This is a genomic window from Pseudomonas psychrophila HA-4 (assembly GCF_000282975.1).
GTDB lineage: Bacteria > Pseudomonadota > Gammaproteobacteria > Pseudomonadales > Pseudomonadaceae > Aquipseudomonas > Aquipseudomonas psychrophila_A.
In genome coordinates this window covers 1-48,447 of record NZ_ALJC01000089.1, presented here as the reverse complement: position 1 = coordinate 48,447, position 48,447 = coordinate 1, and the positions used below count along the sequence as shown (strand labels likewise).

General features: G+C 57.0%; 43 protein-coding genes and 5 pseudogenes. 27 read left to right on the top strand and 21 right to left on the bottom strand.

All coding sequences use genetic code 11. The annotated features are described in order from the left end of the window. The first annotated feature begins 394 nt into the window (after positions 1-394). Positions 395-1,882 carry a SulP family inorganic anion transporter gene (locus B347_RS0113255; RefSeq protein ID WP_003090759.1) on the top strand — a complete coding sequence of 496 codons (1,488 nt, stop codon included), beginning with the start codon at positions 395-397 and terminating at the stop codon, positions 1,880-1,882. A 62-nt stretch (positions 1,883-1,944) separates the two neighbouring features. On the opposite strand, the gene B347_RS0113250 is transcribed toward B347_RS0113255, so the two are convergent. Then, a complete protein-coding gene (locus B347_RS0113250) occupies positions 1,945-4,830 on the bottom strand; it encodes a Tn3 family transposase (protein WP_019410178.1) in 2,886 nt (961 codons plus the stop codon). A 125-nt stretch (positions 4,831-4,955) separates the two neighbouring features. Here B347_RS0113250 and B347_RS0113245 point away from each other — a divergent pair, with 125 nt between their 5' ends. The 7 genes and pseudogenes from B347_RS0113245 to B347_RS25030 form a co-directional block, all read left to right on the top strand. Beyond that, positions 4,956-5,570, top strand: a complete 615-nt coding sequence (locus B347_RS0113245; RefSeq protein WP_000904906.1) for a recombinase family protein — start codon at positions 4,956-4,958, stop codon at positions 5,568-5,570. 65 nt (positions 5,571-5,635) lie between these two features. Then, on the top strand, positions 5,636-6,439 hold the full coding sequence (gene aph(3'')-Ib, locus B347_RS0113240; RefSeq protein ID WP_010794532.1) for an aminoglycoside O-phosphotransferase APH(3'')-Ib: 804 nt from the start codon (positions 5,636-5,638) through the stop codon (positions 6,437-6,439). Beyond that, positions 6,439-7,275, top strand: coding sequence for an aminoglycoside O-phosphotransferase APH(6)-Id (locus B347_RS0113235; RefSeq protein WP_000480968.1), 837 nt, complete (start codon positions 6,439-6,441; stop codon positions 7,273-7,275). The genes aph(3'')-Ib and B347_RS0113235 overlap by 1 nt, the downstream gene beginning before the upstream one ends. Positions 7,276-7,383: 108 nt before the next feature. Continuing rightward, on the top strand, positions 7,384-8,223 hold the full coding sequence (locus B347_RS0113230; RefSeq protein WP_026014172.1) for a universal stress protein: 840 nt from the start codon (positions 7,384-7,386) through the stop codon (positions 8,221-8,223). Continuing rightward, entirely contained in the window at positions 8,223-8,582 is a 360-nt protein-coding gene (locus B347_RS0113225) for a TraR/DksA family transcriptional regulator (RefSeq protein WP_003090764.1), read from the top strand. Before B347_RS0113230 ends, B347_RS0113225 begins: the two co-directional genes overlap by 1 nt. 45 nt (positions 8,583-8,627) lie before the next feature. Beyond that, entirely contained in the window at positions 8,628-9,590 is a 963-nt protein-coding gene (locus B347_RS0113220) for an SdiA-regulated domain-containing protein (RefSeq protein WP_010794530.1), read from the top strand. 81 nt (positions 9,591-9,671) lie between these two features. Next, positions 9,672-10,439: pseudogene (locus B347_RS25030) on the top strand (N-ethylmaleimide reductase); the annotation flags it as partial. Between the two features lie 273 nt (positions 10,440-10,712). Here B347_RS25030 and B347_RS25025 read toward each other — a convergent pair. Both B347_RS25025 and B347_RS0113205 read right to left on the bottom strand, forming a co-directional pair. After that, positions 10,713-11,141 (bottom strand): annotated as a pseudogene (locus B347_RS25025) ((2Fe-2S)-binding protein); the annotation flags it as partial. Positions 11,142-11,455: 314 nt separating this feature from the next. Further along, positions 11,456-11,674: a type II toxin-antitoxin system RelE family toxin gene (locus B347_RS0113205; protein WP_019410174.1), complete on the bottom strand. Its 219-nt coding sequence runs from the start codon at positions 11,672-11,674 to the stop codon at positions 11,456-11,458. 199 nt (positions 11,675-11,873) lie between these two features. Here B347_RS0113205 and B347_RS25455 point away from each other — a divergent pair. Beyond that, positions 11,874-12,489, top strand: a pseudogene (locus B347_RS25455) (LysR substrate-binding domain-containing protein); the annotation flags it as partial. A gap of 6 nt (positions 12,490-12,495) precedes the next feature. On the opposite strand, the gene B347_RS0113190 reads toward B347_RS25455, so the two are convergent. Next, positions 12,496-13,425, bottom strand: coding sequence for a LysR substrate-binding domain-containing protein (locus tag B347_RS0113190; protein ID WP_019410173.1), 930 nt, complete (start codon positions 13,423-13,425; stop codon positions 12,496-12,498). A gap of 381 nt (positions 13,426-13,806) precedes the next feature. Between B347_RS0113190 and B347_RS0113185 the strand changes: the two genes are divergently transcribed. From B347_RS0113185 to B347_RS0113155, 7 genes are all read left to right on the top strand, one after another. After that, positions 13,807-14,577, top strand: a complete 771-nt coding sequence (locus B347_RS0113185; protein WP_019410172.1) for an ABC transporter substrate-binding protein — start codon at positions 13,807-13,809, stop codon at positions 14,575-14,577. Between the two features lie 116 nt (positions 14,578-14,693). Continuing rightward, positions 14,694-15,383, top strand: coding sequence for an ABC transporter permease (locus B347_RS0113180; protein ID WP_009682422.1), 690 nt, complete (start codon positions 14,694-14,696; stop codon positions 15,381-15,383). After that, positions 15,380-16,093 carry an ABC transporter permease gene (locus B347_RS0113175; RefSeq protein ID WP_009682423.1) on the top strand — a complete coding sequence of 238 codons (714 nt, stop codon included), beginning with the start codon at positions 15,380-15,382 and terminating at the stop codon, positions 16,091-16,093. Before B347_RS0113180 ends, B347_RS0113175 begins: the two co-directional genes overlap by 4 nt. 27 nt (positions 16,094-16,120) lie before the next feature. Continuing rightward, positions 16,121-16,888, top strand: coding sequence for an ABC transporter ATP-binding protein (locus tag B347_RS0113170; RefSeq protein WP_019410171.1), 768 nt, complete (start codon positions 16,121-16,123; stop codon positions 16,886-16,888). 23 nt (positions 16,889-16,911) lie between these two features. Beyond that, positions 16,912-18,024, top strand: coding sequence for a DUF2817 domain-containing protein (locus tag B347_RS0113165; protein ID WP_019410170.1), 1,113 nt, complete (start codon positions 16,912-16,914; stop codon positions 18,022-18,024). 186 nt (positions 18,025-18,210) lie between these two features. Then, on the top strand, positions 18,211-19,278 hold the full coding sequence (locus B347_RS0113160; protein WP_019410169.1) for an aromatic ring-hydroxylating dioxygenase subunit alpha: 1,068 nt from the start codon (positions 18,211-18,213) through the stop codon (positions 19,276-19,278). A 1-nt stretch (position 19,279) separates the two neighbouring features. Then, positions 19,280-20,383: an FAD-binding oxidoreductase gene (locus B347_RS0113155; protein ID WP_019410168.1), complete on the top strand. Its 1,104-nt coding sequence runs from the start codon at positions 19,280-19,282 to the stop codon at positions 20,381-20,383. A 120-nt stretch (positions 20,384-20,503) separates the two neighbouring features. Here the strand turns inward: B347_RS0113155 and B347_RS26930 are convergent. The 6 genes and pseudogenes from B347_RS26930 to B347_RS25950 all read right to left on the bottom strand — a co-directional run. After that, positions 20,504-20,650 (bottom strand): annotated as a pseudogene (locus B347_RS26930) (phospholipase D-like domain-containing protein); the annotation flags it as partial. A 27-nt stretch (positions 20,651-20,677) separates the two neighbouring features. Continuing rightward, complete coding sequence (locus B347_RS27045; protein WP_254925078.1) at positions 20,678-20,806, bottom strand: hypothetical protein; 129 nt, start codon at positions 20,804-20,806, stop codon at positions 20,678-20,680. Continuing rightward, entirely contained in the window at positions 20,796-21,122 is a 327-nt protein-coding gene (locus B347_RS0113145; RefSeq protein ID WP_019410167.1) for a TrbM/KikA/MpfK family conjugal transfer protein, read from the bottom strand. Before B347_RS0113145 ends, B347_RS27045 begins: the two co-directional genes overlap by 11 nt. A gap of 29 nt (positions 21,123-21,151) precedes the next feature. Continuing rightward, positions 21,152-21,919, bottom strand: coding sequence for a lytic transglycosylase domain-containing protein (locus B347_RS25015; RefSeq protein ID WP_019410166.1), 768 nt, complete (start codon positions 21,917-21,919; stop codon positions 21,152-21,154). After that, complete coding sequence (locus B347_RS25010) at positions 21,906-22,211, bottom strand: Flp pilus assembly complex ATPase component TadA (RefSeq protein ID WP_019410165.1); 306 nt, start codon at positions 22,209-22,211, stop codon at positions 21,906-21,908. Before B347_RS25010 ends, B347_RS25015 begins: the two co-directional genes overlap by 14 nt. Positions 22,212-22,220: 9 nt before the next feature. After that, positions 22,221-22,454, bottom strand: coding sequence for a TrbI/VirB10 family protein (locus B347_RS25950; protein WP_019410164.1), 234 nt, complete (start codon positions 22,452-22,454; stop codon positions 22,221-22,223). 20 nt (positions 22,455-22,474) lie between these two features. Here B347_RS25950 and B347_RS25005 point away from each other — a divergent pair. Beyond that, positions 22,475-23,554: pseudogene (locus B347_RS25005) on the top strand (transposase); the annotation flags it as partial. A gap of 128 nt (positions 23,555-23,682) precedes the next feature. Here the strand turns inward: B347_RS25005 and B347_RS0113125 are convergent. Together B347_RS0113125 and B347_RS25000 are read right to left on the bottom strand one after the other, a co-directional pair. After that, positions 23,683-24,651 (bottom strand): tyrosine-type recombinase/integrase, encoded by a 969-nt coding sequence (locus B347_RS0113125; protein WP_019410162.1) that lies wholly within the window; start codon positions 24,649-24,651, stop codon positions 23,683-23,685. After that, on the bottom strand, positions 24,648-25,361 hold the full coding sequence (locus B347_RS25000) for a hypothetical protein (RefSeq protein WP_019410161.1): 714 nt from the start codon (positions 25,359-25,361) through the stop codon (positions 24,648-24,650). The genes B347_RS0113125 and B347_RS25000 overlap by 4 nt, the downstream gene beginning before the upstream one ends. Positions 25,362-25,540: 179 nt before the next feature. Here B347_RS25000 and B347_RS0113115 point away from each other — a divergent pair, with 179 nt between their 5' ends. Together B347_RS0113115 and B347_RS0113110 are read left to right on the top strand one after the other, a co-directional pair. After that, positions 25,541-25,978 carry a DUF6530 family protein gene (locus B347_RS0113115; protein WP_019410160.1) on the top strand — a complete coding sequence of 146 codons (438 nt, stop codon included), beginning with the start codon at positions 25,541-25,543 and terminating at the stop codon, positions 25,976-25,978. Between the two features lie 84 nt (positions 25,979-26,062). Then, positions 26,063-26,293, top strand: a complete 231-nt coding sequence (locus B347_RS0113110) for a hypothetical protein (protein ID WP_019410159.1) — start codon at positions 26,063-26,065, stop codon at positions 26,291-26,293. Between the two features lie 139 nt (positions 26,294-26,432). On the opposite strand, the gene B347_RS24995 is transcribed toward B347_RS0113110, so the two are convergent. Further along, on the bottom strand, positions 26,433-27,896 hold the full coding sequence (locus B347_RS24995; RefSeq protein WP_019410158.1) for a YfjI family protein: 1,464 nt from the start codon (positions 27,894-27,896) through the stop codon (positions 26,433-26,435). Between the two features lie 656 nt (positions 27,897-28,552). Here B347_RS24995 and B347_RS0113100 point away from each other — a divergent pair. The 5 genes from B347_RS0113100 to radC all read left to right on the top strand — a co-directional run bounded on the left by B347_RS0113100 (position 28,553) and on the right by radC (position 32,584). Continuing rightward, complete coding sequence (locus B347_RS0113100) at positions 28,553-28,882, top strand: hypothetical protein (protein WP_019410157.1); 330 nt, start codon at positions 28,553-28,555, stop codon at positions 28,880-28,882. Between the two features lie 71 nt (positions 28,883-28,953). Further along, positions 28,954-29,922 carry a DUF932 domain-containing protein gene (locus B347_RS0113095; RefSeq protein WP_019410156.1) on the top strand — a complete coding sequence of 323 codons (969 nt, stop codon included), beginning with the start codon at positions 28,954-28,956 and terminating at the stop codon, positions 29,920-29,922. An 81-nt stretch (positions 29,923-30,003) separates the two neighbouring features. After that, the gene (locus B347_RS0113090) at positions 30,004-31,008 is read left to right on the top strand and encodes a YqaJ viral recombinase family protein (RefSeq protein WP_019410155.1); all 1,005 of its coding nucleotides are present in this window, start codon (positions 30,004-30,006) and stop codon (positions 31,006-31,008) included. Between the two features lie 106 nt (positions 31,009-31,114). After that, positions 31,115-32,035, top strand: a complete 921-nt coding sequence (locus B347_RS0113085; protein ID WP_019410154.1) for a hypothetical protein — start codon at positions 31,115-31,117, stop codon at positions 32,033-32,035. 51 nt (positions 32,036-32,086) lie between these two features. Continuing rightward, positions 32,087-32,584, top strand: a complete 498-nt coding sequence (gene radC, locus B347_RS0113080; protein WP_019410153.1) for a RadC family protein — start codon at positions 32,087-32,089, stop codon at positions 32,582-32,584. Positions 32,585-32,689: 105 nt separating this feature from the next. Here the strand turns inward: radC and B347_RS0113075 are convergent, their stop codons facing one another. Then, positions 32,690-33,346 carry an inovirus Gp2 family protein gene (locus tag B347_RS0113075; protein ID WP_019410152.1) on the bottom strand — a complete coding sequence of 219 codons (657 nt, stop codon included), beginning with the start codon at positions 33,344-33,346 and terminating at the stop codon, positions 32,690-32,692. Between the two features lie 325 nt (positions 33,347-33,671). Here B347_RS0113075 and B347_RS0113070 point away from each other — a divergent pair, with 325 nt between their 5' ends. Further along, entirely contained in the window at positions 33,672-34,469 is a 798-nt protein-coding gene (locus tag B347_RS0113070; protein WP_019410151.1) for an Abi-alpha family protein, read from the top strand. Positions 34,470-34,612: 143 nt separating this feature from the next. On the opposite strand, the gene B347_RS0113065 is transcribed toward B347_RS0113070, so the two are convergent. The 7 genes from B347_RS0113065 to B347_RS0113035 all read right to left on the bottom strand — a co-directional run bounded on the left by B347_RS0113065 (position 34,613) and on the right by B347_RS0113035 (position 45,678). Further along, positions 34,613-37,735, bottom strand: a complete 3,123-nt coding sequence (locus B347_RS0113065; protein WP_026014165.1) for a type I restriction endonuclease subunit R — start codon at positions 37,733-37,735, stop codon at positions 34,613-34,615. Positions 37,736-37,959: 224 nt separating this feature from the next. After that, positions 37,960-39,372 (bottom strand): ATP-binding protein, encoded by a 1,413-nt coding sequence (locus B347_RS0113060; RefSeq protein ID WP_019410149.1) that lies wholly within the window; start codon positions 39,370-39,372, stop codon positions 37,960-37,962. Next, complete coding sequence (locus B347_RS0113055; RefSeq protein WP_019410148.1) at positions 39,369-40,307, bottom strand: COG2958 family protein; 939 nt, start codon at positions 40,305-40,307, stop codon at positions 39,369-39,371. Before B347_RS0113055 ends, B347_RS0113060 begins: the two co-directional genes overlap by 4 nt. 1 nt (position 40,308) lies before the next feature. After that, a complete protein-coding gene (locus B347_RS0113050) occupies positions 40,309-41,583 on the bottom strand; it encodes a restriction endonuclease subunit S (RefSeq protein WP_019410147.1) in 1,275 nt (424 codons plus the stop codon). After that, complete coding sequence (locus B347_RS0113045; protein ID WP_019410146.1) at positions 41,573-43,522, bottom strand: type I restriction-modification system subunit M; 1,950 nt, start codon at positions 43,520-43,522, stop codon at positions 41,573-41,575. The genes B347_RS0113050 and B347_RS0113045 overlap by 11 nt, the downstream gene beginning before the upstream one ends. 103 nt (positions 43,523-43,625) lie before the next feature. Next, on the bottom strand, positions 43,626-45,407 hold the full coding sequence (locus tag B347_RS0113040) for an N-6 DNA methylase (protein WP_019410145.1): 1,782 nt from the start codon (positions 45,405-45,407) through the stop codon (positions 43,626-43,628). Between the two features lie 13 nt (positions 45,408-45,420). Continuing rightward, on the bottom strand, positions 45,421-45,678 hold the full coding sequence (locus B347_RS0113035) for a DUF4258 domain-containing protein (protein WP_019410144.1): 258 nt from the start codon (positions 45,676-45,678) through the stop codon (positions 45,421-45,423). A gap of 801 nt (positions 45,679-46,479) precedes the next feature. On the opposite strand from B347_RS0113035, the gene B347_RS0113025 reads away from it, so the two are divergent. Beyond that, a complete protein-coding gene (locus tag B347_RS0113025; RefSeq protein ID WP_019410142.1) occupies positions 46,480-46,719 on the top strand; it encodes a helix-turn-helix domain-containing protein in 240 nt (79 codons plus the stop codon). Positions 46,720-46,780: 61 nt separating this feature from the next. Further along, positions 46,781-47,965 (top strand): plasmid replication initiator TrfA, encoded by a 1,185-nt coding sequence (trfA, locus tag B347_RS0113020; RefSeq protein ID WP_019410141.1) that lies wholly within the window; start codon positions 46,781-46,783, stop codon positions 47,963-47,965. Positions 47,966-48,447: the final 482 nt, after the last annotated feature.

Genomic DNA, 48,447 nt, shown 5'->3' with positions numbered 1-48,447 from the left:
CATTACGCCCAATCAACTGGTGCAGTCGTCTTCTGAAAATGACACAGTTAGGGTATAGCTCAGGCTGACATCCAAACAGGACGCCCTAGTCCGGGGGTGACTCGCAGAAATTGCCCTCTTCCTGTAGACTGTTGCGGCCATTGAGTTACTAAAGACACTCGATAAGACCTCATGCTTACCCTGCAAAACATGATCTGGCTGCCTACGCCGCCATAGCGCTTCGCCCCCCCGCATCATCTGTGACTGCTTGCTCTGCCAGCGGTCGCTTTCTGCTGTGCTTTAGGTTTTAACACCCGCCACAGCTCCTCTACATCCGACATTTGACCTCGTATCGACCAGCTGCACTTGGCCTGCGCCATGCTGTGCTGCGCGATCCATTGCCTTGGGAATTCTGATGCTCCACTCGTTAAAACAAACCTGGTTATCCAACATCCGTGGCGACATCCTCGCCGGTCTTGTGGTCGCACTGGCCCTAATCCCTGAAGCCATCGCCTTCTCGATCATTGCTGGCGTTGACCCTAAGGTCGGCCTTTACGCCTCTTTCTGTATCGCTGTGGTGATCGCCTTTGTCGGTGGCCGCCCAGGCATGATTTCGGCCGCAACGGGTGCCATGGCACTGCTGATGGTGACTCTGGTCAAGAACCATGGTCTTGAATATCTGCTGGCCGCCACGCTGCTATGTGGCGTGCTACAAATTGCTGCTGGCTACCTGAAGCTCGGATCGCTGATGCGCTTCGTCTCGCGCTCGGTGGTGACCGGTTTTGTCAATGCACTGGCGATCCTGATTTTCATGGCTCAGCTGCCCGAGCTGACTAATGTCACCTGGCACGTCTACGCCATGACAGCCGCAGGCCTCGGCATCATCTATCTGTTCCCCTATGTCCCCAAGATCGGCAAGCTCATCCCATCGCCGCTGGTGTGCATCATCGTGCTGACCGCCGTCGCCATGTCGGTTGGTCTGGATATCCGCACGGTCGGTGATATGGGTGAACTGCCGGATACGCTACCGATCTTCCTCTGGCCTGATGTGCCGCTGACATTCGAGACGCTGGCCATCATCTTTCCTTATTCGGCAGCACTGGCTGTGGTCGGTCTGTTGGAGTCGATGATGACCGCGACCATTGTCGACGACCTGACCGACACCCCGAGTGACAAGAACCGCGAGTGCAAGGGCCAGGGCGTGGCCAACATTGCTTCGGGTCTGATCGGCGGTATGGCTGGCTGCGCGATGATTGGTCAGTCGATCATTAACGTGAAATCCGGCGGTCGTTCTCGCCTGTCGTCTCTTGCCGCAGGCGTATTTCTGCTGCTGATGGTGGTTTTCCTCGGCGACTGGCTGAAGCAGATCCCAATGGCTGCGCTGGTGGCAGTGATGATCATGGTGTCCATCGGCACCTTCAGTTGGGATTCGCTGCGCAACCTGAAGAAGCATCCGTTGTCGACCAACATTGTCATGGTCGTCACCGTGGTGGTCGTGGTGGCCACCCACAACCTGGCCTTCGGCGTGTTAGCCGGCGTGCTACTGGCTGCGATGTTCTTCGCCAACAAGGTTGGCCATTACATGGCGATCAGTTCTTCGCTGGACGAAGCCGGCGAGCATCGTAGCTATAACGTCACCGGTCAGGTGTTCTTCAGCTCGGCTGACAAGTTCGTCGCAGCCTTCGACTTCAAGGAAGCCCTGAACAAGGTAACCATCGACCTGAATCGTGCACACTTCTGGGATATCACCGCTGTTGCAGCCCTGGACAAGGTAGTCATTAAGTTCCGCCGTGAAGGTACTGAAGTCGAAGTGCTGGGCTTAAACGAGGCCAGCGCCACTATCGTGGATCGCTTTGGTGTTCACGATAAACCTGACGCCATTGATCAACTCATGGGCCACTGAGAAGGAGAACAACAATGACCCACGTAATTGGGGTCGTTTGCGGGAGGGGGCGGAATCCTACGCTAAGGCTTTGGCCAGCGATATTCTCCGGTGAGATTGATGTGTTCCCATCCGAGCGGCGAAACATGGGCCAAGAGATCGGGCGATAGCAGCTTTCCATCGCGTTTCTGGTTTGCAACGACCTCGCCGAGCTTCATGGTGTTCCAGAAGATGATGATGGCGGCGAGCAGATTCATGCCGGCGATGCGGTAATGCTGGCCTTCGGCGGAACGGTCGCGGATTTCACCGCGGCGGTGGAAGCTGATTGCCCGCTTCAGCGCATGATGAGCTTCGCCTTTGTTGAGCCCGATCTGGGCACGCCGTTGGAGTTCGGCATCCAGAATCCAGTCGATCATGAACAGGGTGCGCTCGACGCGACCGACTTCCCGCAGGGCTGTCGCGAGCTCGTTCTGCCGCGGATAGGAGGCGAGTTTCCGCAGAATCTGGCTTGGCGCGACGGTCCCGGCAGCAATGGTGGCGGCGATGCGCAGGATGTCGGGCCAATTGCGCTCGATCATGGCTTGGTTGACCTTTCCGCCGATCAACGCTCGCAGGTGCGCCGGGGCGGCCGACGGATTGAACGCGTAGAGCCGTTTGGATGGCAGGTCGCGGATGCGCGGAGCGAACCGGTAGCCGAGAATGGCACATGCGGCAAAGACGTGATCGGTGAAGCCGCCCGTGTCGGTGAACTGCTCGCGGATATGGCGTCCAGCATCGTTCATCAGCAGGCCATCGAGGATGTAAGCCGCTTCGCTTGCCGTTGCAGGAATCACCTGGGTTGCGAACGGCGCATATTGGTCGGAGACGTGGCTATAGGCTTTCAGGCCCGGGGTATTGCCATATTTCGCGTTGACCAGGTTCATGGCCTCACCTTGCTCTGTAGCGACGAAGAACTGTCCGTCGCTCGAAGCCGACGTGCCCATGCCCCAGAACCGGGCCATGGGTAACGCTGCCTGTGCCTCGACCACCATGGCCAGCGCCCGGTCATAGGCTTCGCCCTCGACATGCCACCGTCCAATGCGGATCAATTCCCAGAAGGTGTGGGTGTTTGTCGCATCCGCCATTTTGCGCAAGCCGAGGTTGATCCCTTCCGCCAAGATAACGTTCATTAGCCCGATCCGGTCAGCGCAGGGTGCTCCTGTGCGCAGATGGGTGAACGCTTCGGTGAAGCCGGTCGCCGCATCCACCTCCAGCAGGAGATCGGTGATGCGCGTGGGCGGGATCTGCTTGTAGAGATCGAGCACCAGATCTTCGGCGCCTGTCGGCGCGGCGGCTTCGAGTTTCTCGATATGCAGAACGCCGTTTTCAATCGACCCGCCCGGGATCGTGCCTGCGCGAGCGGCACGGCCAAGCTCGCGCAACCGCATGTCGAGGCGAGCTTGCCGGTCTGCCAGCCATTCCTCCGGCCGCAATGGCACAGCGAGACGACCGCCTTCCGCGATGGATTGTGCCGGAACGAGTGCGTGTTTCAGATCGCCATAGCGCCGGGACCTAGTAAGCCAGACATCTCCGGAGCGGAACGCATCGCGCAGATGGAACAGCACCGCGATCTCCCATAGGCGAGCGTCGCCAGCCCTCTGGGCCCGAAGGTGGCGATGCCATTTCGAGCTGGGCCGCAAGAAGCTGGTCATCGCGGCATCGTTCAAACCGGTACGAAGGGCCGTCACCGCTTCCAGAAGCGGCAGTGCAACGGGCGCAGCTCGCAGATCGAGCAGGCGCAACATGCGTGGAGCGTATCGGCGGAAGCGGTGATAACCGTCGAGCACATGATTGAGCGGATCGTCGGCCATGGTGGCGGTCAGCCTGGTTGCCATTGCAACAAGGGTTTTTAAGCCGTCCCACCCTGACCCACTCGCGATGACATCGCCCAGCGGCTGGCCATCATCCTGTGCATCGACCAGGGCGCCCCCGATCTCGGCGAAGGATTTCAGGGTGTCACGCACCACCCCCGCTTCGTCTGCGACCTTTGCATGGCAAATACGCTCCGAAGCACGGTAGAGACGGCCGACGATCCGGTCGTGGGTTTCGACCACTGCGTCGGCCAACATCGCCTGCCATTCCGAGACGCAAACAGCCAAGATCGCAAGCCGCCTGTCCTCCGGGAGATCGCGCATGCCGTCGGCATAATACCGTTCACCCTGCCTGCGCAGACGAGTCACCCGATGGGCAGGAACGCCGGCAAGCAGATCCTCGGGGAGATCGATGCGTTGCAGATATTCGAGCCGGTCGAGCAGCCGGTTGGCCGACGAAGAGTTCGAGCCAGGCTCGAACTGGCGCAGCCACACAAAACGGGTCACCCGATCATCAGCCGTCTCCTCGAGCAATGCCAGCAACTGTTCTCGGATCGACATAGGCAGCCGACTGGCGATCCTCGTCTCGATGCGTCGCTCGGCATCGACGAGAGCCGCGGCACAAAGCCGCTCGATCGTGGATGTCGCGGGAAGGACAGTGCGGGTGCGTCGGCACTCGGCTACGAAGCGACGGGCGATATCCTCGTTCGACACCGCCATCTCGGCTTCTCGGAACAACCATTCCTTCAGCTCGCTCGCACCACGTCCGGAGAAGGTGCGGAAGCCGTAGAGCCCCCGTAACTCGGCAAGATGCTCGTGCCGTGTTTCCTCGCGGGCAGCATAGTCTACGAGATCGTCGGCACCCAGGCCAAGCTGCGCTCCGATAAATTCGATGACCTCTGCAGGGATCAGTTCGCCTGGAGCCAGCACCCGGCCGGGATAGCGCAGGACACACAATTGCAGGGCGAAGCCGAACCTGTTGTGAGCGCGCCGACGCAGCCTGATATGCCCAAGGTCTTCATCACTCAGCGTATAGTGCTTGAGCAAATCCGTCTGTGAAGTCGGCAAGCGCAACAGCGCGTCTTTCTGCCGATCGGTTAGAGTGACGCGACGCGGCATACATGTTCCTTTTTCAAAATCTGATAGCGTTCAAGACGCTTTGTTTATGAAGCTGGTTGAGATACATTTCCAGAGGTCAATGCAATCGTGGCCGAAGCGCCGCCTCAAACCAACGTTTGTGATACATGCTGATCGGATATGCCCGCGTCTCCAAAGCCGATGGCTCGCAGTCTCTCGACCTGCAGCACGACGCCTTGCGCGCCGCAGGTGTCGAACGGGACAATATCTATGATGATCTTGCTTCCGGCGGTCGTGATGATCGCCCTGGCTTGACTGCCTGCCTCAAGTCATTGCGTGACGGCGATGTGCTGGTGGTCTGGAAGCTCGATCGCCTCGGACGATCGCTTGCCCATCTGGTCAACACGGTGAAGGAGCTGTCAGACCGCAAGATCGGCCTGCGGGTTCTGACTGGAAAGGGCGCTCAGATCGACACCACGACTGCGTCCGGTCGCATGGTGTTCGGAATCTTCGCCACCTTGGCCGAGTTCGAGCGGGATCTGATCCGAGAGCGCACCATGGCGGGTCTCGCCTCCGCGAGAGCGCGCGGTCGCAAGGGCGGACGAAAATTCGCGCTCACCAAAGCTCAGGTGCGTCTCGCGCAAGCCGCCATGGCCCAGCGCGATACTTCAGTTTCCGATCTCTGCAAGGAACTCGGCATCGAGCGCGTCACTCTCTACCGATATGTCGGTCCCAAAGGCGAGCTCAGAGACCATGGAAAGCATGTTCTCGGACTTACGTAGCAACTCGTTTCTTTTCGCAGGTTGAGCCACCTCCGCGCTTCATCAGAAAACTGAAGGAACCTCCATTGAATCGAACTAATATTTTTTTTGGTGAATCGCATTCTGACTGGTTGCCTGTCAGAGGCGGAGAATCTGGTGATTTTGTTTTTCGACGTGGTGACGGGCATGCCTTCGCGAAAATCGCACCTGCTTCCCGCCGCGGTGAGCTCGCTGGAGAGCGTGACCGCCTCATTTGGCTCAAAGGTCGAGGTGTGGCTTGCCCCGAGGTGATCAACTGGCAGGAGGAACAGGAGGGTGCATGCTTGGTGATAACGGCAATTCCGGGAGTACCGGCGGCTGATCTGTCTGGAGCGGATTTGCTCAAAGCGTGGCCGTCAATGGGGCAGCAACTTGGCGCTGTTCACAGCCTATTGGTTGATCAATGTCCGTTTGAGCGCAGGCTGTCGCGAATGTTCGGACGCGCCGTTGATGTGGTGTCCCGCAATGCCGTCAATCCCGACTTCTTACCGGACGAGGACAAGAGTACGCCGCAGCTCGATCTTTTGGCTCGTGTCGAACGAGAGCTACCGGTGCGGCTCGACCAAGAGCGCACCGATATGGTTGTTTGCCATGGTGATCCCTGCATGCCGAACTTCATGGTGGACCCTAAAACTCTTCAATGCACGGGTCTGATCGACCTTGGGCGGCTCGGAACAGCAGATCGCTATGCCGATTTGGCACTCATGATTGCTAACGCCGAAGAGAACTGGGCAGCGCCAGATGAAGCAGAGCGCGCCTTCGCTGTCCTATTCAATGTATTGGGGATCGAAGCCCCCGACCGCGAACGCCTTGCCTTCTATCTGCGATTGGACCCTCTGACTTGGGGTTGATGTTCATGCCGCCTGTTTTTCCTGCTCATTGGCACGTTTCGCAACCTGTTCTCATTGCGGACACCTTTTCCAGCCTCGTTTGGAAAGTTTCATTGCCAGACGGGACTCCTGCAATCGTCAAGGGATTGAAACCTATAGAAGACATTGCTGATGAACTGCGCGGGGCCGACTATCTGGTATGGCGCAATGGGAGGGGAGCAGTCCGGTTGCTCGGTCGTGAGAACAATCTGATGTTGCTCGAATATGCCGGGGAGCGAATGCTCTCTCACATCGTTGCCGAGCACGGCGACTACCAGGCGACCGAAATTGCAGCGGAACTAATGGCGAAGCTGTATGCCGCATCTGAGGAACCCCTGCCTTCTGCCCTTCTCCCGATCCGGGATCGCTTTGCAGCTTTGTTTCAGCGGGCGCGCGATGATCAAAACGCAGGTTGTCAAACTGACTACGTCCACGCGGCGATTATAGCCGATCAAATGATGAGCAATGCCTCGGAACTGCGTGGGCTACATGGCGATCTGCATCATGAAAACATCATGTTCTCCAGTCGCGGCTGGCTGGTGATAGATCCCGTCGGTCTGGTCGGTGAAGTGGGCTTTGGCGCCGCCAATATGTTCTACGATCCGGCTGACAGAGACGACCTTTGTCTCGATCCCAGACGCATTGCACAGATGGCGGACGCATTCTCTCGTGCGCTGGACGTCGATCCGCGTCGCCTGCTCGACCAGGCGTACGCTTATGGGTGCCTTTCCGCAGCTTGGAACGCGGATGGAGAAGAGGAGCAACGCGATCTAGCTATCGCGGCCGCGATCAAGCAGGTGCGACAGACGTCATACTAGATATCAAGCGACTTCTCCTATCCCCTCGGAACACATCAATCTTACCGGAGAATATCGTTGGCCAAAGCCTTAGCGTAGGATTTCGCCCTCTCCCGCAAACGACCCCTAATTGCCTGTATCGACGGTTCCACCTCGGCTCCAGCTGTTTGCGACTACGCGGCCTGGGCCAGTCTGAGCCTGGAAGCGCCGCTGACCTTCCTGCATGTGCTGGATCAGCGCCAGTATCCGGTTGCAGCAGATTTGAGTGGCAACATTGGCCTTGGCAGCCGCGAGCACCTGCTTGATGAGCTTGCTTCCCTGGATGAACAGCGCGGCAAGTTGGCCCTTGAACAAGGGCGAATCATGCTTGCAGCCGCGAAAGAACGGGCCGTGAATGATGGTGTGCGCGCACCGGAGTCCAAGCAGCGACATGGCGATTTACTGGAGAGCTTGCAAGAGCTGCAAAGTGAAACGCGCTTGCTGGTTATCGGTCGCCAGGGCGAGTCTAGTGGCGGTCTGAGTCAGCATGTCGGAAGCCAGCTGGAAAGCGTTATTCGTATCATGCACCGGCCAATCCTGGTCACCCCGGCCAACTTCCAAAAGCCCAAGAGCGCGATGCTGGCATTCGATGGCGGCGCTACAACCCGCAAGGGTGTGGAGATGCTGGCAGCCAGCCCGCTGCTGAAGGGGCTGCCGATCCATCTGGTCATGGTTGGGCCCGTGAACGACGAAGCGTCCGCGCAGCTGGACTGGGCGCAGAAAGTGCTGATCAACGCCGGATTTACCGTTCGCGCTGAGACTCGGAGCGGTGAAATAGAACGTACCCTGCACGCCTATCAGAAAGAGCATGGCATCGATCTGCTAGTGATGGGGGCTTATGGACACTCACGTATCCGGCAGTTCCTGGTCGGCAGCACCACTACCAGCATGCTCCGTACCACCACCAGTCCGCTGTTACTGCTGCGCTAATGAGCCTGGACGACGCCCTCGATCTTGCCCATTTCAAGACCCTACTGGAACAGCGGGCTGCCGAGCTGGATCGATTGCTGGGAGACGCTGAGTCTCGCTCGCAATCGGTAGAGCTGGATCAAAGCAAGGTGGGGCGTCTATCGAGAATGGACGCACTCCAGCAACAAGCGATGAACGATGCGATCCGCAGTCGTGCACGGCATGAACGTGTCCGTCTCCAACTGGCCCTCAAGCGCTGGCACGAGGGCGACTATGGCTGGTGTAACCAATGCGGCGAGTTGATCGCCTCGGGCCGTCTGGAGTTCGATCCGGCCACGCCGTTGTGTATCACCTGTGCCAGCCGCGCCGAGTCGGGTTGAAACCATCACGGCTCGTGGCGTCAGTCTGATTTAACGAGGCTTCTAATGTATTTGATGGCTAAAAACTGGCTGGGCCGAACACGGAAAGTAAGTGTTTGGATGTGGGCGCTTGTATGCCTTGTGTTGCTCACCGTATTCCAAGTACGTACTCATCACCTTGATGATCGTCTGTACTTTTGGATCAAGACCCACTGGCACACAGACGATTGGCAGGAGCGCTCTGTGTGGCTGCCTGGCTATCGGGTTGAGCTGGATGCTAAGGCGGTTCCCGGTGTGGACAACAACCTTTCGGGCCTGACCTTCGATCCTGACCTAAATCTGCTGTGGGCGGTTACCAATGGCCCGAACGAGCTGCTGGCCCTCAGTCGTGACGGTGACGTGGAGCGACGTTACAGCCTGGATGGCTTCCACGACGTGGAAGCGGTGTCCTATGCCGGCAACGGTCAACTGGTCATTGCCGAAGAGCGGCGGCAGAGCCTGGTTATCGTGGATATCCCCATCGACGAATACGGTAAGCTTTCTCCTGATCGACCATTGAGCCTAGACCAGTATTCAGCGCTAACCTTGGCGCTTGGCAAGGAGGACAACAAAGGCCTTGAAGGGCTCGCCTACGACCTAAAAGGTGATCGTTTGTTTGTGACCAAGGAGCGTGACCCCCGGCAATTACTGGAAGTGAGCGGCCTTCGTGCCAGCCTGGAAGGAGGCGTTTCCCTGCACGTCCGCGACATGTCCAACCTAGTAAAAGACAAGGTGTTTGCCACTGACTTGTCTTCGGTTGTATTCGATCAACAGAGCGGCCATCTGATCCTGCTCAGCGACGAGTCGAAACTGCTGATTGAAATGACCGACGAGGGCAAGGTGGTGAGTTTCCGCTCCTTGGCGAGGGGGTTTGCTGGTTTGCTGAAAGGTATACCCCAAGCCGAAGGCGTAACCATCGACGATGAAGGGTATTTGTACGTGGTCAGCGAGCCGAACTTGTTCTATCGCTTTACCCGCGAGACAGATTGACCAGTCAACAAGCTACAGTCAGGCGTGGCCGGGACGCTTGAACTGTTAGCGTACGATTTTTTCCGAATTCTGCGGGCTCCCCCAGTAGCGCCTTCGGCTATTGCTGCGAACAACGTCAAAGTATTTATTGAAACCGGTCCAGGTGCAGGTACTTTAGCCGAGCCTTCGGTACCTCGCGCATTGGCCAATGCCGAGGTAAAAGAACTGGTGCAGCTGTACGCGCAGGCCGCGCGCAATGCATTGAGTGCAGGCTTTGATGGTGTGGAAATTCACTGCGCCAACGGTTATCTGGTCAACCAGTTCATCTCCGCCCACAGCAACCAGCGCGACGATGAATATGGCGGTTCGCTGCACAACCGTTTGCGCTTCCTGCGCGAGATTATCCAGGCCGTATCCGAAGTTATCGGTGCTGACCGCCTAGGCGTGCGTTTCGCGCCGTTGTTTGAAAGTACAGCAGAGGACAGGGTCTATTTGGGCCTTGTCGAAGAAGACCCACACAGCACCTACATCGAGGCCATCAAGGTGCTCGAAGAGGCCGGCATCGCCTACCTGTCGATTGCCGAGGCCGACTGGGACAATGCCCCGGCGCTTCCCGAAGGCTTCCGCCGCGAAATCAGGCAGGTATTTAGCGGGCGCATCATCTACGCCGGCCGCTACACCGCACAACGCGGCGCGGAAACCTTGGAGGCTGGCCTGGGCGACTTGATTGCCTTTTGTCGCCCGTTCATTGCCAACCCCGATTTGCCGCAGCGCATTGCCAATGGCTGGCCGCTCAACCCGGTCGACCCAAGCAGCATGTACGGCGGCACGGAAAAGGGGTACAGCGATTACCCGACCTACGCCGAGTAAATCCGCTCCACCGGCCGTCACGGCTTAACCCTGACGGCCGTATTCTTCAGGCACAACAAAAGCGGTCGCCACCTCGCTAGCGACTTCGCTGTAGCGCAGAATTACTTACGCCGTCATGCCGCGTCTGGATAATGGAGCCTTACTCGCGAGACACACCTGATTGCCACTCAACACCTTGCCTACCCGTCCACACTCAGCGCTGCGGAGATAACTAACCTGGCAAACCATGAGGGACATCTCAACATGACAGAACTGCACAGCTACCCGGAGTGTGGCCGTGCGAATGCGGGTGTAAGTGGCGCAGCGACAAAGATTACCCGCCATGGCCGCATCAATCGCCTGGTCATCGGGCGTCGGCTGGCTATTCAGAAGAGCAGTTGCTGCCATGATCTGTCCTGACTGGCAGTAACCGCACTGCACCACCTCATGCGCTAGCCAGGCCTGCTGCACGGCTTTGCCCACGGCCGTCTCACCGATGGCCTCAATGGTGGTGATTGAGCGACCTGCCACAGCCGAAATAGGAGTCACACACGAACGGATCGGCTGGCCGTCGAGATGCACGGTGCACACCCCACACTGAGCAATGCCACAGCCGTATTTTGTCCCTGTCAGGCCGAGCACATCGCGCAAGACCCACAGCAGAGGCATATCCGCTGCAACGTCAACCTGCTGCGACTGTCCGTTGATGATTAACGTTTGCATGGTCTTTCCTCTGCCTAATTGGGTTAATGCCGACAACTGTAGTCATCGCTTTTTAATGTGTTAATGGCACGTGACGCTGACTGAAACAGTCCACGTACTCACTGATTAATTCGCCTTAAACGAGAAACCAGCCACCCTGCCAGCGGAAAGGAGATGATCTGAGTGAAAGGCACCCAAACCACCACCTCCACCAAGACCATCAGCGGAAAGCTCAGATCATGGGTCAGCGGCCCCAATAAACTCAGTACCAATAAGAGCGTTGGGTATAGCCCCAGACAGCCCACCAAAATTCGCCAACCTAACCCATACGTTACTTACCGGTACACCTCACGGCGGTTACCAATCTTGACGACCAGGATGCGCAACGCACCGTCCTCGATGCTGCTGATGAGGCGGTAATCCCCCACGCGATACTTCCAAAAATCCCCTAAGCTTGAGTCTTTTAAGGCTTCGCCAATGCTGCGTGGATCCTCCAAGCTCGACACACGTTCATGCAGGAACAGCAGAATGCGTTTGGCGATTTGAGGGGTCATGCCGAGATAAGGGAAAATTAGGACATTTGCTTCGCATACTGTTGTTCTATAAAGGCTTGCGTACCCACCTCAAGCCGTCCTAAATGGCTGGCCACCTAGGACAATCTGCGCACGCCATCGCGTTGTCTCGGGAATTATCAATCCAGACAAGTAGTTGCATACCAAATTAGTGAACTTTGCCTTATCTCGGCATGCCCCCTATTACCGTGCCATCCGCTCGGCTTTCGCGGTATTGCACAGCGCCACCGAGCATGTGCGCGAGAAGTCCGTCATGCGCCAGGTGACCATCAGCTTGATTCCGCTGTTTGGCATCAACCTGTTCATTCCGAGGCTGGTCGAGTTCCTGGCGCAAAACCCGGAACTGGACATCAACGTCACCTACGCAAACCACCGCAGCTATTCCAGCGAACCAGCCACTGGCCGGGCAATCACAGCGAGCCGCTGATCTCGGGTGCCGTCTCGCCCTATTGCAGCCGCGAATTCCTTCAGCGCCACGCCCCCATCGACTCGCCCCAGGCCTTGAGCCAACTGCCGTTGCTGCACGACGAAGAACGCGGCACCTGGGCCGAATGGTTTCAAGTCGCCGAGGTCAAGCACGCCAGTGCGCTCAATGGCTTGCTGCTCGAAGACGGGCAACTGGCGCTGACCGGCCTGGGTTGCTCGCTGCTGCGCGAGCCGTTGGTGGCGCCGATGTCGCCAGCGGCGAACTGGTAAAGCTGTTCGACCTGCACGTGGATGACGGCCGCCAGTACTACCTGTGCCGGCGCTCCAACAGCGAACTGTCCGACGAAAACCTGAGCTCAAGCGCAGCCTAGTGACGGCTACGCCAGCAACCGCTGATTGATCACCATTTGCTCACGCCCGCGCGCCACAATCCAACGGTGGAAGTCGCGGCAGTGGGCCTTGTCGAACGCGCCCTTGGCACCCACCAAAAAATACGCCGACGGCAAGGGCAAGGCCCGGGCAAACGGCCTGATCAAACGCCCATCTGACAACGCATCAGCCACCATTGAGTATTGCGCCAGTACCACACCCTGCCCCGCCAATGCGGCCTGGATTGCCATGGCAGACAAGGAATACACGCGGTAGCCATCGCGAATGCTTTCGCAGTCCACCTGTTGGGCCTTGAACCAGTCACGCCACGAAGGCGGCGAGGCAAACTTCGGTAGCCAGTCGATGGACAGCAGCGGATATGCCAGCAGGTCTGCCGGTTTGTTGAGCAGCACATCAGGCCGCAACAACCAAGGGCTGCACACCGGCACCACGCAATCGCGAAACAGTTCGATGGCGTTTTCAGTGGCCACGTAGTCGCCGTAGGTGAAGCGAAAATCGATGTCGTAGCCCTCTGGCGAAGGTTCGGCGTGACTGCCATCGAGAAACAAATTGAGTTCCGGGTGCTCGTCCTGCCAGGCATAGATGTGCGGTGCCAACCAATCCGACAGCAATGACGGCAAAGCGCTGATGCGCAGGTTGCTGGCGTTTTTCGACCGCTCGACCTCGACCTGGGCGATGCGCAGGCTCTCGAATGCCGCTGCGCAGCTATCGTGATAACGCTGGCCGGCGGCGGTCAGGCGAATACGCTTGCCGACCTTCAAGGTCAGGCTCAAGTCCAGGGTGTCTTCCAGCAGTTTCATTTGTTGGCTGACGGCACCGGCCGAGATACCCAGACGCTTGGCGGCCTCGACAATGCCGCCGAAACGTCCCACGGCTTCAAAAACCTGCAGCGCGCGCAGGGAAGGCAAGCTGTTCATCATCATCTCCATAGCAATCGACGGTTTTATACTTTAGCTGAGCTATAGCAAGCCACAGTTTTCGACATTTTTTGTATATGAAAAGCCTCGTATTCTGGCTTTGGCGGGTATTTACCTGTCCCGGTCAGGAGACGCCCCATGTTGTTGCGCAAGACCCGATACGGTGCAGCCTCTGATGTAACCATGCGTAACAAAAAACCATAGTGGCCCGGCGACTCAGCCACCCCGGGCTTATCAGCACCGCGAAAAACAGCACCTTGCAGGCATTTTCCGTGAATTGGCCTGCATTTTGCATTTAATGTATATACAGGTACTATCATATAAAGATTTTTCTGTAATACATCGTTAGCGTTCGATCCGTCAGACAAAGGAAAAACAACAATGAAAAAATTTGTCCTCGCCACCGTCTTTGCATTGGCTTCCACCGGCGTCCTGGCCAAGGATTTAAGCGTCATTCGCTTTGGCGTCGATCCGACCTTCGCTCCGTTCGAATCGAAAAACCCCGACGGTCAACTGGTGGGCTTTGACATCGACCTGGGCAACGCCATTTGCGCCGAGCTGAAGGTCAAGTGCGTGTGGGTGGAAAACGCATTCGACAGCATCATCCCGGCGCTGCGGGCGAAAAAGTTCGATGCCGTGTTGTCGGCAATGACCATCAACGACCAGCGCAAAAAAAACGTGGACTTCTCCGACCGTCTCTATAACTCCCCCAACCGTTTGATCGCGAAAAAGGACAGCGGTCTGCTGCCTACGCCAGAATCCCTGAAAGGCAAGCGCGTCGGCGTAGCCCAAGGCACTACCCAAGAGACGTACGTCAAAAAAATCTGGGCGCCTGAAGGGGTGATCATGGTCACCTACCCCAATCAGGACTTGCTGTATCCGGACCTGGTCAGCGGCCGTATCGACGCCAGCCTGACCGATGCCGCCGTGGCCGAACTGGGTTTTTTGCAAACGCCTAAGAACACCGGTTTCGCCTTCGCCGGCGACGCTGTGTACAACCAGGAACTGCTGGGCGAAGGCATTGCCATCGGCCTGCGCAAGAACGAGCCGCAGCTGATGGAAGCCATCAACCGGGCACTGGCCGAAATGCACAAGAACGGCACCTACGACACCATCCAGAAGAAGTACTTCACCTTCGACATCTACAACTAAAAGCCCTGCGCTTGACCGGTGCCGGAACGCTCGCGGCTTGGTGATCCGGCGCCTTGCCCATCCATTTCGCGCAAGGGCCGGCCCCCGGGCCGCCCTTGCCAACGGAGAGACAGAACATGCTTTTACAGGGCTATGGTTCGCTCATTCTCGAAGGTACGTTGGCGACCATCCAGCTGGCACTGATGTCCATGGTACTGGCCGTCACGCTGGGCCTGATCGGCGCATCAGCCAAACTATCGAAACAACCGCTGCTGCGTCACCTGGCCGCCGGCTACACCACGCTGATTCGCAGCGTGCCGGACCTGGTGATCATGTTGTTGCTGTTCTTCAGCCTGCAGATCTGGCTGAACAACCTGACTGAATGGCTGGACACCGAACAGATTGACATCAACCCCTTCGCGGCCGGGGTGCTGACCCTGGGTTTCATCTACGGTGCCTATTTCACCGAGACCTTCCGCGGCGCTTTTCAGTCCGTGCCAGCCGGCCAGTTGGAAGCTGCCGTGGCCTACGGCATGAATCGTCGGCAGGTGTTTGTGCGGGTGCTGTTTCCACAAATGATGCGCTTCGCCCTACCGGGAATCGGTAACAACTGGCAGGTGTTGATCAAGGCCACGGCGCTGGTGTCGATCATTGGTTTGATCGATATCGTCAAAGTCACCCAGGACGCGGGCAAGAACTCCATGGACCTGTTTTTCTTCAGCGTGGTCGGCGGCCTGATCTACCTGGCCCTGACCACCGTTTCCAACGGCGTGCTGATGTGGCTTGAACGCCGCTACTCGGTGGGCGTCAGAGGTGCGCAGCTATGATCGATATCGTCCAGGAGTACTGGAAAGCCTACCTTTGGTTTGACGGCTACCAACTCTCAGGCGTGGCCATGACCCTCTGGCTGCTAGTCGCTTCCATCGCCATCGGCGGCACCCTGGCCGTGCCGCTGGCCGTGGCACGAGTCTCGTCCAATCCGCTGCTGCGCATGCCCGTATGGTTCTACACCTACGTGTTTCGCGGCACGCCGTTGTATATCCAACTGCTAATCCTCTACACCGGGATCTACAGCTTGCAAGTGGTGCGCGACCAACCGACCCTCGATGCGTTTTTTCGCGAGGGCATGAACTGCACCCTGCTGGCCTTTGCCCTCAACACGTGTGCCTACACCACGGAGATTTTCGCCGGCGCCATCCGCGCCACGCCCTATGGCGAGATCGAAGCAGGCCGCGCCTATGGCATGTCCACCTTCACCCTGTACCGGCGAATCATCCTGCCCTCGGCATTGCGCCGTTCGCTGCCGTACTACAGCAACGAAGTGATCCTGATGCTGCACTCCACCACTCTCGCCTTCACCGCCACCGTGCCCGATCTATTGAAGGTCGCTCGCGACGTCAACTCTGCGACCTACTCCTCGTTCGAAGCCTTCGGCCTGGCGGCGGTGCTGTACGCGCTGATGGTGTTTACCCTGGTCTGGCTGTTTCGTCGCTGCGAAGTGCGCTGGCTGGCCTTCTTGCAACCGCAGGCGCATTGAGTGACCGTCCTTTTGGAGACATCGAACATGTATAAGCTAAGCGTAGATGAGCTGCACAAGAAATACGGCGACCACGAAGTACTCAAGGGCATATCGCTCAAGGCCAAAGCTGGCGACGTAATCAGCATCATTGGCTCCAGCGGCTCGGGCAAAAGCACCTTCCTGCGTTGCATCAACTTCCTGGAACAGCCGTGCGCCGGAACCATCACGGTAAACAACGAGCAAATCCGCACCAAACAGGATCTCAACGGCGCGCTGCGGGTGGCCGACCCGCGTCAGCTGCAAAAAGTGCGCACCAAACTGGCGATGGTGTTCCAGCACTTCAACCTGTGGCAGCACATGACCGTGCTGGAGAACATCATCGAAGCACCGGTGCATGTGCTGGGCGTCAAGCGCAAGGACGCAGAGGCACGCGCGCGGCAGTACCTGCATAAAGTCGGTCTGGACCCGAGCGTTGAGAAAAAATACCCGTCCCACCTGTCCGGCGGCCAGCAGCAAAGGGTCGCCATTGCCCGTGCCTTGGCCATGGAACCGGAAGTGATGTTGTTCGACGAACCCACTTCCGCGCTGGATCCGGAACTGGTGGGCGAGGTGCTGAAAGTGATGCAGGCCCTGGCCGAGGAAGGTCGCACCATGGTCGTGGTCACCCACGAGATGGGGTTTGCGCGCAACGTCTCCAACCATGTGATGTTCCTGCACCAAGGCCGGGTTGAAGAGCAAGGTCCGCCGGGTGAAGTGCTGGTCAGTCCGCAAAGCGAGCGCTTGACCCAGTTCCTCTCCGGCCGCCTGAAGTAACCCCATTTCGACAGGAGACAACCATGAGTAACGGTTTTCCATCACACCGCAGCTTTACCCAGCAGCGTGAACAATTCCTCGCCGCCGCCGAGGCCGTCGGCGCCCGTCTTAGCCATTACCCGCACCCATTGCGCGGCCCGTTCGCCGAGGCCCTGGGCACAGATGTGGCCCTGCTCGGCAACCCCCAGGCCAAACGGGTGTTGGTGGCCTTGAGCGGCACCCACGGCGTGGAAGGTTATTACGGCTCGGATTGCCAGCGCCAATGGCTACAAACCTTCAGCGAGCGCAGCCTGCCCGACGACGTCGCGGTACTGATGATCCACTTGATCAACCCGTGGGGCACGGCCTGGATGCGTCGGGTCAACGAGGACAACATCGACCTCAACCGCAACTACCTGGACTTCACTAAGACACCACCCGACAACGCGGCTTATGAAACTCTGCACCCGATCTACACCTGTACCCAACTGCGTGGCCCCGAACGTGAGCGCGCCGATGCCCAGCTCAATGAACGGATCAGCCGCGAGGGCTGGTCGGCGGTGATGTCGATTGTCGAGGCCGGTCAGTATCGCCATCCCGATGGCCTGTTCTACGGCGGTAACAGCTCAAGTTGGTCGAACCAGACCCTGCACCGGATCCTCGGCGAACACCTGGCACACGCCGAGGTCGCGATGTGCTTCGACCTGCACACCGGCGCGGGCGATTATGGCCATCCGATGTTGATGACCATTGCCCAGGCCTCGTACCCGGCACTGCCCCAGGCCCAGGTGTTGTTCGGGCCCTGGCTGTTCACCCTGATGACCAGCGCCAACAGCCAGAGTGACACCGGCGTTGCTGCCACTGCCACCGGTTACACCTCCCAGGCCATCATCAACGCCTTGCCTCATGTGCAACTGATGCCGTTCGTGATCGAGTGCGGCACCTACCCTGGTCAACAAATCCATGCGGTGCTGCGCGACGATCAGTGGCTGCACCTACACGGCGACCCAACCGGCCCCGAAGCACGGCAGATCAAGTTGCAACTGCTTGAACAATTCTTCCCCGCGGACAGCGACTGGCAAGAGTTGGTGTGGGTGCGAACGCGGCAGATCTGGGAACGGGCGTTGTCCGCGATAGGCACGCGCGGCGGTCTGTAAAACGCACAGCACCCAGTGTGGGAGCGAGCAAGCTAGCTCCCACAGGAGATGTTCGTGGGGACGCGATAAACACTTAAGAGAACCTAAACCAAATATCAGTTTTATCCATCTATTCTTACTCAACTGGCCTCTCGTATTCTGGATACGTCGTTAGCCACGATCCGAATAATAATAAGGAGAGACCCCATGTTTATGCGCAACGCCTGGTATGTCGCCGCCAGTGAAACCGAACTCGGTGAGCAACTGTTTGCGGTCAAGCTGCTGAATGAGGCGGTAGTGCTTTACCGCAAAGGCGATGGCACCCCGGTCGCCCTAGAAGATGCCTGCCCGCATCGCAAACTGCCGTTGTCCTTAGGGCGGCGCCAAGGTGACGACATCGAATGCGGTTACCACGGCCTAACCTTCGACTGCTCGGGCAGTTGCGTGCGCGCCCCCGGCAGTAAGCACGTTCCCCAAGGCGCCAAGGTGCGCAGTTATCCGCTGGCCGTGCGCTACGGCCTGATCTGGATCTGGATGGGCGATGCCGAGCTGGCCGACGCCAGCAAGATTTGCCACGTGCCCGAATGGGGCGATCCGGCCTGGGGCCTGAATCGTGGCGACAGCATGGTCATCCCCTGCAACTACCTGTACATGACCGACAACCTGCTCGACCCCTCCCACGTGGCCTGGGTTCACCAGTCCTCCTTTGGCAGCGCCGCATGCGCCCAGGAGCCGCTGCAAACTACGGTGACAGACGTCGGCGTGATCGTGTCGCGGTGGATGCGCGACATCGAAGTGGCGCCGTTCTACGCCAAGTTCGTCAAGTTCAGCGGCAACTGTGACCGCAAGCAGCATTACGAAGTGCACTACCCGGCCCAGGCCATCATCAAGGCCATCTTCACCCCGGCCGGCACCGGATCGGATGCCGGGCCGGTGCACGAACAGGTGTTCTTGATGAACTCCTACAACTTCATGACCCCCATCGATGAATCCACCACCCGCTACTACTGGTTCCAGGTGCGCAACTTCGACCAGGACAACGAGGAAGTCTCGCGCCAGTTCGATGAGGACGTACGTCACGCTTTCGCCGAAGACCGCGTGGTGCTCGCCGCCGTCCATCAAGGCATGGCCAACAAGTGCAGCCCCAATATCGACCTGGCCTCCGACTCGGGACCCCTGCGTTTCCGGCGTAACCTGGCCAAATTGATTGCCCAGGAACAACCTGCGGACTTGATCCCGCTGGTACAGGCCAGACCGCAAACAGCGGGGGTTTGAGATGAGCAGCCAACCCCAAGGTTTCAAGGCTTGGCGGGTGATCGAGAAAACGCCGGAAAGCGCGGTCATTACCTCCTTCGTCCTCGCGCCGCAGGACGGTCCTGCACCCATGGACTTTCGTCCGGGGCAGTTCCTCACGGTGCGGCTGGTGTTGGGCGACGGCACTCGAGTGCTGCGTAACTACAGCGTCAGTGCCTTCACGGACAACCCGCTCCAGGTACGAATTTCGGTCAAGCGTGAACCCGCCCCGTTCGATCGCCAAGACCTGCCGGCCGGACAAGGTTCCAACCACCTGCACGACGGCGTGCGGGTTGGCGACGTACTCGACATCGCAGGCCCATCCGGCACCTTTGTGCTGGACGAGCAAAGTCCAAGGCCGGTGGTGCTGTTCAGCGGCGGCGTCGGTTTGACGCCCATGCTGAGCATGCTGCATCGCCTGAGCGGCCAGTCGATGCGCCCGGTGCACTTTCTGCACGCCTGCGAAAACGGCGCGGTGCATGGGTTTCGCGATGAAGTGCTGGCCCTGGCCGACCGGCGCCCGGGCATTGAAGTGCACTTCTGTTATCGCAATCCGAGCGAGGCGGATCGTGACCGCTTTCACAGCCAGGGCCTGATCAGTCGCCAAACCCTGCAAAGCCTGCTGCCGTTGGACGACTATGATATCTACCTGTGCGGCCCCAGACTTTTCATGCAGGCCAACTGGCGGCTGTTGCGCAGCCTTGGGGTGGCCCGCGAACGAATTCATTACGAGTTTTTTGGCCCGGCGACGGTGCTTGAGGAAGACGACGTCAGTCCAGCGCCGCCACCTGAGCCGACGCTGAGCGAACCTGTGGCAAAGGACGGTGCCGTAAGTGTCTGCTTCATGCCGTCCGGCACCCGCGTAGCCTGGGATGAAAACTGCCATTCATTGCTCGAATTGGCCGAACAGGCGGGCCTGACTCCGGCGTTCAATTGCCGGGCGGGCTTGTGCAATACCTGCCAGGTGAGCTTGCGCGAAGGTACGGTCGAGTACTTCGACGACCCGCTGGACGCTCCGCAAAACGGTGACATCCTGTTGTGCTGCACGCGGCCCACCAGTGCGATCACGGTGCAACTGCGCCAATAGTAAGCGCTGTAGGCGAAGTCGGCCGCGTGTCTGATGCTGGGCGCGAAAAATCAGATCCAATATTTGGGTACCCGTCTTGGCTATAAGCGTCAGGGCATGGCGCCCAGCAGTTGAGCGCGCTTCTTCGAGGTTGCTGCGGTGATCGGCGACCACCGCCACGTCAACACCGCGTTGCTTGGCGGCAACCAGCGCTCGGGTAACGTCTGGACTGGTGAAGACGTACGCAGCAACGCGGATAGAGCTGGTGGCCGCGTAAATGGTGCGCAAGACTAGTTTCTGTGCAGAGCCCTCGGGCTAGAAACCGACCTCGATGCGACGGCTTGCGTCGCCCTCGTTGTCAGCAGCCAGGGCCAGCACTTGCAGGCTGCCCCCCGCGACCAGTGCCATCGTCAACGCCAGTGGCTTGAAAACTCTAGAAACCATGTTCTACAGGCCCCCAAATATCGTTGGCCTTTTTAGTCAAACCCTCATCGTCCTTGCAGGACTCATCAGTCTCCCCCCGTGCGGCTTTCGTGCGCGAAGGACTGAAATGTCCGTGCTTGTAACGCTTGATACTGAAATATTTCTGGATGTACTTGTCGCAGTCACCATCGCGGGTCATGCCAAGTAGACAAAGAACAGCACCGCAAGCGTCGGGGTTACTGTCATGGCCATAGGGCGGCTGGACCGGTTCATCAGCAACGGCTGGACCTGACAGCAATAACGCTCCCAGCAAAAAAACGGATGGAAGTTTTTGCATAAATCCCCCTTTTCTCGCGTGCGAGAAATTCAATTGATGATCTGTACGAAAGATGGCTCGACTTGCGCTTGCCCTTGGCCGGATGCCAGCGCAGCGGCTGGTTTGGGATCAGCGAAGCGTTGGAACTGTTCAACCGGCGCGGCATCGCCAGTGTCCAGCGCAACTTGAATCCTTGACTGCTCAGGGCTAGCCGGTTGCATCGCAGCCTGTTGAGCGGGTTGCGGTGCCTGGCCGTTTTCGTCGGTCACAATCATCCATGGGTCACTATGTTTTGACGAAGCTGTACGAGCGCGCACAGGCGTTTTTCGTGCCCCTGGTGATGCAACCGCTACGGGTATCGCCTCATCGCCTGCAGTGGCCTCCACAGCAGGCACAATCGGATCAGCACTCGAAGGATTCAGGGCACCGACCACAACTTTCTGCACGTAGGACAGATCACCCTCTTTGTCCGGGCGATAACCACGTACAGGGTTCCCGCTGTAGTACATCGAGAGCGAGTCGCGCAGGGCTTCTTGTGGGTTCGGATTCGCGGTCAGGGCTTTGGTGTAGTTCTTGACCATCAGCTCGCTAATCGCCTGCAGGTTGCGGCACGGCTCAAACGCTTGGGCGTAGCTCAGGCCGAGAGCCCGCATGTTCGTCACCAGGAGCTGGCCAATACCGACCGAGAAAAGGAAGCCTTCGCGCTCCAACCGTTCGGCGGTGGCCACCGCTTCACGCAACGACTTGGGCTGACGCTCCAATCGGCCATCGACAACCCCAATAGCGTAAGGGTTGTAGGTCGATTCATTGCCGATCAATGACTTTAGGGTCTGCGGATGCACCCTCGGCGAGATTGATCGGAATACGGCCCGACAGAATCGGCGTATACGAGTCAACCTGTTGCCCGGTATGAGCGGCAATCACCTCACCGAGCGAGGTAATTAATCCAGTTGTTACCCCCTCGATCTGCACCGGCTTCATGAACCGACTGCCGTGATAACCGGCCCAGACGTTGCCAGGGCCGTTGATCGCAATTTCGGTCACTTCTGGATCGTCCAGCAGCGTGACCAGGTTTTTCAGTTTGGCGCGGAACGATGCAATCTCAGACATACCGCTTCCTCACTGGATGAAGGTGACGCCGCCACTCTTGGCGTGCTCGATCTCGGCCTCGAATTGCGAGGTGAAATCCAAATCGCGCTGCAGGTAGATCACCACACGCGAGCCATGGGGCACGGTCAAAGTTGGTTGGATACTGGCGTAGCGACCCAGGATCGTTTGGGCCGACTCAGACGCGGCTTCCTGTACTTCCGTGCGATAGCGTGACGCCGAGTTTTCCTGATCGCCGGACGACACTCCGGTATTCGAGGCACCGGGATAACCAAGCGCTGCGCCGTGACCGACTGTCCTGGGTCAGCCAGAACTATCTCCGCGACGACACCCTGTCAGCAGCCAATGCCATTCTGGTGTCTGCGCAAAGCCAACTGGAGCTGGCTCAGGTCTGGGGCGGCGGCGAGGTGGCCTCCGCCGATGGCATGCGTTTCGTCGTACCGGTGCGCACCGTGCATGCCGGTCCCAACCCGAAGTATTTCGGTACCGGACGGGGAGTCACCTGGTACAACTTGATTTCCGATCAGTTCTCCGGCCTGAACGCCATCACGGTGCCTGGCACCTTGCGCGACAGCCTGGTATTGCTAGCGGTCGTGCTGGAACAACAGACCGAATTGCAGCCAACACAAATCATGACCGATACCGGTGCCTACAGCGATGTGGTGTTCGGGTTGTTCCGCCTGCTCGGTTATCACTTCTGCCCGCGCCTAGCCGATGTCGGCGGTACCCGCTTCTGGCGCACGAGCCCAGACGCGGATTATGGCAAGCTCAACGGACTGGCGTCGGTAAAAATCGACCTGATCGCCGAGCACTGGGATGACCTGCTGCGTCTCGCCGGGTCGCTCAAGCTCGGTCGGGTACCGGCGACCGGCATCATGCGCACGTTGCAAATGGGGGATCGTCCGACCCGTCTGGCCCAGGCATTGGCAGAGTTCGGACGGATCGAGAAAACTCTGCACACGCTGACCTACATTGATGACGAATCCAAGCGTCGTGCCACCCTGACCCAGCTGAATCGCGGCGAAGGCCGGCACAGCCTGGTCCGTGCCGTGTTCCAGGGCAAACGCGGCGAGCTTCGCCAGCGCTACCGCGAAGGTCAGGAGGACCAACTCGGCGCCTTGGGCCTGGTGGTAAATATCATCGTGCTGTGGAACACCCTCTACATGACCGCCGCCGTGGAACGGCTAAGGCAGCACGGCTACCCGGTGCAGGAGGAGGATCTGGCTCGGCTGTCGCCGCTGATCTATGAACACATCAACATGCTGGGTCGGTACTCCTTCGCGGTACCGGAAGAGGTTGCTCGAGGTGAGCTGAGACCGCTGCGCAATCCAGACGACGATCAGTGACATCTCTTCGGTGAAAGGTCGCCTCCAGGACATCCGAGCTTAAGTGCACTTTCTGTTCCGTTGCTCCCCAAACCCCCTATCCACTAGCCGCCTCAAGTACAAAAGCGACGGAGCAGTAACGGTCGGTGTCAGTAACGGACCTTGAAGGTCGGCGAATCCTCCGGTCTTGAGTGGCGCCGATCATAGAGTTTGGTCGTGCTGATATTGGCATGCCCGAGCCAGGCCTGGACCTTGGCGATGTCGGCTTCGTGCTCGAGGGCGTTGGTCGCGGCCGTCGCGCGTAGGCCATGCACGCCTAGGCCGGCAACGGCAATCCCGGCCGCCTTGGCGTACTGGCCAACAAGGGCATAGATCCCCTCGGCGGAAATCCCTTCGCCGGTTTTCGGTCCGCGCAGTGGTCGAAACAGTGGCGCTTTTTCCTGATCTTGGTGATGCCCGAAGACATCTAGGTAAGCTTGCAGGCGTTCGGCGGCGGCCGGGTGCAGCGGCACATAGCGAAGCTTGCCTCCCTTGCCATGAATGCGCAGGTGCTGAATGCCCCGACGCTGTTGCAGGTCGTCGACTCGTAGGCGGGCGGCCTCCTCGCGACGCAGGCCGTGGTAGAGCAAGACGGCGAGAATCGCCCGGTCACGTTTACCTTTAATAGAAGAAGGATCTGGCGCGTCGAGCAGCGCCTTGGCCTGCTGATCGCCGAGGGCCGGGGTCTTGCCTTCGTTGCTCTCGATCTTCGGCCGTTTAACGCCATGCACCGGGTTGCCACCGGCCACTGCGTTGCTGTCCAGCAGGTGATCGAACAGGCTGGCCAGCGCCGCGAGCTTTCTACGGATGGTCGCACCGGACAGCGCCTTGCCCTCCAGGGCCGAACGCCAGGCTAGCACATGGGCTCGGGTCACCTCACGAAACTGCTCCGGCCCATGGATACCGACAAAACTGCAGAAATCGCGTATATCGCCCTGGTAGGCCCGGCGGGTCCGCGGGTTGTCCAGGTTGGCGAACCACTCGGCGGCGGACGGCATGTTGCTCAAGCCCAGGAATTCGGCGGCGCTTAGTCGGCACTCGGCAATTATGGGGAGAGCGTCCTTTTGCTCCTTACTCATGCCTTCTCCAGAGCAAAGTTTTTGCGGTGGATAGCACGGCACTCGGCGATCACTTTTGCCAGCAGGGGACGTTTTTCTGGCTGAGGGTTGATGCTCTGATTGAAGTCTTTTCGATCTTTATCGAAGGATGGTAATACCCCTGCCGACGTGCCGAGCAGCATTTCCAGTTCCAAGGACAGCAAGATCACGGTTTTGATAGCCAGCCCTATCTCCTGGCGAAAGCGGGTTGAGCGCTTTTCCATGTCGTCCCATACCGATTCAGTGGAAGGCCAGGGCTGTGATTTGTGATGAACCAGACGATTCCGGGCTTTGATGAGCGCTCGCAAGTCATTGAGGGCGGGACCATCGGTCCGAAGAGAGCGACCGCAGACCAGTTGAGGCACTATGACCCACTTGGCCAACAGGTCGAGTTTGTCGAGGTGTTCTTTGGCCATTTCATCGCCAAGCTGAATGGCGGCGAAATCGAAGGCGGCCGCCTCGAGCGCCATAGCTGAGAAGACAATGGTTTGTATGCCACACACGGTAAGTCGTTCGTCCTGCGCCATATAGGCGCTCGGATCGTGATCGTCGCCAGGATCCGGCAGTCGATTGATTGTCTCGGTTAGGTACTGCTCGTAGGCATCGGCCGCCATGGCGTAATAGGTGCGACTCAACGTGGCGATTCGCGCCCAACTCTCTTGCACAATAAAGCTCTGCCCTTCGACTTCCATGAAACCATCCTCTCGGCCTATATAAACTAACGATAACGGTTTTTATCGTTAGTTTATAGACGAAAGCCATTACTCGAAAAAACACTGCGGACGGCCTTCCCTTTCGGATCTCTATTTACTAATATCAGTGAAATTACTAATTTTAGTAATGTTAGTGAATTTACTAAGGTGACGAGCACATGAAAATCCCGACGTACTTGAAGCACAAGCCCGTTCTTGAAGTCGCTAACTACGATCAACTCGATGGGCCTTACAGGAAGAAGACTGATGCGATGGGCCTTTCGGTAGGCCTGGCGCAATGGAACGAGCCCGGTTGCACGGAGATCTCGGCCAAGGTGTGGCGCAACACCGGCGAAAAATGGTCCCGCCAATCGGAAGAGTTACCCCTGCATCGGGTGATTGATCTGGCCACCCTGGTCTGCGCCGCTATCCGCTACGCCGAAAATGGCAACGAACTGACGGCCACCGATGATTTCCCCATCACCTTCTCCACCGATAACGAGGAATTGAAGCGGTACCTGGAGATCATGAAAAAAGAGCTGGCCGCCAATAAAGAGCATCTGGACGTGAGTCTGGATCGCTTGGTGATTGCCTTGAACAAACTAGGTAAATGCTAGATATCAGCAGTGGAACAATCGGGCCAGGACTCGCACCTAGATAGCGAAGCGGCTCTCCGATAGACGAACGAAAGGCTCCCCACGATGGCGACATTTACCCACACAGATAAGCAACGGGCTTTGAACAATGCTCACCAGGAGATTGCCCGGATTGAGGGGCAGGACACGCCAAACCGGGTAGAGCTCATGGCTGAGCGCGCGCGAGGCTATCTTGAGGCCTTGACAATCATGGGCGCGATCAGCGCAGCACAGTACGCTCAGTTGCTCGGGGAGGTGGATGAGGCCGAGCGTGTAGAGTCAAGTGCGCACAGTTGAGGCCGGCAACTGCGTATAACGGGGCACTCGTTAAATCGCCCCGCAGAAAAGCCCGCTGCGGCGGGCTTTTTCAGACAGATCGGTCTGGTAGCTGACGATAGGGGCGTTGTACCGGCTACGAGCGATGCCTAAATGAGCTTTAAATTAATGAAAGTAGGATCAAGCTAATACATTCAGTTTTACCCTGCTGAAAAGAATAAATCCGCCCTTGCTGACGAAGCACCTCCAAGGCCCTGTCTAGGCGACCGTTGCTCCTAAGCTTATTAGGCCCGCTCTGTCGTACGTGGTTTTTTGGGATATTTATACGACCGGTCATCGCCCTTTGCAGCCAACTGTAGAGTTCATTTGCATCAACTTCTTCTTGTGGCGGCGGCATAAAAAGCTTCATAAACTCGTCCGAGTAGTAGAAGCACAGGCTAATCGCGGCGTTAACGGTGCTCAGTGAAATATCCCCTTCGAAACCTTCAAAGCAATGAAATAAAGCAGCCACTCGCGCGATATTGTCCGCAAGCTTTGAAGCATGGTCCCCTGCTCCCGCAAAGCGCCCATTTGGCCGAATTTCTACTTCAATCGCATTGAAAATACTCAGCCATTGTTCACTGGCTTCGGGGGAGAAATGTATCACGCCTTTTTCTCGACCAGGGTCCTTCAGCAAGGCCATATTGGGCTGAAGTAGCTCGACTAGACGCGCTGCGAATTTATCGCAATGGTCCGACGACACGGTCCCATTTTCGATGAAACGAGAGCCCTGAGTTGACCAAGGCTGGCAGACCAAAAATCTTGCCCATAACCCGGAGCCTCGAGACTGTTCGCCACGCTGCTCCATGTAGTTTTGGAAGGCGCTCTCTTGCGCCATGATCGAAACCGTCAGACGTGCATCAGCGAGCACGTAACTCTCGATCGAAACACGATCTACGGTTATGGAGTCCCCGCTCCAGAGGGCATTCTGTTTCGACAGGTCATTCAAGGCTCGTCCATTCAAAACCCCACCGCCCTCACTGGAAATCAATCCTGCGGTCGGTAAGTCTTGATGCAACCCACGAAAGAGGGCTTCAGAAGTCGCATCCTCATAGAGAAGTTTGAATTGTTTGGGCTTGGTAGGCTTTGCGCTTTCCAGCACCTTGAACCTCCGATCTTCATCGTCTGAGGGTTCTTCTTGAATGGCTTTTTTGTGGATCGACTTGAGGATGGCTTTCTTCTTGGTTTCCCAAATGTGCAGCTCGGTTTTCCACTCGTTCAAAGCCGTTTGATAAATTAGGTTTTGCTGCTTCTGAACGGTACGGATAGCACCCAGAAAGACGTTCTCCACGGTGGATTTACGCTCACCTGAGTTCGCAATCGTCAGCAGCATGAGTGAAAGCGGCACGCGTTGGCCATTCGGTTTACGCACATCAAATAAGCCCTGTACGGCAACAGCAATCGCTGCCAGCGCCGTGGAGAAAATCAGCGGCCGAGGGGCTTTGATGTTGTTCTGGGCCTCATCCACGGCAGCGCTCAACAGTGGCAGTGGCATGTAATGCGGAAAAAAATCTCCTCGCCCTGGGAGGGGGGCGTAATTCTGGGGCTGCTGCCAAGGTATAGGCTGATTGAAAAATTGGCTCATTGCGCAACACTCACGGCGAATACTTCGGCAATCGTGCTCGTACCCCACCGACGATGGTGTTCAGTACCGTTGATTTCTGAGGCCTCCCCCAGGCATTGGCAAGATTGCCCTGGCTTCAAATACAGTCCTCTCACGACGGGCTTACCGCTGTTGTCGTTGTTCATCGTCCTACCTTGTTGTTGAGTTCAGACGCTGCCTGACTACCCTGATAGCCCATTGGCAATGGTTGTCAAAACGTCATTGTGGGTACGCCTATGGGCGGTCGCCGTCCCCCTCTTCATCTCCATCCTGGTGCTGGACCGTACTGGCGAGGGCGGGTCATTGCAGGTGATCCATCGACTAAAATCAATAAATACTTGTATGTAAACCTGCTATTTCCGCTACTAATAGCGGAAATAGCAGATTTTTATGGTGCATGGATATGTGTTTTGTGAGTATTTCATAGCGCCTCCCCACAAACCTAAAACTCGAGTCGAGCTCAGCTGCCGCCAAAATTTTTGGCATATTTAAATCTCGATCCCCTCTGCTTGAAATCGTATTCAAAAAAAATTCAGACCTATATCACTCCTGTGAACGCCCCACGGTATCGACTGCTGTCGGGGATTTGGCGTGCCAGCTTTTGCCTCAGCACGCTCATCACTTGAGAGGATCTGCGTATGTATACCCCTTGCCCAAGCTGTAACTCTGGACGCGTCGTCACGAAAAATATCGGTAAGCAAACGGGTGGATTAATTGGTGCGGCAGGCGGTGCGGCCAGTGGTGCCGCCGGTGCCCTGTCAGGTGCAGAAGCCGGCGCGGTGCTGGGCGTAGTCGGCGGGCCGGTGGGCATCGCTATCGGCAGCATCGCCGGGGCGATTTTGGGTGGTCTGTTCGGTGGGGTCGCGGGTGGCATTGCCGGGGCCACGCTGGGCGAGCAGATCGATGACAAGGTGCTGGATAACTATCAGTGCCTGGCGTGCGGCTACAGCTTCAGCGTCAACCGTTAAGTCGTTGTGAACAGGCGTCGTTTGTTGATGAAGCGACGCGCTTTTCCCTTCATTCGCAAGGAATTATTCCCATGGCTCATCTCGTTGAACAAATGGCTTACGTTGGCGCCACGCCCTGGCATGGTCTGGGCAGTCGCCTCTCCCCCAAACAACCGCTCGAAGTCTGGCAGCGTGAAGCCGGGATGGACTGGCAGATCCAGGAAAGCCCAGTCCACTTCAAGGCGGATGCCATCGGGCACCTGGGAAGTATTCATACCTTCCCTGAACAGAAGGTTCTCTACCGCTCCGACACCAAGGCCCCCTTGTCGGTGGTATCCAACCGCTACCAGGTGGTGCAGCCCCGTGAAGTGTTGGAGTTCTATCGCGATCTGACTGAGGTCTCGGGCTACGAGCTCGAAACCGCGGGAGTGCTCAAAGGCGGTCGCAAGTTCTGGGCGCTGGCCCGTACTGGGCAAGGCACGGCGTTGAAGGGCAACGACCAGGTGAATGGCTACCTACTGCTGGCCACCTCCTGTGATGGCACATTGGCCACCACCGCCACTCCGACCACGGTGCGCGTGGTCTGCAACAACACGTTGACCATCGCCCTGGACGGCACCACCCGCGCGATCAAGGTGCCGCACAACACCCGCTTTGATCCGCAGGCCGTGAAGAAACAACTGGGAATCGCCGTCTCCCAGTGGGACGAGTTCATGTACCGAATGAAAAATCTGGCTGAACGCAAGGTGCAGTGGCATGAAGCGATGGGCTTTTTCATGAACGTGCTGTGTGACGTAACCCCCAATAGCAAACTGCCCGAAGTCCTGCCGAACGAGCGCGCACTGCGCAAAGTCCAAGGGCTGTACGAAGGCGAGGGTCGTGGAGCAACGCTTGAATCAGCCCAAGGAACTGCGTGGGGCTTGCTCAACGCCGTGACCGAGTATGTCGATCACGAGCGACGCGCCAGGAGTACTGAATACCGCATGGACTCGGCCTGGTTTGGCCAAGGTGCGGTCATCAAACAACGCGCCTTGCAGGCCGCACTGGAGCTCGCCGCCTAGCTCCACTCACTTACTCAACTATTAAAGCGCCTGGTTAGCGTCTGCTGGCCGGGCGTTTTTTATGCCGCACAGGAAAACATCATGGGCACACAAACTCTGCAACACACCAGCAGCAAACCCCGTCCTGCGTTACGTCTGGTCGGCACCAAACAACTGCCGCGCGAGGACTGGTTGGCCGTACGTAAACAAGGTATTGGCAGCTCGGATGCCGCCGCAGCCGTGGGCCTCAACCCTTACAAATCCCAGTTGGAGCTGTGGATGGAGAAGACCGGCCGTGACACCGTACTGCCCAAACTTGATCCGCAGGATGAAGAGAGCCCTGCTTATTGGGGCAATATCCTGGAGCCGATTGTCGCAACACATTACACCCGGCGCAGTGGTCACCGGGTGCGGCGGGTCAATGCTGTGCTGCAGCATCCGGATCCCAAACTAACCTGGATGTTGGCCAACATCGACCGAGAGGTGATCGGCGCGTCAGAAGTGCAGATTCTCGAATGCAAAACCGCCGGCATAAACGGCGCACGCCTTTGGAAAGAAGGGGTGCCCGAGTATGTGCAGTTGCAAGTCATGCACCAGCTCGCCGTCACCGGCAAGCAGGCCGCTGATGTGGCGGTACTGCTCGGTGGTCAGCACCTGGAGATCCATCGTATCGAACGCGACGAATCACTGATTGCTCGACTGATCGACTTGGAGCGGCTGTTCTGGGATTACGTGGTCAGTGATACCCCGCCGCCGGCAGACGGATCTGCCTCAGCGGAGCAAGCGTTGCGCTGCCTGTATCCACAGGACAGTGGGCAAAGCCTGGACTTCAGCCAGGACGCGCTGCTCTGTACGACCTTTACCGAACTGCAGAGAGTGCGCGAATCGATTGCTCTGCAGGAGAAGCAGGAAGCTCAGCTCAAGCAAATGTTGCAACAGGCCATGGGCGATGCCAGTCGGGCGACCTTCGTGACCGGCTGTATTACGTGGAAGAAAGCCAAAGACAGCGTGGCCCTGGATATCCCCCGTCTGCTCAAAGAAAAGCCCTATCTGCAAGTACGCTACTCGACCACCAAAACCGGCAGTCGGCGTTTTCTGCTGGCCTGAACGTTCGTTCGCTCTTCCCTTATTCCCATGCCCTTTCTCTCCAACGCCACCCTGGCCGTTTGCGCGGTCTCGGTGGCGTTTCTATTTCAGATACAGGAGAACTTCCATGCTCAAAGGCTTAGCTATCACCCCTCCGGTACTCGGGCGTATTTCCATTGGCAAGGTCGTCGAGAAAAACGGCAAACGTCTGCCGGAGAAAGACGACCAGTTCACCATCACTTCGCAGGTACAAAGTCGCGACGGCTGGTTACTGCATCCCCTTAACGAAGAACTGCGCAATGGCCAGGACGGCAAGCTGCGCAGCATTCCGATTCGGCTGCTGTTCAACGAGCCGGACCTGAACTTTCGCGCGGACTACAGCCTGTTCGACCGCACCACTGGCAGACCAATGTGCGTCGGCAATGGTGAGACCTGCAAGCGTTTGACCAAGGATGGCATCCAGTCGTTGCCCTGCCCTTCACCGGATGGCTGCTCACTGGCTCAAGGCAATGCCTGCAAGCCTTACGGCCGGCTGAACGTGGTGATTGGCGATGACGATCCGCTGGGCAGCTTTGTCTTCCGTACCACCGGTTTTAACAGCATTCGCACCCTGGCAGCGCGCCTGCATTACCTGCAAGCCATCTCCGGCAATCGACTGGCCTGTTTGCCGCTGGAGTTACGCCTGCGCGGTAAATCCACCCGGCAAAGCCATGGCACGCCGATCTTCTACGTGGACATCACGGTACGCAATGGGCTGACCCTAGAAGACGCCTTACTGGCAGCCAAGCAAGTGGAGGAAACCCGGCAAGCCGCAGGTTTTGACCAGCGCGCCTTGGATCACGCGGCCCGGCAGGGCTTTAACAATGGGGCCTTTGAAGACAGTGAGGAGGACACCGGGGCCGTCGTCGAAGAGTTCTTCCCCGCCATTGAAGATCAGACCAGCCCTATAGAGCCCCAAGCCCAACTGGCAGCGCCTGCCAACCCCTCACTCGCCCAAAAGTTGGAGTCGCAAGCCTCGCGGCACAACGGCAAGCCCACCGTCCAGTAACAGGGTTTCTCAGATCCCTCCGTTCTCACGCATTCGCACAGGAATATCCGCATGAAATATCACAAACTCAAAGCCGGTGAAACCACCGGTACCTACGTGATGGAATCACCGGTCACCGAAGCTGACATCCTGCGTATGGCTCAGCAGCTGGCAATGAGTCGCCTGTCTAAAGGCCGGGCATTGACTGAGCCCAAGCAGGTCTTCAGCCACCTGCAAACACTGCTGCAGTACCACGAACATGAAGTCTTTGCTTTGCTACTGCTCGATACCAAACACCGGGTAATAGGCTTCAGGGAGCTATTCCGAGGCACGCTGGATGGGGCCAGCGTGTACCCGCGGGAAGTGGTCAAGATCGCTCTAGAGCACAACGCCGCGGCCGTAATTATGGTTCACAATCATCCCTCCGGCGATCCGGAGCCAAGTCAGGCTGATCGCACGCTCACCGCCACCCTCAAGAACGCTTTGAACATGGTCGGTACCCGGATATTGGATCATGTCGTGGTGGGCCATGAAGGCTGCGTGTCGTTGGCTGAACGAGGTTACCTGTAGCCCTTATGGTCACACCGTCCGATAGACTGCTCTTGGCTGATGCCAGGGCGGTCATCGGCACGGTACCCAATCACTTATTTTTTTGTCGTGATCCAGTGGTTGTACTTAGCTTCGGCTGCAGCCAAAGCCATGGCTGCCATCCACAAAGGCCTTGGTAGCCGACTTGCAGAGATAACTGGTTCGGTGGAAGAACACAGCCTGCCCAACCAGGTCGTCACGATGTAAGTGATAGTAAGGATTCGGCGGGATCTCGACCAAGCCGCTGACAGCCTCTACAGATAGGCCCAAGGCGCTGGCCCAGGCCTCCACCAGACGGTTGAACATGTTGTCCCTACCAGGCTCAAACTTACCCAGCGCGTTGAAGGCATCGTAGTTCAACAGAATGGCCAGATGGTGGTGCGGCTTGCCATGCTGGCCTTGCTCTCGCGCCCAGACGTATCGGACCTTGCTGTCGTGAGCATAGGGATTCAATTGGCGAGCCATACTGCGGTTATGTCGGATCTTGGCTTTAAAGGATTCGATGAAACGCTCAATGACCTGATTCGTGTACGCGTAGTCAGGTAACTGAAGTCCTACAGGCAGTCGTAGGTCGACTCGGAAGGCAAATACTCTGGAGTATTGAGCAAGAGCGCACTGCATCGTCTGTTGGAGACGATTCAGGTACTGCTGAATGAAAGGACCTTTGTCTTCTTGAACAGGCCAGCTCTGGAAGGTGCTGCCGCTGTGAAGGATCAGGTTGGTGTTATCAGGGTGGCGGATCATGTAGGTACTCCAGTGCTTAGTTTCATACCTTCAGCATGGGGAGTACTTATTTACCGACGGTCCTGCACTGCTTCCTTGCAGTCAGGCCTAAATGGGCCTGAATCATTGTCTAGACCTACTGGACGGATCATTGATCCTGGGTAGAAGAGGTAGCTATAGAGGCATACTACCAATACCGAAAATCCATCTCCTGTTCCACAGAGATAAACCCCCGCGGATAGCTACTTAAAGTAGTTAGAACTAAGGGATTTATTACTCTGGTAAAAAATCATGATGATCGAAGGAGATCATTGCTTTTAGACTCATTAAATCAATAAGTATCCGTATGTCGGACGAAACTGAAGCGGTAACAGAAGCCGCTAAGGCTATACAGGAAGTCGCTATGGCCAGCGGCAATGCGATTGATGTCGTACGGAGTGCCGGAGGATTTCTAGACCGTGTTTTCGGCCGCGCAATCGAGGACACAGTCGGTTTGTACTGGACCGACAAGATCGCGGCAAAGCGCATTGAGGCCTCGATCTACAGTTGGGAGCGGCTGGAGTCATTGGTGCACAAAGCAAAAAGTCGGCTCGAAGAGAACGGTGTCGTCAACATCCGGGCTATTCCGCCCAAGGTAGCACTCCCCCTACTCGAATATGCAACTGTCGAGGATGAAGAAGATTTGCACACTCTATGGGCGAATCTGATGGCTACTGGAATGGATGCGAGCGAGGAAGGTATACACCGCAAGTACGTGACAACACTCGGCGAAATGACAGCCATTGATGCATTTGTCCTGTCCTCGATGTTCGAGGAAGCGGAGAAGGAAACCTCTAAAAAAGAGACCGGAGATTTGAGTCTTGCCTACGGTCCCGGCGTCGATGGTACGAACGCCCACGACCCTGTGTCAGTGATAACGTTGAATCGGCTAGGTCTTATCGAACCCGCTTACATCAAGTTCAAGACGTTCGAGCCTGGCGGACACGACGACCGTTATGGCGAATATGGTCCCTCTCAGGATGAGATAAGTTTTCCGGGAGATTTGTCGAGCGTCGTCATTACACGGTTAGGCTATGCGTTCGGGAGAGCGGTTGGTTTGACGATCTCAGGCGCGACCTCATCGCCGTCGCAGCCAAAAATATAGCGTACAGCCATTCTCCATTCGGTCGAGACATTCCGAGGCCACAGAAGTCTAAGTCAGGCGACACCTGTAGATTCATTGCCAGAGAAAAGGTGTCGCATGCTTCTGTCTCGCTGTCCCTACGGACAGGCTCGCTGAGCTCACGCCTATAGCCACGCCTCACAGAGCGTTTCCGCCTGGTTGAGCACTAACTGCGCCGCTTCCTCAGCTTGATCCGGCGGGTACTTGTACTTGCGCAGAATCCGTCGCACCAGGATGCGCAGTTTGGCCCTCACGCTTTCACGGCTGCTCCAATCGACACTGACGTTGGCTCGCAGGCTGGCGGTCAGTTCATGGGCAATTTTGGCCAGGATCTCGTCGCCCAGTTCGCGCACCGAGGCCTCGTTGTTGGCCAAGGCATCGTAAAACGCCAGCTCGTCATCGTTGAGTCCAAGCGCATCGCCACGCTGGCTCGCGGCGGCGAACTTCTTGGCCATTTCGATCAGCTCTTCGATGACCTGAGCGGTCTCGATCGAGCGGTTTTGGTAGCGTTTGATCACATTGGCCAGTAGCTCAGAGAACTTCTTCTCCTGGGCCAGGTTGGTGCTGTAACGGCTCTTGATTTCGCCTTCGAGCAAACGCTCCAACAGCTCGACCGCCAGGTTCTTCTCTGGAAGATTGCGTACCTCTGCGAGAAACGCGTCGTCGAGCAGGCCTATATTTGGTTTGTCCAGGCCCACCGCCTCGAAGATGTCCACCACGTCGCCAGAGACCACGGCATTGCCGATGATCTGGCGAATGGCCAACTCGCGCTCTTCGTCGGTCTTTTTCTGCTGACTCACTTCACGCTTGATCAAGATCACCTTGATCGCCTGGAAGAATGCCACTTCCTCCCGTACGGCCTTGGCTTCATCCAAGGTGCAGCATAGGGTGAAGGCCTTGCTCATGGCCAGCGCGGTGTCAGCAAAGCGCTTCTTGCCGTCTTCCAAGCCCAACACATGGTTGGCTGCCCCGGCCAGCAGCTTGTGTCCACCGGTGAGAAAATCGCTGTAATCGAAGCCATGCAGTAGGCTGCGCAGGACGTCGAGTTTCTCCTCCAGCACTGAATAGGCTTCATGGGCATCCACGGTTGGCCGCCCTTTTCCCTTGCTGCCGGTGTACTCCTTGAGCGCCGCTTTTAGCTCATTGGCGATACCGATGTAATCCACCACCAGGCCGCCTTGCTTGTCCTTGAACACACGGTTGACCCGGGCAATGGCCTGCATCAGGTTATGGCCCTTCATGGGCTTGTCCACGTACAAGGTGTGGACGCAGGGCGCATCGAAGCCGGTCAGCCACATGTCACGGACGATCACCAGCTTGAGCGGATCGAATGGGTCCTTGAAGCGCTTTTCCAGGCGTTTTTTGAGTTGTCCAGAATAGATGTGCGGCCGCAGCAAGGCCTTGTCTGAGGCACTGCCGGTCATGATGATCTTGATCGCACCTTTCTCCGGATCTTCGTCGTGCCACTCCGGACGCAGGGCGACGATCTCGTTGTACAGGTGCACACAGATCTCGCGGCTCATGGCCACCACCATGGCCTTGCCGGGCATCTGCCCCATGCTGACAAGCCCCTGATTACGCTCCTCGAAGTGCGTGACCAGATCAGCCGCCACGCTGTGGATCCGCGGCTCAGCCCCGACCACCTTTTCCAGTGCGGCCCAACGGCTTTTCAGGCGCGACTGCTGGTCGTCCTCTTCATCTTCGGCCAGTTCATCGACCTGATCGTCGATCGCGGGTAGCTCGCTGTCTTTCAAGGACAACTTGGCCAGACGCGATTCGTAGTAGATGGCGACGGTTGCACCGTCTTCGGTGGCTTGCTGCATGTCGTAGACGTGAATGTATTCACCGAAGACCGAACGGGTGTCGCGGTCTTCGCTGGACACCGGGGTGCCGGTAAAGGCCACGAAAGTGGCGTTTGGCAGCGCATCGCGCAGGTGCTGGGCATAGCCCACTTGGTAACGGGTCTGGCTCTCGGCGGCCTGCAGCCCCTCCGACGTTTTCAGCTCGGCGCCAAAGCCGTATTGGGTGCGGTGCGCTTCGTCGGCGATGACCACGATATTCGAGCGGTCGGACAGCACCGGAAAGGTGTCTTCATCCACCCCAGGCATGAATTTTTGGATGGTGGCGAAGACAATACCGCCACTGGGGCGGTTGGCCAGCTTGGTGCGCAAGTCACCGCGTGACTCCACTTGGACGGGCTGTTCGCGCAGCAGATCCTGGGACAACGAGAACACTCCGAACAACTGGCCATCCAGGTCGTTGCGATCGGTGATCACCACGATGGTTGGGTTCTCCATCGCCGCTTCCTGCATCACCCGGGCGGCGAAACAGGTCATGGTGATGCTCTTGCCCGAGCCTTGGGTGTGCCAGACCACTCCGCCCTTATGGGTGCCGCCGGGACGCGAGGCGGTGACCACCTGCTGAATGGCGGCGCGCACGGCGTGGAATTGGTGATAGCCGGCAATTTTCTTTACCAGTCGGCCGTCATCCTCGAACAACACGAAGTAGCGCAGGTAATCGAGTAACATCTTCGGTGCCAGGGCACCACGTACCAAGGTCTCTAGTTCGTGGAATTGACCCAGCGGGTCGAGATCCTGGCCGTCGATGGTGCGCCAGTTCATGAAACGTTCGGCATCGGCCGATAACGAGCCCATTTGGGCGTCGCTGCCATCGGAAATCACCAGAATTTCGTTGTACTGGAACAGGTCCGGGATCTGCTCCTTGTAGGTCTGGATCTGGTCGAAGGCTTTGCTCAGATCGGCCTTCACATCGGCCGGGTTTTTCAGTTCCAACAACACTAACGGCAGGCCGTTGACGAATAGGATGATGTCCGGACGCCGGGTATGTTTCGGCCCCTGGATGCTGAACTGATTGATCGCCAGCCAGTCGTTGGCTTTCATCTCAACCCAGTCGATCAGGCGCACAAAATCGCCACGGGTTTCACCGTCTTTTTGGTACTGCACCGGTACGCCACTGACCAACAGGCGATGGAACAAGCGGTTGGCCGACAGCTGTACCGGCAGGCCCAGTTCGAGCACCTGCTTGAGCGCATCTTCGCGTGCGACCAGCGGCACCTTGGGATTGAGCTTGGCCATGGCGCTGCGCAGACGCTCGACCAAGACTACCTGACGGTAGTTGTCACGCTCAGGGCTCTCGCCATCATAGGCGATAGTCGGCCCGTACAGGTGGGTGTAGCCCACCTCTGCCAGCCAGCTGAGGGTTTCCTGTTCCAATTGGTCTTCGGTCATTACGGCATCAATCCCTTTTAAACCCTCGAAATTGGACAGCGGCTTGCTGCCCAATTAAGTATTCCACCCCGCCTCATAGGTCGGGCCGTCTACTTGTTCGTTTACTGTGTCGGTCTACGGGCGGCAGGCTGTACCGACAATAGCGATTAAATAAGCCGAGCCCATGGCTAGAAGCCTACAGCGCGGCTGCCCGCTCTGACTGACGTCAGCGATTAAATGAAACCTCACACCCAGAAAGGTACATATTTCGAGTAGCGCTTGGAGGCGTTTTCCGGATCATCGAGCTTGATCAAGCCCTGGCCCACCGTGGCCGCAATGATTTGTGAAACGCTCGCGATTTTGGCCCGGGTGTCTTCCAATTTGAAGCGCTCACGTAGGCTCTGATTGGTCATTTTCTCGTTGCTGACGTACTTGAGGCAGCAATGGAGATAACACGCTCTTACGCGCTCGATCGGCTCCATGTCAGCGAAATCTTTGTGTGCATACAACGCTACCGTGGTGTGTAGAGTGGACACTCGCACATAGGGTGGCGGCAGTTGGTAGTACTCGGTGCTGAATACCACCTTGTCGATGCCACTGCCTTTTTCTTCGCAGATGCCCATACGGCGCATCAGATCCGCAAGCTTCTCATTGCGAGACTTGTACTCGTCGACGAAGCGCTCGGTTGGAATCAGAGGTTGACCTGGATTGGTGATCTCAACGCGGTCGGTGTAGATTTCGACTATTACCGAGCCGCCTGTCTCATCAAGGTCTTGATGTACTAGAGCGTTGGCAATGAGCTCGCGAATGGCCAGCTCCGGAAACATGCGAACTTCTTCACGCAGCGCCTGCCCGATCACCTCGTTCATGGGTAACTGGCTGTTGACGTAGCTGATCAGCCCCTCGAAGCCAACCGCATAGCCTTTTTGGCCGATGAGGTCGCGCTCGGTCTCCAGCTTATTTTTCCCTTTGTATTTCACTACGCGAACAGCCTTGCGCTGCAACGATTCGAACTCGCGCAGATCTTTGGCCAGCAGTAAGGCGCCAAGGTTGGTGATTCGGTATCCCATCCCATCAGCTCTTACTAGCTTCTCGCTTATCAAGCGGGCAAGGATGCCTTCTCGCGTAGCTGGGAGCGGCATTTTCAACAGGTCGAAAAATGTCTGCACATCCAGCAAAGAAATAAGGACATCGGCATCAATCAATTGAGAGGCATCACCTGTCAGGAATCCCGGCTGCCCCTCAGCAAAGATCCGCTTCAGCTGATCCGCCGTCATCGGCACCAGGTCTTCCCCGGCCCGCATCAGATAGGCACCGTCGTGATGCAACGGCTGGCCGATCGGGCGTGTGGGAATTTCGAAAACCAGCACGCGGCCATCTGGATGTTGCAGCTCGTGAACATCAACCCGGATGCGTAGAGCCTCAAGAAGCTTTGCCTTGATTTGCCCAGGATTCGGGAACGCCACAGTGCCAACCACCCGGCGTGGCGGTTTGTCACTGACCCCGAGTACCAGATAACCGCCGCCTTCGTTGGCCAGGGCCACGCAATAGCGAAGCAGCTTAGTGCTGTCGTATTGCTGCTTGGCTTCCTTGAACTCCAAATGCTCGGTTTCAGGAGCTCCGGCCAGCCAGTGCTCCAATTGTTGGGATGAAATCATGCGGTGACCTCCCACTCCTTGGCCGATAGTTCGCCGGTCTGGTGGAAGCGACGTATGCGGCCGATGAACTCGGCGAAGTCGCCATTCTCTTCAGTCAGTCGGTTACACATATCCCAGTCGATTTCGCTGCGTTCGCGAGCCGGGATCAGAATCTGGCTTTCCGTGGGACTGTGTACGTCGAGCTGAATCACACCAATGCCATGAGCGGCAGCGAGCATGCGTAACTCTTTAAGCGTGCCGTCGCCCTCCACCGTGGCTGCCACCAGGTAGCCGAAATGCGCCCAAGAGGAGTTGGACACGGCCTGGAAGAAACTCTTGCGCGCATTGGAACGGTTGAGCAGCAGCTTGACCTCGAACGACCACAGTCGAGCACGACGCTCGCCCAACACGCGGACGCAGTCACGCAAGTCGAGCGTCCAGTCGGCAGTCAGGTCTTCTAGGCCTACCAGGTCCGGATGCAACCATTCGTTGCCACCGCTGCCAGCACGGTTGGACGAACGCTTTTCGTTGATCCGCATGGCGTACACGCGCTGCTCGTCCGTCAGCAGGTATTCCGCCAGAAACGGATAGAGCGCATGCTCACGCAACGGCGAGGGTTCAGGCAGGTCTGACGGTATCAGTGTGACCCCTTCAGCCGCCGCCACCTCCGCGTTGGCATCCATGTCCGACCAGTAATAGTGACGTGGCCGTCCTTCGGTCGTTTTCAGTTGAGGGTGCATCTGCTGCCAGCGTGGGCGTGAACCAGAGATTTCCGCCACCAGTTGCTGTACCAGGTCATTGTCGGTCTGGATGTAGCTGGCACTGCCCTCTTTCTTGACCGCGCATTCTGCAGGAAACTGCTCAAATATCCATTGCGCTAGTTCGCGGGCGGTCTGCTGGGTATCCGTCAGGTTCTGCAGGCGTTCGATGACACGTTGACGGAGGTTCAGAGCCATATTAGACAGCCTCCGACAACATATTCTCGACGGAGGCTTCCACTTCCGGCAGGAGCAGCTGGCCAGAGATCAGGCGAGGCAGCAGGGTATCGCGGAGTTGAGTGAGGGTTTGGGCTTGGCAATTATTTTGTTCGATCTGATCCTCAATCAAACCAGCAATGCTCTCGAAGCATGTCACGACACTTTCAGTCGGAACCAAAATCTTGAATACTTTCAAATTATCAATCGTGACTTGTGGTTGAGCAGATCCTGTCACGTACGGAACCAAATCAGAATTCTTCATGAACCCTTTCAAATAGCTAAACGGAAGATTTTTGGTTTTCTCAAGTATTAGCGAGTTATTCGTAACGAAAGCCTTAGGAGATGACTGATTTATTTTTCCTGACGCTGCACCACGACAAGCCACAATCACTTGGCGCGACTCGTACAGATACTCACTGAAAAATCCGATCTGTCCGTTTCCACCAAATACGGGAAATCCTTCCTCTAGCAGCCTCGTTGTTGGCAGGTTTTTGCCATAAGCAATTCTGAGTTCATCGCCAATTTGCCCAACTCTCCATCCTCTCGGTACCAATCCCAATTCGGATTCTTCAAAACTGTCGGGAAACAGCGCCGCGGTGATGGCATCCATGCCTTCCGGCTCTAGACCTTCGACCTTGGCGCGCACGGGGTCGAAATTGACGAACCAGGATTTGAAAAGTGCCCGAGCGATAGCTTCCAGGGTGGCGTTGGTATCGCGCAGCAGGGAGATACGGTTATCGAGAGCGGAGAGAATATCGCTAATTGCGCTCTGCGTAGCAAGTGATGGATAAGGAACCTTGAAGTCCTCGATCATCCCTTTGGTTAGAGCGCTCCGCGTTGCACCTGCTCCTGCCAAACCAAGCATCAAATTTTGTTGGTACGGTGAAGCAAGGAAGTAACGAAGGAACCGGCTATCCAGAGTTTTAGAGGCCGGACGGATGATTGCAACGTGTTGATTGACTCGTGCGGGTAAGTACTGAGCAAGAGCTAAGCAAACTCGAGCGACGGAGTCACCGGTGATGTTGAGTAGTACATCGCCTTGCTGGACGGCAACGCCATCTAATTTCTGCGCTTGATCATCACTTATGAAAACCAAGCCGGCAGGATAAAAACCATCGTTGTAAATATTTTGGCTCCGAATCAATCGATAGGGGCCAACTTCCAGGTAAGCATCTTTCCCACCTTTGGGCGTCGCGCCGCTGCCGATTTTCTCGCAACAATCTCCTAAGCGAACCCAATTCCACTCAGTACTCATAGCCCAGCCCCCCCAGCTTCTGGCGGATCAACTGGTCGAGTTCCGTGCCTTTGGCAATTTGCTCTCCCAGCAGGCCGGTGAGGTTCTGCATCTTGTCGGCAAAGGCTTCATCGTCGTCCTCGACCGCCTCGGTCCCAACATAGCGGCCTGGGGTGAGTACATGCCCGTGCTCGGCGATTTCACTGAGGGTGACGCTGCGGCAGAATCCAGCCACATCGGCGTATTCGGAAATATCACCGCCGACATCCAGCGGTACTCCGCGCCAATTGGCCACGGTCTGCGCGATGCGCTCGATGTCGCTGTCGAGCAGCTCAATTTGCACCCGGCTGACGTTGGTACCGAGCTTACGCGCGTCGATAAATAGTACCTCGCCGGGGCGGGCAACTTTCTGTTTGGCCAAAAACCACAGGCAAGCCGGGATCGGTGTATTGAAAAACAACTGACCGGGCAAGGCGACCATCACTTCCACCACGTCGGCCTCGACCATGGCCTTGCGAATGTCACCTTCGCCGTTCTGGCTTGAACTCATAGAACCGTTGGCCAACACGATGCCGGCGCGGCCACTGGATTTTAGGTGAAACAGCATGTGCTGCAGCCAGGCATAGTTGGCATTACCTTGCGGCGGTGTGCCATACACCCAACGTGGGTTGCCATCAAGACTGCCGTGCCACCAATCGCTGATATTGAACGGCGGGTTGGCCAAGACAAAGTCAGCACGCAGATCCGCATGCTGGTTACGGATGAAGGTGTCGGCCGGCTCACGGCCGAGGTTGAAGTCGATACCACGGATGGCCAAATTCATCGCGGCCAGCCGCCAGGTGGTTGGGTTAGACTCCTGGCCGTAGATGGAAACGTCACCGAGTTTACCGCCATGGGCTTCGATGAACTTTTCCGACTGCACGAACATGCCGCCGGATCCGCAGCAAGGGTCGTAGACCTTGCCGTGGTGCGGGTTGAGCACCGCGACCAGGGTTTTGACGATGCTGGCCGGGGTGTAGAACTGCCCGCCCTTTTTGCCTTCGGCGCTGGCGAATTGGCCGAGGAAGTATTCGTAGACCTGGCCGAGCAGGTCGCGGGCTTGGTTGGCGTCGCCACCGAAGCCGATAGTAGAGATTAAGTCGACCAGCTCACCGAGCTTGCCGTCGGGTAGCTGGGCGCGGGCGTAGCGCTTGTCGAGGATGTTTTTCAGTGGCGGGTTTTCTGCTTCGATGGCGGCCAGGGCCTCGTCGATGCGTTTGCCGATGTCGACCTGTTTGGCAGCGGCGCGCAGCGACTCCCAGCGGGCCACTTCCGGCACCCAGAACACGTTGACTGCCTTGTAGTAATCGCGCTCTTCCAGTTCTTCGGCGAAATACGCGGGGTCGTCGCCGCCCAGGTAGTAGTCGTCGCTGGCATCGGCAAAACGACGTTCCAGCTCGGCGCGACGGCCGGCGAAGCTGTCGGAGATGTACTTGAGGAAGATCAGACCGAGAACTATGTGCTTGTATTCGGCGGCATCCATATTGGCGCGCATCTTGTCAGCGGTGGCCCACAGAGTTTTTTGCAAGTCCTGCAGGGTGCTGCTGGTCTGGCTGGATTCGGCGGCATTGCGGCTGGATTTCTTCTTCGCCGGCAGTTCTGGCTGATCCTCGGCATCATCCATATCGTCGATGTCCTGTTCTGGAGCAAAGCGCGCGAGAGCCTTACTCAATGCCTGTTCTGCCAGGCTGGATGGCGCTTGTTCTGCGCCATCGGTACGACGCACCGCACCGCCACGACCACGCCCCTTGGCCAGCAGGCCTTCATCGATCAGAGCATCGCGCACGGTCCAGAACACATCTTCGGCCAGCTGTGGGAACTGCCTGCGTAGCTGTTCGAGTAGCGATTGGTTGCCGATGGTACTGCCATCGCCGGGCACGCTAGTTAGAATGGCATCGCGTAGTATTGTTTGATCTGTCATGTACTGCTCCAAGCAGCAGAACATTGGAGGCGTCCTGCCGATGTAAAAAAGGGAAGTCTTTAACACTTCCCTGCGAAGAAACATGTCGCAGGGAGACTTTTGTTCAGGTCAGAGACCAAAGATCCGAGGCAAGCAATGATTGCTCTTGCCGGAGATGATTAATTTCTTTCTGCAGTCGAGCCTCTTTCTCGAGTGTTTCGATTGCCTGCTGACAGATCGCAGCATCGGGCAGCAATATTTCTAAGCGCTCCAGTTCGCGTAGCTGGATCAGCTGAATGGTGGCGCCCGAGACAATGCCACTAAGCAGTTCCCGGCCAAGTTCTGAGCGCAGCTGAAGGAACAGAGCACGAGGGTCAATCGGGTCTGTAGCGTCTGCACGCAGTACGATTGCTGACTGACCTGCAACCCAGCCATCAGCGCCAGGTGGTGGCACGTCATGCGGAACAATACCTACCTTACCGACACTGCCCTTTACGATGAGTACGATATCGAGCGGGCGGAGGAATTGCTTAGCATGCTTGGTTAGCGCGAACGGCTCAACCTTTAGCGCCCGTCCGGGTGTACTGATGTAGCCGTAAGGAGGCAAATCAGCAGCCCCGATCTCCCATACCCCAATACTGTCGTCATCTTGTGAAGTAACTGGCATGGGGCGAACGGTGCTGACTAGAGACTTGAGTACGACTGTCCTGGATTGATTCAGCAGGGCCTGCAGTTGCTTCGTTGTATCGGGCAGTACGTAACGACTGACCTGTAGCTGGGCGTCGTTTTTGAGCACGTCTTCCACAGAGGCGTGTACTTGGTTGTCTGTATCGGCATTGGATTCGATCTGTGTCACAAGCTTATCGACGTTGATCATTTGGCATTTAGCCTTGGATACCGACTCTCTGAAGTAAGCGGTGTCAGCGTTGATAAACTGGATCTTGTCGAGTCCTCCGGTGGGGTTAAGCACCAGAATGGAAAAGGCAATGTTGGTGTTTGCCAATAGACCTGCAGGCATGGAAATGACTTTTTCAACTTTGCCCTGCCGGACGAGATCCTCACGCAACGAGCGCTCAGCGCCCGCACTGAATAAAAGGCTGTTCGATACCGCGATGACCACGCGGCGCTTTGCTTGGCGGAGCAAATGGAGAATGGCGAGAACGGCACCCGAGGTTGTTTTTTCTGGGAATCGGCTAAACCAATCGTTATTTGTTACATCTGCGGAGTAGCGAATGCCCATAGGTGGGAATGCTACTGCGACATCGAACTGCCGTAGCTGACCATTCTCAACAGCTGAAGGGTTGCGGATCGGGTCTGCATAATGAACCTGGAATCGGTGATCGCTCAGCAGACTGATCAAGGCTGGAACGGCAGAGAGGATTGGGCTTTCTAGGTAAACATCAGTATCAGCACTGGTTACTGAGGCGGCTAAAGTCCCCCTGGAATCCCAAGGCACATAAACACCTTCCCCTGGTAGTCCCCCAGCTAGCCCAGCCAGTAGGGCAGTAACTTCCAGCGGAAGATCAGGTTCCTGGCTAAACTTTGACGATAAAGAACTGATTGCTCTAACAGGATCAAAGTTTTTCAGCATTCCAGCCTGATCCAGGCGCAATGCTAGGGTGAGCGCTGGCTGCAGTAACCGAGGGTCTAGACGTCCAAAATCGGTACCGTTCGCGAATGCCTGACCTATCAGGTCACCCTCTTGAGCCAACCGTGTCAGCACCTGGAGCAGCCTGCTTGGCTCGTCCAGTAATGTGGTGCTGAGACTCAGGTCGTCAGAAAGCTCACCTGTGCTGGAGAGCTTTACCCAAGCTAAAACCTGTAGGGCCAGTTCGAGCGATTTAGCTGAGGTGAGCTGAATCGCTTCGAGGCTTTCCTGCAGTTGGGTGATGATCTTCTCTTGCATAGTCGCTTCCATTTTAGTGCCGACGCGAATTGCAGTTATAGGTTGTGATCAGCGCATCGCCTTCGGTTACGACTGTTACACCACCTTTATCCAAAATCTTCTTCAGGACACGCATAGCTTGCTGAAGCTCGCGAAGCTGTTCCTGTGCCTCATCGCGACTCAGGATGAATTTGTCCTGCTTGGGCGTTCCGGAATCCAGAACCAGGTTCACCATTTCACGATTTATGCCGCGTTGAGCCATCCGTTGCTTCATGTGCTCTGTTGCGTTCATGTCTCCATCCTCCAAGCAGGTTTTATGGGAGACATACTCGCGCAGTTTTTTATTTCTGTCAAAAGGTAATAGATACCTTTTTTATTTTTTTGTTATTTTAATTGCCGTGGAGCGTATGGCTCGTGCCTAGCTAACGGGGGCTGAGCTCAGGAAAGGTTGTTTCGCACGATTGGGCGCGGTACCGGACAGTCGAGCTCTAACCCGCTGCCTCAAGCTAGTGCGCATGCCATGGTGCGTCGGCGCGCCTTGGCAGCCGGGATCCAGACGCTGATCGACAATCACACGTTTCGCGCCACCGGGATCACGGCCTATTTAAAAAATGGTGGCACCCTGGAAAACGCGGCGGCCATGGCCAACCATGCTTCGACCCGCACACCACCCAGATGTATGACCGGTGCCGGGATGACATCAGTTTGGATGAGGTGGAACGCATTAGGATATGAGGCCTGCAGGCAAAGCCTGTGAGCGAGTGCAACCCCAAGGTGCATGGTTCACGCCTTGAGGTTCCCTGTAGAGACCGTCAGCGGCTTGGTTGAGCATGGGTACGAATAGCTGAAATTTTCTCTTGGCGTTGCTGAGAGTTGTGAAGCCTAGTCGTGATGTTCTTTCGCAATTGCGTTGGCATAGCTGAGAGTATTTCCACCTATCTCAGTTCAAAGTTCTGCACTTTTTACGCGGTTACGCACTTTAATACTCACTTTTGGTTGTGGCATGAGTCGATTGACGTCCATTGGCATAGCTGAGAGGATAAGCGTGTTTTAAAGTGCAGAAGCGCTATTAAATACACACTTGAGGCTAACAATGGCTGATCCATCCCCTATTACCGCACGTCAATGTGCTGCGGCTCGAATGCTGCTGGACTGGACTCAGACCGACTTGGCTGAAGCGTCTGGTGCATCGAAACGGGCAATTAGTGATTTTGAGGCTGGGAAAAGCTCACCTCGCAGAGTAACGCTCGACGCAATTGAGGCCGCTTTCATTGTTGCCGGGTTGCGCTTGCTGGAATCGGGCGGTGTGGACGTTGAGCCCAAAGAAGGATAAGCAGGCCGGCTGAGATTGCGGCTCAGCAGGCCCAGCGCATGAGTGAAACTGAGGTTCACAGATGAGCGACGATATTGTAGCGAAAAGAGGCGGCGCCGCAGCACGCGTAGCTGCGATCGCCAAAAAGAACACCAGTAAACAGAAAACCGATAAAGCACAGCAACAGGGTCTGGCTCTGGCGCTCCAGGCCGAACAGGAGCTCGACTCCACCCCTCCTCAGATTGCCCTGCAACTCCCGCTCTTCCCGGGCGAAAAGTCGGCTATGCCACATAAGTGGACCCGATCCAGCCTGTTTATGTCGATTGCCGCTGGAAAACGTGCAAAGTACGTAAAAACCCGGCTGGCCAGTCGTGATGACCTAGTGCTGCTCTATACGGGCGAACAACTGGACATGGCCGACAACGATGTTTTCCTGCATGCACTCCGCCTCGCTCAGGGCCGTAAAGCCGGGGAACAGATTCATTTTGTGCGCAGCCAGTTTCTCCAGGCCATTGGCAGATCTCCTGGTACAACAAGCTACAAGTGGTTGAAAGACAGCCTGCAACGTATCGCCTCGGCGAGCCTCTTTATTGAGAACTCGGATGGCGACGGTAAAATGTTCCGGTTGATCTCAGAGTTGAGCTGGAAACGGAAGAACGAAGAGTTCTGGCTTGCCCTGGATCCTGAGATTGTCCAGTTCTTCGGTAAGCACGAGCTAGCTCACATCGATTTCCAGGCTCGACTTGAGCTCAAAGCACCCTTGGCGAAATGGTTGCAAAACTACGCTAGCGGCCATCGCATTGGCGACTGGCACCACGTCACCATCGAAAATCTACGTGTATGGAGCGGCGGCGGTGAGATGCGTAACTTCATGTCTAAAGGACGCGGTTTACCAAAAGCGCTTAACGAGATGGAGTCCGCCGGCATCATTGAGGAGTACGAGTTTTACGTTGCTAGGACCGCGGCAGGGCGCAACGAAAAGATGGTGCGTTGGTGGAGGCCAAGCGACTTTGCTAGGTGGTTGCAGGCATACGCTTTAGAACAGCCTACAGGGTGGCACCACGTTGATGTAGAGACGCTACGCGGACCGAGTAAGTACCGAACGCTTAAATCGTTCTTAGCGACCGGTAAAGGTCTCAGAAAGGCCCTCACCGAACTGGAGAAGGGGCATATCATCGAAAAACCAGAGATCTATACCGAGCGATCAGAAGAAGGTAAGTCGGTCATTCGTGCACGTTGGTGGCGGCCAGAAACAGCAGCAAGCTAGTTATTCACAAGCGTTGGCATAGCTGAGAGTTTTACCGTTGAGCAATTGGCACTACTGAGAAAAAATTTGGCATAGCTGAGAAAAAATTTGGCATAGCTGAGAATCGATTTTTCTGGAGCCCGCGTGGCTTAAGGCTTCCAGACGTTCCAAAACGGCTTAAACAGTTCTTAAACAGATATTTAAACCGGCTCAGCGCGTTTCGCGCAAAGCGCCGCCGCCTCCTGGGGGGCTCTGCCCCCAGCCGGCTCAAGCCCTCCCGGGCTTCGCCCGACCCGGCGGCCCCCCGGACCGTGCAACGCGAAATATCATCTCCCTAACGCAACATCGAAAAATGATCGCCTCGCGCACTTCGTGGCTACGCCACGGCGCGATTACGCGGGCTACTCGCCCGCACCCCGGCAAGGGCGAACCGCCCCTGCACCCGTATTCAAAAAACTACTCCCCCCGCCCCTCGCAAGCGAGGGGAGCCTCGGGGCGCCGAG

Excerpts from the sequence above, each read along its gene's own strand:
- B347_RS0113255 (WP_003090759.1), top strand. The coding sequence starts at position 395 with ATGCTCCACTCGTTAAAACAAACCTGGTTATCCAACATCCGTGGCGAC.
- B347_RS0113250 (WP_019410178.1), bottom strand. The coding sequence starts at position 4,830 with ATGCCGCGTCGCGTCACTCTAACCGATCGGCAGAAAGACGCGCTGTTG.
- B347_RS0113245 (WP_000904906.1), top strand. The coding sequence starts at position 4,956 with ATGCTGATCGGATATGCCCGCGTCTCCAAAGCCGATGGCTCGCAGTCT.
- B347_RS0113235 (WP_000480968.1), top strand. The coding sequence starts at position 6,439 with ATGTTCATGCCGCCTGTTTTTCCTGCTCATTGGCACGTTTCGCAACCT.
- B347_RS0113225 (WP_003090764.1), top strand. The coding sequence starts at position 8,223 with ATGAGCCTGGACGACGCCCTCGATCTTGCCCATTTCAAGACCCTACTG.
- B347_RS0113220 (WP_010794530.1), top strand. The coding sequence starts at position 8,628 with ATGTATTTGATGGCTAAAAACTGGCTGGGCCGAACACGGAAAGTAAGT.
- B347_RS0113205 (WP_019410174.1), bottom strand. The coding sequence starts at position 11,674 with ATGACCCCTCAAATCGCCAAACGCATTCTGCTGTTCCTGCATGAACGT.
- B347_RS0113190 (WP_019410173.1), bottom strand. The coding sequence starts at position 13,425 with ATGAACAGCTTGCCTTCCCTGCGCGCGCTGCAGGTTTTTGAAGCCGTG.
- B347_RS0113185 (WP_019410172.1), top strand. The coding sequence starts at position 13,807 with ATGAAAAAATTTGTCCTCGCCACCGTCTTTGCATTGGCTTCCACCGGC.
- B347_RS0113180 (WP_009682422.1), top strand. The coding sequence starts at position 14,694 with ATGCTTTTACAGGGCTATGGTTCGCTCATTCTCGAAGGTACGTTGGCG.
- B347_RS0113175 (WP_009682423.1), top strand. The coding sequence starts at position 15,380 with ATGATCGATATCGTCCAGGAGTACTGGAAAGCCTACCTTTGGTTTGAC.
- B347_RS0113170 (WP_019410171.1), top strand. The coding sequence starts at position 16,121 with ATGTATAAGCTAAGCGTAGATGAGCTGCACAAGAAATACGGCGACCAC.
- B347_RS0113165 (WP_019410170.1), top strand. The coding sequence starts at position 16,912 with ATGAGTAACGGTTTTCCATCACACCGCAGCTTTACCCAGCAGCGTGAA.
- B347_RS0113160 (WP_019410169.1), top strand. The coding sequence starts at position 18,211 with ATGTTTATGCGCAACGCCTGGTATGTCGCCGCCAGTGAAACCGAACTC.
- B347_RS0113155 (WP_019410168.1), top strand. The coding sequence starts at position 19,280 with ATGAGCAGCCAACCCCAAGGTTTCAAGGCTTGGCGGGTGATCGAGAAA.
- B347_RS27045 (WP_254925078.1), bottom strand. The coding sequence starts at position 20,806 with ATGGTTTCTAGAGTTTTCAAGCCACTGGCGTTGACGATGGCACTGGTC.
- B347_RS0113145 (WP_019410167.1), bottom strand. The coding sequence starts at position 21,122 with ATGCAAAAACTTCCATCCGTTTTTTTGCTGGGAGCGTTATTGCTGTCA.
- B347_RS25010 (WP_019410165.1), bottom strand. The coding sequence starts at position 22,211 with ATGTCTGAGATTGCATCGTTCCGCGCCAAACTGAAAAACCTGGTCACG.
- B347_RS0113125 (WP_019410162.1), bottom strand. The coding sequence starts at position 24,651 with ATGAGTAAGGAGCAAAAGGACGCTCTCCCCATAATTGCCGAGTGCCGA.
- B347_RS25000 (WP_019410161.1), bottom strand. The coding sequence starts at position 25,361 with ATGGAAGTCGAAGGGCAGAGCTTTATTGTGCAAGAGAGTTGGGCGCGA.
- B347_RS0113115 (WP_019410160.1), top strand. The coding sequence starts at position 25,541 with ATGAAAATCCCGACGTACTTGAAGCACAAGCCCGTTCTTGAAGTCGCT.
- B347_RS0113110 (WP_019410159.1), top strand. The coding sequence starts at position 26,063 with ATGGCGACATTTACCCACACAGATAAGCAACGGGCTTTGAACAATGCT.
- B347_RS24995 (WP_019410158.1), bottom strand. The coding sequence starts at position 27,896 with ATGAGCCAATTTTTCAATCAGCCTATACCTTGGCAGCAGCCCCAGAAT.
- B347_RS0113100 (WP_019410157.1), top strand. The coding sequence starts at position 28,553 with ATGTATACCCCTTGCCCAAGCTGTAACTCTGGACGCGTCGTCACGAAA.
- B347_RS0113095 (WP_019410156.1), top strand. The coding sequence starts at position 28,954 with ATGGCTCATCTCGTTGAACAAATGGCTTACGTTGGCGCCACGCCCTGG.
- B347_RS0113090 (WP_019410155.1), top strand. The coding sequence starts at position 30,004 with ATGGGCACACAAACTCTGCAACACACCAGCAGCAAACCCCGTCCTGCG.
- B347_RS0113085 (WP_019410154.1), top strand. The coding sequence starts at position 31,115 with ATGCTCAAAGGCTTAGCTATCACCCCTCCGGTACTCGGGCGTATTTCC.
- radC (WP_019410153.1), top strand. The coding sequence starts at position 32,087 with ATGAAATATCACAAACTCAAAGCCGGTGAAACCACCGGTACCTACGTG.
- B347_RS0113075 (WP_019410152.1), bottom strand. The coding sequence starts at position 33,346 with ATGATCCGCCACCCTGATAACACCAACCTGATCCTTCACAGCGGCAGC.
- B347_RS0113070 (WP_019410151.1), top strand. The coding sequence starts at position 33,672 with ATGTCGGACGAAACTGAAGCGGTAACAGAAGCCGCTAAGGCTATACAG.
- B347_RS0113065 (WP_026014165.1), bottom strand. The coding sequence starts at position 37,735 with ATGACCGAAGACCAATTGGAACAGGAAACCCTCAGCTGGCTGGCAGAG.
- B347_RS0113060 (WP_019410149.1), bottom strand. The coding sequence starts at position 39,372 with ATGATTTCATCCCAACAATTGGAGCACTGGCTGGCCGGAGCTCCTGAA.
- B347_RS0113055 (WP_019410148.1), bottom strand. The coding sequence starts at position 40,307 with ATGGCTCTGAACCTCCGTCAACGTGTCATCGAACGCCTGCAGAACCTG.
- B347_RS0113050 (WP_019410147.1), bottom strand. The coding sequence starts at position 41,583 with ATGAGTACTGAGTGGAATTGGGTTCGCTTAGGAGATTGTTGCGAGAAA.
- B347_RS0113045 (WP_019410146.1), bottom strand. The coding sequence starts at position 43,522 with ATGACAGATCAAACAATACTACGCGATGCCATTCTAACTAGCGTGCCC.
- B347_RS0113040 (WP_019410145.1), bottom strand. The coding sequence starts at position 45,407 with ATGCAAGAGAAGATCATCACCCAACTGCAGGAAAGCCTCGAAGCGATT.
- B347_RS0113035 (WP_019410144.1), bottom strand. The coding sequence starts at position 45,678 with ATGAACGCAACAGAGCACATGAAGCAACGGATGGCTCAACGCGGCATA.
- B347_RS0113025 (WP_019410142.1), top strand. The coding sequence starts at position 46,480 with ATGGCTGATCCATCCCCTATTACCGCACGTCAATGTGCTGCGGCTCGA.
- trfA (WP_019410141.1), top strand. The coding sequence starts at position 46,781 with ATGAGCGACGATATTGTAGCGAAAAGAGGCGGCGCCGCAGCACGCGTA.